Source organism: Microbulbifer sp. ABH2_005 (assembly GCF_056160005.1).
Genome location: NZ_JBSWWI010000001.1, coordinates 1,730,142 through 1,787,812, shown reverse-complemented (window position 1 = coordinate 1,787,812; position 57,671 = coordinate 1,730,142). Strand labels below are relative to the sequence as shown.

At 46.9% G+C, this 57,671-nt stretch carries 50 protein-coding genes and 2 pseudogenes (2 of these 52 cut by a window edge); 14 read left to right on the top strand and 38 right to left on the bottom strand.

Annotation, left to right across the window (positions count from 1 at the left end):
• Positions 1–215 carry the 5' end (the start) of an FMN-dependent NADH-azoreductase gene (locus tag ACXAFI_RS07825; RefSeq protein WP_475108344.1) on the bottom strand. Its footprint begins 559 nt before the window's first position, so the window shows 215 of its 774 coding nt (coding positions 1–215); the start codon lies at positions 213–215; its stop codon lies beyond the left edge, outside the window.
• Between the two features lie 121 nt (positions 216–336).
• Here ACXAFI_RS07825 and ACXAFI_RS07820 point away from each other — a divergent pair, with 121 nt between their 5' ends.
• Positions 337–1,212, top strand: a complete 876-nt coding sequence (locus ACXAFI_RS07820; protein WP_475108343.1) for a LysR family transcriptional regulator — start codon at positions 337–339, stop codon at positions 1,210–1,212.
• Between the two features lie 401 nt (positions 1,213–1,613).
• On the opposite strand, the gene ACXAFI_RS07815 is transcribed toward ACXAFI_RS07820, so the two are convergent.
• Genes ACXAFI_RS07815 through ACXAFI_RS07805 form a run of 3 tightly spaced genes read right to left on the bottom strand, consistent with a single transcriptional unit; the run spans position 1,614 to position 4,801 of the window.
• Complete coding sequence (locus ACXAFI_RS07815) at positions 1,614–2,447, bottom strand: SDR family NAD(P)-dependent oxidoreductase (RefSeq protein ID WP_475108342.1); 834 nt, start codon at positions 2,445–2,447, stop codon at positions 1,614–1,616.
• 1 nt (position 2,448) lies between these two features.
• A complete protein-coding gene (locus ACXAFI_RS07810; RefSeq protein ID WP_475108341.1) occupies positions 2,449–3,417 on the bottom strand; it encodes an NAD-dependent epimerase/dehydratase family protein in 969 nt (322 codons plus the stop codon).
• A 13-nt stretch (positions 3,418–3,430) separates the two neighbouring features.
• The gene (locus ACXAFI_RS07805; RefSeq protein ID WP_475108340.1) at positions 3,431–4,801 is read right to left on the bottom strand and encodes a flavin-containing monooxygenase; all 1,371 of its coding nucleotides are present in this window, start codon (positions 4,799–4,801) and stop codon (positions 3,431–3,433) included.
• 90 nt (positions 4,802–4,891) lie between these two features.
• Between ACXAFI_RS07805 and ACXAFI_RS07800 the strand changes: the two genes are divergently transcribed.
• Both ACXAFI_RS07800 and ACXAFI_RS07795 read left to right on the top strand, forming a co-directional pair.
• Entirely contained in the window at positions 4,892–5,920 is a 1,029-nt protein-coding gene (locus ACXAFI_RS07800) for an AraC family transcriptional regulator (RefSeq protein WP_475108339.1), read from the top strand.
• A gap of 508 nt (positions 5,921–6,428) precedes the next feature.
• Entirely contained in the window at positions 6,429–6,983 is a 555-nt protein-coding gene (locus ACXAFI_RS07795) for a BON domain-containing protein (protein WP_475108338.1), read from the top strand.
• Positions 6,984–7,633: 650 nt separating this feature from the next.
• Here ACXAFI_RS07795 and ACXAFI_RS07790 read toward each other — a convergent pair.
• The 5 genes from ACXAFI_RS07790 to ACXAFI_RS07770 all read right to left on the bottom strand — a co-directional run bounded on the left by ACXAFI_RS07790 (position 7,634) and on the right by ACXAFI_RS07770 (position 16,802).
• Positions 7,634–7,918: a hypothetical protein gene (locus tag ACXAFI_RS07790; RefSeq protein WP_475108337.1), complete on the bottom strand. Its 285-nt coding sequence runs from the start codon at positions 7,916–7,918 to the stop codon at positions 7,634–7,636.
• A 147-nt stretch (positions 7,919–8,065) separates the two neighbouring features.
• The gene (locus ACXAFI_RS07785; protein WP_475108336.1) at positions 8,066–8,395 is read right to left on the bottom strand and encodes a hypothetical protein; all 330 of its coding nucleotides are present in this window, start codon (positions 8,393–8,395) and stop codon (positions 8,066–8,068) included.
• 176 nt (positions 8,396–8,571) lie between these two features.
• Complete coding sequence (locus ACXAFI_RS07780; protein WP_475108335.1) at positions 8,572–9,084, bottom strand: hypothetical protein; 513 nt, start codon at positions 9,082–9,084, stop codon at positions 8,572–8,574.
• 168 nt (positions 9,085–9,252) lie between these two features.
• Positions 9,253–9,663 (bottom strand): hypothetical protein, encoded by a 411-nt coding sequence (locus ACXAFI_RS07775; RefSeq protein WP_475108334.1) that lies wholly within the window; start codon positions 9,661–9,663, stop codon positions 9,253–9,255.
• Between the two features lie 2 nt (positions 9,664–9,665).
• Positions 9,666–16,802, bottom strand: a complete 7,137-nt coding sequence (locus ACXAFI_RS07770) for an FG-GAP-like repeat-containing protein (RefSeq protein ID WP_475108333.1) — start codon at positions 16,800–16,802, stop codon at positions 9,666–9,668.
• Between the two features lie 726 nt (positions 16,803–17,528).
• Between ACXAFI_RS07770 and ACXAFI_RS07765 the strand changes: the two are divergent.
• Positions 17,529–17,708, top strand: a pseudogene (locus ACXAFI_RS07765) (transposase); the annotation flags it as partial.
• A gap of 146 nt (positions 17,709–17,854) precedes the next feature.
• A pseudogene (locus tag ACXAFI_RS07760) lies at positions 17,855–18,307 on the top strand (IS5 family transposase); the annotation flags it as partial.
• Positions 18,308–18,335: 28 nt separating this feature from the next.
• On the opposite strand, the gene ACXAFI_RS07755 reads toward ACXAFI_RS07760, so the two are convergent.
• The 11 genes from ACXAFI_RS07755 to ACXAFI_RS07705 form a co-directional block, all read right to left on the bottom strand.
• Complete coding sequence (locus ACXAFI_RS07755) at positions 18,336–19,238, bottom strand: SMP-30/gluconolactonase/LRE family protein (RefSeq protein ID WP_475108332.1); 903 nt, start codon at positions 19,236–19,238, stop codon at positions 18,336–18,338.
• A 115-nt stretch (positions 19,239–19,353) separates the two neighbouring features.
• Positions 19,354–20,727: a glutamate decarboxylase gene (gene gad, locus ACXAFI_RS07750; RefSeq protein WP_475108331.1), complete on the bottom strand. Its 1,374-nt coding sequence runs from the start codon at positions 20,725–20,727 to the stop codon at positions 19,354–19,356.
• Positions 20,728–20,741: 14 nt separating this feature from the next.
• On the bottom strand, positions 20,742–22,259 hold the full coding sequence (locus tag ACXAFI_RS07745; protein ID WP_475109804.1) for an amino acid permease: 1,518 nt from the start codon (positions 22,257–22,259) through the stop codon (positions 20,742–20,744).
• Between the two features lie 74 nt (positions 22,260–22,333).
• Positions 22,334–22,726 carry a hypothetical protein gene (locus tag ACXAFI_RS07740; RefSeq protein WP_475108330.1) on the bottom strand — a complete coding sequence of 131 codons (393 nt, stop codon included), beginning with the start codon at positions 22,724–22,726 and terminating at the stop codon, positions 22,334–22,336.
• A 294-nt stretch (positions 22,727–23,020) separates the two neighbouring features.
• Entirely contained in the window at positions 23,021–23,824 is an 804-nt protein-coding gene (locus tag ACXAFI_RS07735) for a class I SAM-dependent methyltransferase (RefSeq protein WP_475108329.1), read from the bottom strand.
• Positions 23,825–23,859: 35 nt separating this feature from the next.
• A complete protein-coding gene (locus tag ACXAFI_RS07730) occupies positions 23,860–24,228 on the bottom strand; it encodes a SpoIIAA family protein (RefSeq protein ID WP_475108328.1) in 369 nt (122 codons plus the stop codon).
• 69 nt (positions 24,229–24,297) lie between these two features.
• On the bottom strand, positions 24,298–24,846 hold the full coding sequence (locus tag ACXAFI_RS07725) for a hypothetical protein (RefSeq protein ID WP_475108327.1): 549 nt from the start codon (positions 24,844–24,846) through the stop codon (positions 24,298–24,300).
• A gap of 293 nt (positions 24,847–25,139) precedes the next feature.
• The gene (locus tag ACXAFI_RS07720; protein ID WP_475108326.1) at positions 25,140–25,595 is read right to left on the bottom strand and encodes a hypothetical protein; all 456 of its coding nucleotides are present in this window, start codon (positions 25,593–25,595) and stop codon (positions 25,140–25,142) included.
• Between the two features lie 354 nt (positions 25,596–25,949).
• Positions 25,950–26,597, bottom strand: a complete 648-nt coding sequence (locus ACXAFI_RS07715; RefSeq protein ID WP_152453768.1) for a YiaD family glycine zipper/OmpA-like lipoprotein — start codon at positions 26,595–26,597, stop codon at positions 25,950–25,952.
• Between the two features lie 747 nt (positions 26,598–27,344).
• A complete protein-coding gene (locus ACXAFI_RS07710) occupies positions 27,345–27,572 on the bottom strand; it encodes a SlyX family protein (protein WP_152453769.1) in 228 nt (75 codons plus the stop codon).
• Positions 27,572–28,714 (bottom strand): serine hydrolase domain-containing protein, encoded by a 1,143-nt coding sequence (locus ACXAFI_RS07705; RefSeq protein ID WP_475108325.1) that lies wholly within the window; start codon positions 28,712–28,714, stop codon positions 27,572–27,574. Before ACXAFI_RS07705 ends, ACXAFI_RS07710 begins: the two co-directional genes overlap by 1 nt.
• 32 nt (positions 28,715–28,746) lie before the next feature.
• Here ACXAFI_RS07705 and ACXAFI_RS07700 point away from each other — a divergent pair, with 32 nt between their 5' ends.
• Complete coding sequence (locus ACXAFI_RS07700; protein WP_475108324.1) at positions 28,747–29,289, top strand: PaaI family thioesterase; 543 nt, start codon at positions 28,747–28,749, stop codon at positions 29,287–29,289.
• A 59-nt stretch (positions 29,290–29,348) separates the two neighbouring features.
• Here the strand turns inward: ACXAFI_RS07700 and ACXAFI_RS07695 are convergent, their stop codons facing one another.
• The gene (locus ACXAFI_RS07695; protein WP_444922329.1) at positions 29,349–30,182 is read right to left on the bottom strand and encodes an ion transporter; all 834 of its coding nucleotides are present in this window, start codon (positions 30,180–30,182) and stop codon (positions 29,349–29,351) included.
• Between the two features lie 192 nt (positions 30,183–30,374).
• Here ACXAFI_RS07695 and yciH point away from each other — a divergent pair, with 192 nt between their 5' ends.
• Positions 30,375–30,698 carry a stress response translation initiation inhibitor YciH gene (yciH, locus tag ACXAFI_RS07690; RefSeq protein ID WP_226648754.1) on the top strand — a complete coding sequence of 108 codons (324 nt, stop codon included), beginning with the start codon at positions 30,375–30,377 and terminating at the stop codon, positions 30,696–30,698.
• On the opposite strand, the gene ACXAFI_RS07685 is transcribed toward yciH, so the two are convergent.
• Both ACXAFI_RS07685 and ACXAFI_RS07680 read right to left on the bottom strand, forming a co-directional pair.
• Positions 30,695–33,292: a M48 family metalloprotease gene (locus ACXAFI_RS07685; protein WP_475108323.1), complete on the bottom strand. Its 2,598-nt coding sequence runs from the start codon at positions 33,290–33,292 to the stop codon at positions 30,695–30,697. The genes yciH and ACXAFI_RS07685 overlap by 4 nt on opposite strands.
• Before the next feature lie 220 nt (positions 33,293–33,512).
• Entirely contained in the window at positions 33,513–34,166 is a 654-nt protein-coding gene (locus tag ACXAFI_RS07680) for a TetR/AcrR family transcriptional regulator (RefSeq protein ID WP_444922331.1), read from the bottom strand.
• A 216-nt stretch (positions 34,167–34,382) separates the two neighbouring features.
• Here ACXAFI_RS07680 and ACXAFI_RS07675 point away from each other — a divergent pair, with 216 nt between their 5' ends.
• The 7 genes from ACXAFI_RS07675 (at position 34,383) to ACXAFI_RS07645 (ending at position 43,352) form a co-directional block, all read left to right on the top strand.
• A complete protein-coding gene (locus tag ACXAFI_RS07675; RefSeq protein WP_475108322.1) occupies positions 34,383–35,276 on the top strand; it encodes an SDR family oxidoreductase in 894 nt (297 codons plus the stop codon).
• Positions 35,276–36,883 (top strand): acyl-CoA carboxylase subunit beta, encoded by a 1,608-nt coding sequence (locus ACXAFI_RS07670; RefSeq protein WP_475108321.1) that lies wholly within the window; start codon positions 35,276–35,278, stop codon positions 36,881–36,883. The genes ACXAFI_RS07675 and ACXAFI_RS07670 overlap by 1 nt, the downstream gene beginning before the upstream one ends.
• A gap of 83 nt (positions 36,884–36,966) precedes the next feature.
• The gene (locus ACXAFI_RS07665; protein WP_475108320.1) at positions 36,967–38,133 is read left to right on the top strand and encodes an acyl-CoA dehydrogenase family protein; all 1,167 of its coding nucleotides are present in this window, start codon (positions 36,967–36,969) and stop codon (positions 38,131–38,133) included.
• 9 nt (positions 38,134–38,142) lie between these two features.
• The gene (locus ACXAFI_RS07660; RefSeq protein WP_475108319.1) at positions 38,143–38,946 is read left to right on the top strand and encodes an enoyl-CoA hydratase/isomerase family protein; all 804 of its coding nucleotides are present in this window, start codon (positions 38,143–38,145) and stop codon (positions 38,944–38,946) included.
• Positions 38,946–40,970, top strand: coding sequence for an acetyl/propionyl/methylcrotonyl-CoA carboxylase subunit alpha (locus tag ACXAFI_RS07655; RefSeq protein ID WP_475108318.1), 2,025 nt, complete (start codon positions 38,946–38,948; stop codon positions 40,968–40,970). Before ACXAFI_RS07660 ends, ACXAFI_RS07655 begins: the two co-directional genes overlap by 1 nt.
• A gap of 11 nt (positions 40,971–40,981) precedes the next feature.
• Positions 40,982–42,145 (top strand): acyl-CoA dehydrogenase family protein, encoded by a 1,164-nt coding sequence (locus ACXAFI_RS07650; protein WP_475108317.1) that lies wholly within the window; start codon positions 40,982–40,984, stop codon positions 42,143–42,145.
• Between the two features lie 550 nt (positions 42,146–42,695).
• Positions 42,696–43,352, top strand: coding sequence for a YrbL family protein (locus ACXAFI_RS07645; RefSeq protein WP_475108316.1), 657 nt, complete (start codon positions 42,696–42,698; stop codon positions 43,350–43,352).
• 204 nt (positions 43,353–43,556) lie between these two features.
• On the opposite strand, the gene ACXAFI_RS07640 is transcribed toward ACXAFI_RS07645, so the two are convergent.
• The 15 genes from ACXAFI_RS07640 to ACXAFI_RS07570 form a co-directional block, all read right to left on the bottom strand.
• Complete coding sequence (locus ACXAFI_RS07640) at positions 43,557–45,326, bottom strand: DUF885 domain-containing protein (RefSeq protein ID WP_475108315.1); 1,770 nt, start codon at positions 45,324–45,326, stop codon at positions 43,557–43,559.
• Between the two features lie 250 nt (positions 45,327–45,576).
• Entirely contained in the window at positions 45,577–45,948 is a 372-nt protein-coding gene (locus ACXAFI_RS07635; protein ID WP_444922340.1) for a VOC family protein, read from the bottom strand.
• Between the two features lie 588 nt (positions 45,949–46,536).
• Complete coding sequence (locus ACXAFI_RS07630; RefSeq protein WP_475108314.1) at positions 46,537–48,036, bottom strand: vanadium-dependent haloperoxidase; 1,500 nt, start codon at positions 48,034–48,036, stop codon at positions 46,537–46,539.
• Between the two features lie 982 nt (positions 48,037–49,018).
• Complete coding sequence (locus ACXAFI_RS07625; RefSeq protein ID WP_475108313.1) at positions 49,019–49,477, bottom strand: hypothetical protein; 459 nt, start codon at positions 49,475–49,477, stop codon at positions 49,019–49,021.
• 94 nt (positions 49,478–49,571) lie between these two features.
• Positions 49,572–50,018 carry an N-acetyltransferase family protein gene (locus tag ACXAFI_RS07620; protein WP_475108312.1) on the bottom strand — a complete coding sequence of 149 codons (447 nt, stop codon included), beginning with the start codon at positions 50,016–50,018 and terminating at the stop codon, positions 49,572–49,574.
• A 50-nt stretch (positions 50,019–50,068) separates the two neighbouring features.
• Positions 50,069–50,530, bottom strand: a complete 462-nt coding sequence (locus ACXAFI_RS07615) for a GNAT family N-acetyltransferase (RefSeq protein WP_475108311.1) — start codon at positions 50,528–50,530, stop codon at positions 50,069–50,071.
• A 168-nt stretch (positions 50,531–50,698) separates the two neighbouring features.
• On the bottom strand, positions 50,699–51,166 hold the full coding sequence (ybaK, locus tag ACXAFI_RS07610; protein ID WP_475108310.1) for a Cys-tRNA(Pro) deacylase: 468 nt from the start codon (positions 51,164–51,166) through the stop codon (positions 50,699–50,701).
• Between the two features lie 377 nt (positions 51,167–51,543).
• The gene (locus ACXAFI_RS07605; RefSeq protein ID WP_475108309.1) at positions 51,544–52,197 is read right to left on the bottom strand and encodes a hypothetical protein; all 654 of its coding nucleotides are present in this window, start codon (positions 52,195–52,197) and stop codon (positions 51,544–51,546) included.
• 184 nt (positions 52,198–52,381) lie between these two features.
• Positions 52,382–52,918 (bottom strand): hypothetical protein, encoded by a 537-nt coding sequence (locus ACXAFI_RS07600; protein WP_475108308.1) that lies wholly within the window; start codon positions 52,916–52,918, stop codon positions 52,382–52,384.
• Between the two features lie 436 nt (positions 52,919–53,354).
• Entirely contained in the window at positions 53,355–53,672 is a 318-nt protein-coding gene (locus ACXAFI_RS07595) for a hypothetical protein (RefSeq protein WP_475108307.1), read from the bottom strand.
• A 64-nt stretch (positions 53,673–53,736) separates the two neighbouring features.
• Positions 53,737–54,291 carry a hypothetical protein gene (locus ACXAFI_RS07590; protein WP_475108306.1) on the bottom strand — a complete coding sequence of 185 codons (555 nt, stop codon included), beginning with the start codon at positions 54,289–54,291 and terminating at the stop codon, positions 53,737–53,739.
• A 536-nt stretch (positions 54,292–54,827) separates the two neighbouring features.
• Positions 54,828–55,292, bottom strand: coding sequence for a DUF2489 domain-containing protein (locus ACXAFI_RS07585; protein ID WP_475108305.1), 465 nt, complete (start codon positions 55,290–55,292; stop codon positions 54,828–54,830).
• Positions 55,289–56,221: an AEC family transporter gene (locus ACXAFI_RS07580; RefSeq protein ID WP_475108304.1), complete on the bottom strand. Its 933-nt coding sequence runs from the start codon at positions 56,219–56,221 to the stop codon at positions 55,289–55,291. Before ACXAFI_RS07580 ends, ACXAFI_RS07585 begins: the two co-directional genes overlap by 4 nt.
• A gap of 30 nt (positions 56,222–56,251) precedes the next feature.
• Positions 56,252–57,181, bottom strand: a complete 930-nt coding sequence (locus tag ACXAFI_RS07575) for an AEC family transporter (RefSeq protein ID WP_444922352.1) — start codon at positions 57,179–57,181, stop codon at positions 56,252–56,254.
• 6 nt (positions 57,182–57,187) lie between these two features.
• On the bottom strand, positions 57,188–57,671 hold the 3' end of the coding sequence (locus ACXAFI_RS07570; RefSeq protein WP_475108303.1) for a DNA recombination protein RmuC. Its footprint extends 911 nt past the window's final position; the window shows 484 of its 1,395 coding nt (coding positions 912–1,395); its start codon lies beyond the right edge, outside the window; it ends in the stop codon at positions 57,188–57,190.

Sequence of the window (57,671 nt, the reverse complement as noted above, 5' to 3'; positions counted from 1 at the left end):
GCAATCCAATCCTGGCTAATAACGCCTGGCGGGGTCTGGCCAACATCCCTATAGATGAACTTATCTTTAGGTCTGAGCCCGAGCCAGCTCTTCATAAAACTTGCTGCAACGGCCTTGGAGATAGAGGAATGTTTTGGTATGTCCTTATACTCCTCCGGTACCATAATAGCCCCAAAATGCTGGGCACTGGCTTCAATATGAAGAAGGGTTTTCATGCACTAGACCTCAAATAGTTCATCATTAGGTCCAACGATAGTGCGGTCTGCATGCATTCTTGACAAATGAGATTTCATTGCTTATAGATGAATTTATCTCATCTATAAGCAAGAACTGTCCATGTATCCAAGCCTCCCCTCCCTCAATTCCTTAAAGGTTTTTGATGCAGCTGCAAGGCTCGGTAGCTTTAAGAAAGCAGCGGAAGAACTCTTTATTACCCCTACAGCAGTTTCCCACCAGATAAAAAACTTAGAAGAAACGCTAGGCAGCCAACTATTTGAACGTAAAACCCGTGCAATACAATTAACAAAGGAAGGAAGGCTACTCGCAGAAACAACTTCACGAATTTTTCAGCAACTTGCCGAAACCATAGGTGAAATATCCAATTCAAATCGTGTGATTTCTGTCAGTACAACCTCATCTTTTGCGGCTCTGTGGCTGGTTCCCCACCTGGAGCGCTTTTATCAAAAGTATCCTGATATTGAGATATCCATTTCGACCGGTGAAAAAATAGATGATATTGAGCGCCACCGACATATTGATATAGCTATTCGCTACGGGGAATTTGATCTAAAAGCAGAAAATACGACAAGGCTTATTACGGAATCAGTGGGTATGTACGCTACGCCGAACTACTTATCAACTATAACGGATATCGAGCAGGCACAATTGTTAGAGACCAAATGGATTAACCAGTCTTTAACCTCATTCAGTTGGGAATCCTTACTTGGCGACTTCAATAAAAACCTTACCATCCGTCAATATGATCAGGAACATCACGTTATACAAGCCGCACTGGCTAGCCAGGGGATTGCTTTAGTCAGTTCCCTTTTAGTACAGAATGCTTTACAGAACAAATGGTTAGTGCCGTATAAAAACACAGACATAAAAAACAAAGCCAATGGACTGTCATACTACGCAGTAACCCCAAGTCGCAATATAAATAATAAAAGTGTAACTAGCTTTCTTTACTGGTTGACTGAAGAAATAAAGTAAGTTATGAAAATATTTAAGATGTGATTCCCTATAAAGATAAGTAATTATTATTGTAATGGAAAAACCCTTGGGACTTATCGTTAAAAATACTTTTTTGCTTGACATAGGGCTTTTAACTGGAGTAACTGTGTAGATTTGGATCGAGATCCAAAAGCAATGTATTAATAAACATAGCGAGCTTCCTGCTTCACTTGCTGGGATGGTAGATTTAAGCAGTATAACCCCCAGATATACTTTATTTTCAGAGTTGGATTTAATACTCAAATTCCCACACTGAGTATTGAGCAATGTATGATAAATAAGTTCTATATCCAAACCTACAATGCCAAGCTACTTGAGCTAACTTCTAGAAGCTTGAGACCTAAACATATTATTTCAGGCTCAATATCATATTAAATGACTTAAGGATTTGACGCAGCCGCCAATTCAATTTGAAAACGCTTTCTTAACTGTTTGAGAAATGTCGTTGGGGCTAACCTGTATAAATAGGCTCCAATCAGGCTTATATCTTTCGGGAACCAACGCCCCTTGCCCTTTTCCCAGGCTGTCACAATCTGATTGGCCATCCACTCAGGGCTACGTACTGCTCCCACTGTGCTCCTTTGGTGCCTGGCTCGTCCACCATCTCCATCTAAAGCATTTTGCTCAATCAATGTGGACAGGAAGCTCGGGTAAACCATTAATACGCTAACCCCCTTGTTCCGCACCTCTTCACGAAATACCTCAAAATACTGGTGCAAAGCACTCTTGGCTGCGCAATAGCCCGCGCGCCCCAAAACCGGCATCCATCCAGCCATTGAACTGATATTTACCACACAGCCAGAGGCCGCTTTCAGCTCTGCAAACAAGCCCTGAGTAAGTTCTACCGGTGCATGGTAATTGACTGCCATCACCTTGCGGATTACCGCACTAGACGTTTGTGTCGAGAGGCTTCGGTGCGTAATGCCAGCGTTGTTTATTAGCAGATCAACTCTTGGATACTCATTCCGTAAGGATTGAACCAATTCCGCCAATGCCAAGCTATTGGCTAAATCAACGGTATATGTTCTGGCTCGAATACCGCGCCCTCTGAGTTGTGCCTCTCTTTGACGAAGTTTTTCAGTGGAAACATCCAACATAAGAAATTCCGCAGTGTATTTTCTTGATAGACATTCGGTAATTGCCCAGCCCAGTCCTCCGGCAGCTCCGGTTACCACAAAAGTTTTCTGTGATTTATCTGCCTCAATAGTAGCCATCTCAGCTCTCCCCAACTGACGGTGAGAGTTTGCTGGAGGGCGGTCTTATTCCGAGTGCTTTTTCTGCAAACAAATAAAAGACTTCCTTAGATGTCTTCTCTGGAATAAATCCCAATTCTTCTTTCAATAGGCGGTTATCCAGAACCGGCCTGTATTGCAAAAAGGCTACATGATCTGGGTGGGTATCCGTTAGGTGGAGGCTATAACCTAGCCAAAGTACCCCTTTTAGCATCCAGACTGGCGGCCTTATCAGTGGCTTGGACAGAATCTGTGCTATTTCCTTTGGGGTAAGACTGCCATCACCGGCCAGATTGAATATGCCGCAGGCCCCAGTCTTCACACCAAAGGATAACGCGCGAATCACATCCTGGTCCCAGATAAAGACAAAAGGTGAGTTATGACCACCGGGGTCCAGAAGTATTTTTCGCTGAAACAGTGTGCTGATTTTGTTATTCGTTTTTTCGCCCAATATAGAGGAAACGCGAAATACCAGCTGCTTCAGATATGGGTGCCGCTCACGATATTCAGCCAGCAGCTCCTCAATTTTGCGCTTGTTATTGGAATAACCAAATTCAGGATTACCGCGCAGAGGGTGGTGCTCTTCGAGTTTTGGTGGGTTATCGGGATAATAACCATAGGCGGCGCCACTGCTTGTCACAGTAATATGCTCAACGCCTGCGTATAGACAAGCCTCGAGTACATTTCTTGTGCCCTCTACATCGACACGATACTCAGCAATATGATCCCGCCCTGCAGCCATTACCGATGCTAAGTGAATCACATGAGTAATAGATTCTGCCTGCATTATTTTCCCAAGATCCTTATCACAGATATCCTTAACAAAGATTGGAAAGCTTGCGGTTTTCGTGTGAATATCAATCCCAGTGACTGGCAAGATCTTGCTCAGATACTCGCCAAGTTGGTTTCCGATATAGCCTGCCGCACCTGTAATCAAAATCCGAGGGTTCATTCTTAATATCCTATCAAGAAGTTGCTTGTAATCCGCCAGCCTGATAGGTCAAGGCTTGAGGTGAGAGATCTTTTAGCAGGTCGGCTTTATGCTTTTTGATAACCTTTAGATAAGAATCTTTATGTACATAATACGCCATGCGCTCGAGGTCAAGATATCGCATACCACCGTCTATACGTTTTGCCGATTTCTGCTGAATAACCTTCCTGAAACGATTGGCAGATGGCGCTCCAGCAATTAGCTGGTGAATAAAAAGGGCTACAAGCTCCGCTTGCATATTGCGCCCCTCCCACCCCAAACCAGCCGCTTCTATCATGCCCATCATAAAAAGGTTGTCTGATTTCGGGTCGAATATATTCAGGTACAGACTCGGCGTATAGCCGTTCCAATTTAACTCTGCTTTATCTATGAATGGATAGTGCAACTTATATCCGGTGGCCTGCACAATCAGGTCATACTCTTCACATTCACCAGCTGAGAAATGCACTTTATGCCCATCGACCGATTTAATCGCCGGCCTTGGGTTGATATCTCCGTGGCCAATGTGGTGCAGCAATAAAGAGTTGACTACGGGATGGGATTCAAAAAGTCGATATTCAGGTTCAGGCAGCCCGTATTGAGATGGGCTCCCTAGCGAGAGCCGAATCAGAGACTTAGTTAGGCGTCGCTTTAAAGTGAGAGGTAGCTTGAGTTTGCCACCCAACTGATCAATAGGTCGACCAGAAAAATATTTAGGCAGGAAGTGATATCCACGACGCAGACTGATATCCACACTTCTCGCCCGATGCACCGCATCCACGGCAATGTCTGCTCCGCTATTGCCACAACCAATCAAAAGAACTCTTTTTCCGGCAAAGATCTCCGGGGACCGGTACTGAGAGGAATGTATTAGCTCCCCGGTGTATTGGCCGAGTAATTCCGGTTGGTTTGGATAATGTAATGTACCGCTGGCAATTAATAAGCCGCTAAACTCCCGTGTTTTATCCTGCCAATTCCTGCGGGTAGTTACTAGCCAGCCATCTCCGCTACGCACACATTGCACAACTTCCGTATCAAACTCATAGTGACCGTAAAGACCAAATTCTCTTGCATAGAACCGGAAATAATCACCCATGTCTCGATGACTTGGATAATCAGCGACACTCTCATCCATCGGGAAGTCGGCAAATTCGGTCATCCTTTTAGAAGAGATGAGATGTGCCGATTCATACATAGTGCTAGTTGGGCTGTTGATATCCCATAGTCCGCCCACATCGCTGTGTACTTCAAAACCGATACAGGGGATACCAAGCTTGAGTAGATTTCTTACTGTACAAAGGCCCATAGGGCCAGCACCTATAACCGCGTAAGGTTTCATGGCACTTCCTTTTCCATAGCCATTCAATTCGAAGCTCAGACAGGGGCAATATACCGTGACAAATCAAACGGAGATTGTCATTATCGGGCAGAAGCTGGTTAATTTAGGACATCCGTAATGGATTTGACCGATTCCAGAAGTGTGAATCTCAGCTACTCAAAGGCTTTGCTGGAAGCCTTGACCAGCTTGGGCCTACCCATTCCAATGAGAGCAAGTAAAGTGCTGTCTCAAATAAGTCGGCATGAACGCGTCCCAATTCATCTACAAGAACGACTTTGGAAGGCGATTATCGATAGCTATCCCGAACCGCTGTTGGGAATAAAGCTAGGGCTTGCCATGCAAGCTAACCACATTGGGCTGGTCGGCCACTTGCTCATGACCCAGAAAGATCTCCAAGCAACCATAGATCAGTTAGTTAGCTATCACCCGCTGCTGGGAGAAGGGGGTCACTTTGAGGTGCACAGTGATACATTTTCCGTTAGCCTCTGCTACTATCCAAACTTTATCAAGTTTGCACAAACCCGCGTAGAAACCATACTGGCTGCCTGTATCGCTCAAACCAAAGCTTTAACTGGTGGGAAGTTTCAGGGCTGCAAATTACTTCTCTCATACCCTGCTCCCAGCCTTGCCCTCCAACAGCAGTATCAGGAACTCCTGGCAATACCGGTACAGTTCAATGCTCAGTTTTCGGCAATCCTATTCCCTATTAAAGACTTGGCAACTCCTCTGGTGGCGGCAGATAAAGACGTTGTAAGCTGTTTAAAGCCGAAAGCTGATGCCCTTTTGCAAACGCTCGAGAAAAAAAGCTTTCACAGGAAAGTCACCCTGTTACTTCAACAAACTCCCTACTTAACTCGAGAGCAAGTTGCCAAGCACCTCTGCCTTAGCACCAGGCATTTAGGCCGCAAATTGCAAGAGGAACACACCAGTTTTCGCACAGTCCAGGATGAAGTGCGCAGTTATTATGCAAGGCAATGGTTAGTGCAAGGAGAGATGTCCAATAGCGCTATCGCTATAGCCTTAGGATATTCTGATGAGAGTGCATTTGGTAAAGCATTCAAACGCTGGGAAGGCATCTCTCCTAGCCTATATAATAAGCGCCAGAAAGAGATTCTAAAGCGGCTATGGATACCTAAGCTAAGATAGATTAGTTAATATAGTTCAGCAAACCCCTTCCCATAAAACAACTTCAAATATCATACAAATATTCAGCGTACCGTCTGCTCACAATTATTTACCTGGATAGCCGGAATCTTTAATAAAATTAAAAAGGACACCGGTATATAGTTGGATTAATAAGTCTGAAGTCAAAAAATTTTCTAATAGCAAAAAATCCAGCATGACTCAATGAGTGTTACGCCGGACATTTGACAAAACTACAAACTCTCACTATATGGCTCACAGGTTAAATTTTTGATATCGATTATTTGGCGCATGAGAACACATTTAATCACACTAGAGTTCAAATCGAAAAACAGGTAAATATTTAATACGACCCCCATGCAACCACCGCCTCAAGAAAGATTATTTTTTCTAACTAGTGCATTGATCACCCTGGATTATTTATCACCCACCCAAGAAGATCCATGAATCAGGAATCCCGAAAATATTCAAAATACAAGCAAATCAAGCAACCCAAAAACAAGGAAGAACTATGAGCCTTATCAAAAAAACCCTAAGTTCCATGGCAATAGCTATGCTCGTGTCATCTGCAGCAATAGCCGAAGAAAATTCCAATCAGAAAAACTCGGCCATGAATGACATGTGGCTGGATGGAAAAGCAGAGACTGTACTCTTGCTAAATAAAAACTTAAACAGCTTTACTATTGACACCAAAGTTAGCAACGGCATTGTGACCCTATCGGGTGAGGTAGATAGCGAAATTGACAAGCGTCTAGCTGGGGAGCTGGTTTCAGGGATAAAAGGCGTCAAGAGCGTTAAAAACGAACTCACCGTTACAAACAAAAAGAGTATTAGTGACACTATCTCTAGTGAGTATACAGACGCAAAGATTGCAACCGTTGTTAAAACCCGACTATTGCTTGATCAGGAGATCCCTGGTACCAAGATTGACGTCTCAGCCCAAGGCGGAACCATCACCCTGAAGGGGTCAGTAAAATCCAGTGCCCAGAAAGATCTCGCTCAGGCGATTGCGGAAAACACTGAAGATGTAAAGAAAGTTGTGAATAATCTGACAGTAGTTAAGTAGTAGATTCTTGTGGGGCTGTTATGGCCCCTATTACCCGAACCACCTAATCAAATACCTTCCTACCCGGACCTCTAAAATTATAAACTCCAAGACTTCGAGTAGCTCCTAATGGCTTCATGGAACACTACACTAAAGGACATATTCATGAGTTTCTGCATCATGCGCTAGGCAATGTTGTAAGGGATATCCAGATAGTAAGCTAGCTCCATTTAGGGAATACCTCCTGCATTCAACTTTGAAGTGCATTAATTAATCATCAGGAAAAGAACGGTCAACTGAAAGTAACATCTGCCGTTTCTTCCCCACCAAGAGATTAAGTGATGACAAAAAGCTACTGACAGATGACCGAAGACCGAAGACCGAAGACCGAAGACCGAAGACCGAAGACCGAAGACCGAAGACCGAAGAGCAACGATGCCATATCTGGGCACTAAAGAAAAATGAAGAATGAATGGAGCCAGAGGGCAATTGCCAGGAAGATTGGGATTAGTCAGCCTACGATTTGCAAGGAGCTAGTGGTCCGCGGTTAATTCTGTAATGATTGTTTTGTACGTTCTACTGAAGCCAGGATTTGACCTGACAGAACACCTTATGAAAAACCGGTAACTGTCAGATCAAGTCTGAACCACTAAAAATTAGGTTAAAATTTACTACTCAATCTCAATAAATGCTAGCGTGCAACGCTGCGGATCAGTACCAACATAATTCACCCAGACCTTCACCCTCCTCTCTGACATCTGGGCAGCGGTCACCAAAGAAAGGGTCATTTTTCGCATATCGGGATCTTCCAGCCTGCCCACGCTGATTTTATCGCCATAGCAGCCTACCGAAGTGGGCATACGATAAATAACAAAATCTCCATTGGATGACACTCTAACCCAGGGGGTACCATTGGAATAAAAAGGGCCTTCCGCAGCCGACGTAAAGGCACTCAAAAAGAAACACCCAAAAAATAGAACTCTATATATATTTTTCACTTACAATCCTCAAAAACAGAATAAGAAAACCAATCAACTCAAATCTTAAACCAAAGCTTTTTTAACAAACAGCATTTGTTTCACCACCACACACTGACATAAAAATCAATCGATCTCCATAAACGCCAATTTACAGCGCTGAGGCGTTGTGGAATCAAATTTCTCCACCCAAACATTGACCTTTCTTCCAGACATTTGTGCAGCAAGCACCAAAGACATCACCATGCCTTTCATTTCTGGATCCTCTGTATCGACTACACTGACTTTATCGTCAAAACAACTAGCGGCAGCAGGCATGGGGTAAATTACGAACTTACCATTGGATGCCACCCTAGCCCAAGGAGATCTCTCCGTAGTATACGGCCCTTCATAGGCGACCGCCGTAACACTTAAAAAAAGCACCCCTAAAATTAAATACTTCTTAAGTCCACTCACTATTAACACCTTACACCATTACTTAACAGTAAAATCACTTGTAGCGACCGAGACAACAGACGAATCACACTCAATCCAACCCTCACCTCGACAGCCGAGCCTGTACCCTAAGAATCAATCTATCCACAGAGAGCCATATAACGCCAATACTTTACTCTTACCCCATTAAAAGTCAGCTATTTCCGACCACACCCCACCCACTTAATCTCAAGCCTTTCAGCAATATCTGAATGACCACGGTACTTTAGAAACTCTAAGGACTCAGGGTACCGCTTACTCAACTTGCAAACACCGTTTAATCTCTCAAAATAATTGAGAAATCTTTCATTCCCTGACGCCAACGATACCCTGTAAAGAGCTTCATCTTCTAATGTAAAGTATCGCCTATAAGCATCTATACCTCGTTCACAAGGAAACTCCTCTCCTTTTATCAAGAGCAAAGAATTTTTTATGAACAAATACTTTCCCCTCTCATTTGTATCAGGGTCTATAGAACATAAAAACTTATCAGTATAGACAGGCTCACCATTCGAATAATTACGCATATCCGGAATCAACTTTATCAAAGTTGATTCCGCCCCACCCATAAAATCAGATACCTTTCCATTCAAATCTAAATTCCCAGCATCTGATTGTGCCTGAGAACATCCGCAGATAAGTACTATTAAAACTATCAAAGACCTAGCCATCAAAACACCCTATTAAAAGACATTCTCGAAGGCCAAATCAGCACCGGCCACTTACTCCCAACTCTATTACCCTGAAAAAGAACCATATAAAGCCAACATTTTACTCTAACCCCAATTAATTTTCTTTATTTTCAGGCCAGGCCAGTTCATTCCTCTTGTTTAAAAGGACTATTTCGTCTCAACCTCCACGAAAGTGGTATTTAGCTGCAACTCAATAGACTTGATAACTTCGCCTGCTAAGCTTTCAAGCTTGCCAACCGGCATTTTATTATAGTCATTGGCTGTCAGAATCAATAAGTTAGGGACACCAACATTAGTTACTATTAAAACAGGGTCTCCCTTGAAATAGAGCGCTGTAAAGAAAGCTTCCTCGTCATTGCTCAGGATTCTCATCTTCCCTCTATCCTTCCTGAACACTTCAAACTTGTTAGCCTTTGCAAACTTATCTAAAAAGTTTTCAACCTGATCAATTTTAGTATTATCAAAATGCGCAGAGAACTTTGCATGCGGTTCAATACTTTCTGAATTACATGCTACACATGACAAACACAACAGCATCAACATAAATACCCTTAACATATTTACATTCCATATTTATCAACAACATCTTGCACACCAGGACCAAACAACCCAACACCTACCCAGTTGTTAAACCTTGGCGCCCAACCAGAGCCTGTTCCTATCAGATCGTAATACAGGCTTCCATTTTCGAAGTGAACTCTATGGGTAACGTCTCCAGGATGGAAGTTATGCCCATCTAAAGTGATATTCACACTCGTCCGATTCATAATATCTTCTGAGTGATATATCGGCTGATTTCCCAGAGGTCGAAAAACACCTTTAATCAGAATTTTATCCCCAGATCCTAAATCCTCATCGCTAAAAGGAACGTCGTTTGCGTTTACATGTGAAAATACTTTATCTGCATAAGATGCATTACATCCTTCTGTAGATGTACTACATATAAAGCCTCTGACCTTATAAGTATGGTCATCACCATCTAAAGATAAACTCACAGTAAGTCTCTTTTGTGCATTTTCAGCTAATTTTGAACTATATGCATTAAACGCATAAAGGAATGCCCCCGATGTCGCTCCATTGGCAAATTTTCCACCGGTTATTTCAGAAACCGTTCCACTGACAACACCAGAAGCTATACTTTCCGCAGCAATATTATCAAAACTCAGTATTCCTGGCGTTGCTAACTTTGTAAGACCGGCACTTGCAAAGCCATGCCCAAATTTGCCCCCTTGAAGGATAGACATCACGCCACCCACTGAACCTTGGGCGACAACCAGTTTGGCAAAGTTGCTTGGTGAAAGGTAAAGGTTTTTACCTGCTTTTATCGCATGTTGCGCCCCTTCAGCAACTTGCATCTGTTCAAAACCTTTCGCAACCCCATAGAAGGCCATAGCACTAACCCCGCCCATTAGCGCTCCCTTAAAAACATTACCTCCATTGACTCCAGCACCAATACCGCCAGCAATAGCGCCATACACAAAGCTCTGCCACAAACCAGGGCCTAACCATGGCTGCCAAATTGTCAGTGCAATACCAACAATCGCACCTATATACGGTTTGACGCTCTTCCACAACTTATCTAAGAAGTAGCCACTAGGATCACTAGCATTCAGCGGGTTATTGCGCACATAGCTATAGCGGTTATACATCTGCGTATCTTTAGCGGCCTGAATAAATGGGTCCGCCTGCATAAAGCGCGCCAGACGCGGATCATAGATACGGCCATTCATATGAATCAGCCCCACCTCATCCAGCATTTCATGGCCGGTGAAACCACGGGTGGTGCGGATGTGATCGAAGTTCGATAGCGCAGTCAGGGATAACGCATTCCAGTTAGCGCTATTCCTACGCTGCCCCCAGGCATCGAAGGACATTTCTTGTACCACCTTGCCGGTTTTATCGGTGATCAGGTCCATGGAACCCAGGTGGTCCTTGTAGAGGAACAGCTTATCGGTAGAGAGTACCTTGAATTCCTTGTCGGTTTTTACGGTATAGACTGCCGTGCCCACCAGGTGACGCTTCCACTCGATCTCATTGGGCTTACTGGACTTCTGGATACGCTCGATACCGCCGATATACCAGGTCTCTGTCACTTCTCCGTTACTACTATTAGTGTCCTTGCGGTAGTAGCGGCTATGGCTGGGGCCATAGAGGAACTCTGTGGTGTTATTTCCCTTTTTAATCAGGGAGGCTTTATCGAAGGTGGTGTAGCTAATAGTACGGCCACCATCAAAACCATCGGAAGTCATATTGCCGTTGAGGTCATATTTATAGCTAACGCCTCCAGCGGTTGTTACCGCATGGGGGCCAGCGCCATTTTCACCATAGACATAATCTCCCACGCCGGCTTTAAAGGTGATATTGCCGATAGCGTTATAGCGGATATCCTGTTCGGAAGCGCTGAGGCCACTACAGCTGAAGTTGCTACTGCCCACATGGGTTTTGATCAGACGGTTGAGCTTGTCATAGCAGAAGCTCTCACGCAGATCCTTGCTTCCGCTTTGGTTGTGACGGCTGGTGAGGTTACCGAGGGTATCCCACTGGTAGCTGATGTTTTGAATACCAAAGGTTCCCAATACCGTAGAGGTCTGGTTTGTCAGACGACCGGTGTCAGCCTCGTAGCTGTAGCTGGTGGTTGCGCCGTTACCTAACAGTTGCTCTTTCAGCTGGCCACGAGCGGTCTGGGCTTTCACTTCCTGAATCAGGTCTCCAGTGGCCAGGTCTACCACCTTGTAGAGATACCCATAGGCATTGTAGAAATTCTGAGTCCCTGATTCACCCCCATCGAGCATGCTGTCCAGAGCATCGTAACTGTATTCAACACGGCCATGGCCATCAAATACCGTGGTGGTGACGTAGGAGGGTTGCGCACCGGCCCCATCAACATCCACCGCCTGGATATGATTTCGACCAACCTGGTCGTACTGATACACCGCCTGATAGCCAGAGACGCTGTCCATGACCATCTCCACCTGCCCTAAGCCATTGGTGGCACTGTCATAGAACCAGGAGACATCGCTAGAGGGTTTAGAGGAACCCTTGGGCTTTTCAATGCGAGTGGACTGTCGACCCAATAGATCATAGGTTAACTCTACGGTATGACCATTCGCGCTGGTTTGCTTTTTTAGTTCGCCGAAGCCGGTATATTCGTAGTGCCATTCTCCCTTATCCGGGTCGTCCATACGGACTTTTCGGCCCAGGTCATCGTATTCGATAGTGACCACAATGGGATAGCTGAGGCCGTCGCCCTCATCGATATGTGCACCGGCAGTATTCGCCTTGCCCCAGGATTTGGCTTTATGCAAATTGCCCTGGCTGTCGTATTCATAAGTCAGTCGACCATCGATAGCATCAATGACTTCAACCAACTCGCCAGCAACATTTTTAATCTCCGTTTTTTGCTGGCCTTTATCATTGGTGGTGATGGTCTTAAAGCCGCTATAAGTCATGCGGGACTCAGAGTCATCTGGTGCAGTCACAAGGCTCGGTCGACCGAGCAGGTCGTACTCCATTTCAGACCACAGGCGGGTATCACCAGAGAAATAAGGCTCGCTGGCAAACTTCACCCGGCCCAGGTTATCGTATTCTTTATCGGTATAGATTTTACTGTTGAAGCCCTTGGTTTCAGTTCTTATAGAACGCCCCAGTGCGTCGAAGTATTCCCTACTCCAGCTACCGGTACTGCTGTGAGTAGTCACCATATATTGTGCACCGGCCGGGCAGCCGATAACACAGCGCTCATAATCTGTCAGTTTATCCGCGCCGGTATTACTTTGGCTGATGGTTTCACGGCCAAACTTATCGTAGGCAAACACGGTTTCCAGCCCATTCATCCCTTTAACTTCCAACGGAGCGCCAAAGTGATTGCGGGAAACTACCCTTTCGGTTAGGTGATCGAGGGCATTGTAGCCTTCAAACACATAGCGGCCGGAAAGGTCATACACCGTTCTTGCGCTGCGAGCGGTTTCACCGGGGGCAGTTACCGTCTTTTTAACAACATTGCCAAAATCGTCATATTCGTAGGCGGTGGTCTGTTTGTACTCTGGTCTATTGGGCTCAATAACCTCGCTTTTCAAAAGACCTTTATGTACGCCTGATGAATAATAAGTAAAGGCTGATTCCCTGATATGGCTGGACATACCGGGTCGGGTACTGGTCACTTTTGTAGAAGTGAGGCGGCCTTTCTCTTTTTCCCAAACGGTGCTGCCATAAGTATTTTGAGTTTTCTTGACAAACTCCTCGCCAGAGACGCCATCTTTTGTGACGACATTAATACTTAGCGCATTGCCAAAGGCATCGTAACTGTTTGTGGTGGTGACGCTTTGCAGCAATTCTCCCTGGGTACTACCCGCATCCTTTAAGTCATAAATTTCTTCCACCGCTTCGTAAATATAGGGTTGGTAAGGTGGCAGAGGTTTTCCGCTACCATTCCATCCCTGTAAACGCCAATTGTTGGTCGCCCGGCTTAGCAACTGCCCTTCGGCTGTACGGGTTTCGGTCTTTAACGGCATGCCCACAAAGGGGAAGTCCTGGCGGTAAGTGGTTTCTGTTACCACCCCGGTCTGATCATCAGTAGTGCTGATTTTCTGGAAACCCAGCATACCCCGGCCGGCAGCCTGGAGTTTCATCTGATGGTAGTGGTAGGACACAGAACTGAGGGCGGACTGGTCTACAGAACCCGGTGAGGCAGCGGCAGCAGGGGCAGAACTCTCCACCTTAGCAACAAGATACATCGGGCTAAGGATATCCAATACCGGCTTATCTTTACCTAAAGTGTGGCTATCTGCTGGCAGATCCCAATCGCCATTCAGTGCGGTATAGAAAGCTTTACTACTGCCTTCCGTTTCCATATCCAGACGAGTATAAAGCTCATCACGTCGCATGTTCTGATAACTGATATTGGTAACATTACCAAGACCATTATCGATCTTATTAATTACATTGCGCGGAATATTCTTATATTGAGAATTTCTTGAATTATCCAGGCGGGTGTACACTTTACCGCTAGAGGCATCATAACGGTGATAATCGGCCTCTCCATCGCCATTCGTGTCGGCAAACCATATCATGTCATTTGAAGCTATCTCGCCACAATCTCTAGAGGTACCCCAGCAAGGAGAGATATGATCAAAAGTCCTGCTATCGGAACGATCAATAAAATTGCCAGTATTCTGATCAAAGTAGCGGACTTTTACTTCATTATATGGAGAAGAGACCGGCCATACAAAATCCTGATAACCATCGTTATTCAGATCTACAAAAGAGCCTCGACTACTTCCAAGGTAGCCCAGATCTTTAAATCCAGTGCCAGTGCTGAGTTTGCTATAAAAACTACTTGAATTTCCTGGATAGGCAATGTCCGTGAGGCCGTCGCCATTAATATCGATCGCAATTGGGCTTTTTGAAGTATTCGTCGTCGAGAGCACACCAATAGAACGGAATTCCTTCGCCTCTTGATCGAATACCGCAGCTTCAAATCCAGAAGAGGTGGCCACCAGGATATCCATAGCGCCATCGCCATTAAAATCTCCCAAGGTATCTGGTACTCGGCCGCTAGATTTCATGCTGGCAGCACCAGAAATATTCAATGGGTAACTGGTGTATTCATCACTGAACTTGTAATAACGATAAGATGAGGCTTCTTCCTCTCCTGAAGATTCCATCAGGCGAACGCCTACCTTAGCTCCAGAACTCTTGCTATAACTAACCGAAATGTAGTCAGCCAGGCCATCACCATTAAAATCGGCAAATATGGCATCTTTATTCGATCTGCCGGTATTAATCGGCCTGGAATCCAGCCTCCAACGTTTATTTCCGCTATCGTAACGACTCAGGAAAACAAGCCAATATCCTGCTGGGAATCCATGCTTGGTGGAACGTGGATTATAAATAGCGAGATCATGGCGACCATCACCGTTGTAATCCAATACACGTATACTGAACCCCGAACCAACATTAGTACTGGTAAAGTATTCGGTAGTAAATAAGCCTCCAATGAAGTCCTGTTTTAAAAATACTGAACCATATGAAATCGCATATTTAACGCGAATATCCGTGTCGCTTCCATCGTCGTTATACCCTTCAATCCAGACGATATCCTGTTTGCCATCGCCATTAAAATCTGCGTACTTATAATCAGTTAGAAAACGGTTCTTGGTAGGAGAAAAATCAACAGCTACAGACTCACTTCCATATTGGTGCCACGGCGCCTGTAGCCATTCGAAACTGATCGCGGGGAGACAGCTAGAACCTACACACTCCTGCAATGACGTCAGCAAGGAAGTTCTATCATTATATTTTCCACCGGGAACAAAGGGCAGAACAGGGTTATAGCCAAGATTATACTCGCGAATCACTTTACCATTGGACCTGGAGGTAATTTTTTCCAAGCGCTTAATGGTCTTGAATTCATAGCCTGCGGTATAGCCCCGAAGGTGCTCAGGGCGATCTTCATAGGAAAATGCTACTTCTGCTTCATAGGAACCCGAACCATAAGCATAGCGGATAGACCTAACACGGTGCCCAGACTCCGAATCGCCCTCATACAAGAATTCGATAGGATTACCAACGCTATCCTCAAAACGATTTTGGGCCCAAGTGAGTACATTGCTACCTGCAAGTTGCTTGGAGTCACTACTATTTCCGTAGTAACTGACTGATCCATCCTTGCGCTCCACCTTAAAATACGACGGCTTGCCAAGACTGCCACCTATTGAAGTGACAGTGGCAAAAGAATCCATCTCAGTTTTGTAAACCGCACCCACTGCGCCATATTGAGAGCCACCCACTTGTATTAAGCGCTGCCCATCCAGGCAGAATCTATCTGACTCGGTCCAGTTAATCGGCCCAACATTACCGTCAATTGACAATGTCTGGCGACATCGGGAAATTCCAGAAAGGCCACCAATAGCCCATCCTTTACCAACCAGGCCGTTACCACCGCTACTTCTGTAGTTCAGTGAAATCTCGGGTACAACTCCCGCTGTACCTGCGGCAGTTGCTATTGGGAATGAGTAGGTTGCCGCGCCGGATTCATTAACACGGAATTGACCACCAGAGGCCCCCGCCATACTAGGCGATTGGATATTGGCAGGGGTGGAATATTCACCAAAAGCACCAGACTCATCTGCATGGAAAACAAAATCCCCCGCAGTGATATCCTCCCTCCCATCATCATTCTTATCCTGCACCACCACAGAGTCGACTCCTACACTGGCAAGGATTGCTGCCGCATAAGCAATTGTGTCATCACTGTTATCGGTAGAGAGAGTTTGAACAAGCGCCGGTAAGCCATTTCCCTGTGCATGAATAATCAGGGGCATGGAGGCAAGAAGGAGTAAATCTGTTGCACCATCACCATTGAAATCACCCAGCAGCGAAAAGTTTTCTTCTAATCGCTCAAGGTTAGCAATTTCTAGTTCGGTTAGGGTCTCTTCCACAGGATCTTCATAACTCTCCTTGTTTTTTCTTAAGTACAAAACAAAGTTTGGAAGCTGCGGCATTACCAGGGGAGTAATTATGTCTCCATGGATAAGTATAATTGGGCGGTTATACTCGAAGTAAAGATCTTCACGCCCATCATCGTTGATATCTCCTTGATAAATGGTATACCCATTTTTTTGTATTCCCGAAGCAGCAGCCACTGCAGAAGAAAAAGTGGCACAAAGCACCAACAAGAAGAAATAAGAAACGCGCATAACTATCTCTATAAAGATATCAACAGGGTCAATCTTTTAAGGCAAGAAAATGGAAATTTATACCTTATTAAAATGCTTCAGAAGTATTTTTTTTCAGTGCAATCTTCATGAGCAGGCAATCTCAGAACGCAGCATTCCCCACGGAACACTCCGCACCCAAGAAAGACGCGGAGTATAGTAGTCGCACGTTTTTTAAACAAACCGAAAGTTCGCAAATAAATTTATTTAGACCAACTGGTCGAGAATGGAAGGTAAATCATTTTATTTAAATATAATAAAGAGGGGGAGTGGTAACAATAAAAACTTTATAAAAAGAAAATAATCCTAAAAATAAGGTATCAAAATGTGAAAGAAAAGTTCAAATTTTTTGTGACTCAATTAAGCACACCATCACCCACTATCTTTAGATCACCTTCACTACGAAAACCCAAACCACCTGCACCGAACAAAGGAACAACAAAAACTAATCTCAAGAACTAACAGAAAAAAATCTTCCAATTAAAGTTAAAGGAAGAGAATTTATTGAAGAAAATTTTACGGGAATTAACTAAACAAAAGGTTTTTCAGCTAAAGCGGAGATAGGAGGGCCATTAGCCACCATGCTTAAACAAAAAATTAAACACTAAAGCCAGTCATATTAGCTGAGGGGAACCAGTATCTAGAGGCTGTTTCATAACTTGAAATCGGTTGTTCTCACGCAATTACATAGAAAAAAGTCCAGCAATAGTGAGCCGATTCAAGTCAGAGTTAACCAATGATCAATGGAAATTGATCGAACCTTGTCTTCCAGAGTTAAAACGAGGAAAGGGAGGCCCAAAACCTATTGATAATCGAGCTTGTTTTGAAGGCATCCTGTGGGTTTTACGTTCTGGAGCGCGATGGAAAGATCTTCCTTCACACTATCCATCACCGAGTACATGCTGGAGAAGGCTTCAGTTTTGGGAAGAGCAAGGAGCTTGGTTACAGGCATGGAGAAGGTTCCTGGAGCTGTTGGATCAACAGTCTTTGCTTAACTGGGAGGAGGTCTTTTCTGATGGCAGCTTTGCACCAGCAAAAAAGGGGGCTTCGAAATCGGGAAAACCAAGCGGGGCAAGGGTTCAAAGTGGATGGTGGTGGTCGATGGCGAAGGTATTCCACTGGGAGGCACCATTACTTCGGCCTCACCAGCAGAAGTAAAGTTATTACATCCATTACTTGATGTTACGTATAAAAATACAAAGATTCATCGCTTAGTTTATGATAAGGCGGCGGACTCTGACCCTCTTCGAGATAGTCTGTTGAGTCGTGGAATCGACCTTATCTGTCCACACAGGAGAAATAGGAAAAAAACCTCAAGGCAGGATGGTAGAAAGCTCAGAAGGTATACTCGCCGTTGGAAAGTTGAGCGGACTTTTGCGTGGTTGGGAAATTACCGCCGTTTAGTTGTTAGATGGGAGCGATATTTGTCCACTTATCGTGCTTTTTTCTATATTGCATGCATGTTAATTACGTTAAAGAAGTTATGAAACAGCTTCTAGTGATATATCTGATTTATTACCCACGTAAGACTGTTACCTTAGGGCGATATAGGTGCCTACCACGACAGTTGAGATTTAGCCATTCCAGGCAGCCAGTATCCAAAACCGTCACCACCGCCCCACCCTTATCATCCTCACAAAATGCAATATTAGTTGGGCGCATCCCGCAAGTCGGTATGCGCTCGACTATCTTGCCATCACAATCGAGAACGCTCACATCTCCCTGGCCAAATACGGCACAGTAAAGCCGACCATCATCACCAAAAGCCATTCCATCCGGCCCAGTTAAACCCTCAGGTGATCCCAAAATAACATTGCCAAAAAGCTCTGCTTCCAAGGGTGCTTGGGAAGCGAGATCATACCGATAAATATTCCCTGTCACAGTTTCGCTTACATATAACCGTTCATCGGCATCAAATGCGATGCCATTTGCGAAAGACAAACCAGCGTCTATTAGCCTTAAGACGCGGCCATTACGTGGATCAATTTCAAATATCCTTCCGTCATATTGACATTGCCTGAAGTCAGCACGAACTACCTGCCCCTCGACAAACTTATCTGGATCAATGCCAGAATCAGTCATATAGAGCAAGCCATTTTTTCCAAACACTAAATCATTTGGCCAAAGATAAGGATAATCCTTAGGCCCTTCATAAATATTAAGTACCGTACCATCGGGTTTCATGCGTACCAGTTTTTTGCCCCCACCTCCGGCTATCCACAGATTGCCATCACCATCCATTGCTATACCATTGGGACGCCAACCCGGCTGCCCTACCAGATGGTATCGCCCATGTTTATCAATACGGCTCACACAATTGCGCGCATTCGACATTTCGGCAATATATACTTGGCCGTCAGGTAAACAGACCGGTCCTTCCGGCTCCTGAAAATCATTGAAAAGTATGCGCCTTTCCATAGGATTCACCGTGCAATTCAATCTACTTAGCAACTCGAATTAAAGAGCTTTACTCTAATGATTAACTCGCATTAATAGAGCAATCGATTAATCATTGTCGATAGCCCTCCAGCAATTAACACTTACTCGTTGCCACCTTATGGGGATCATGTAGTTTTGGAGGTGTAGCATTTCCATCATGTTTCTCCAACCATTCACACGCATGAATAATGTCATCAGCCAGACCATTGATAGCATTCAGGTTTAAATGTGGGCGCACCACGATACGCAAGGAATTTACTGATTGAGCATTGGGAGGCATTGAATAAGCCGATAACACCCAGCCCCGTTCACGCACCTTGTCGGATATATCGTATTCATTAAAATTAGTGATTTTATCATTCAAGGTCATTGCGACTACAGGAATACGTTGCGTTTTGTTCATAATTTCGAAATAACCGCTATCCACCAACCTACCACGTAAAGTCTGAGCATTAGATAGGGTGTGAGACATAATATCTCTATACCCCTTAAAGCCCAGACGAATAAAATTGTAATATTGATAAGCCACCGGAGAAGCATTTCTGCTGAAATTTAATGTGGCCGTGGGCATTTCGCCGCCCAGATAATTGACATAGAACATTAAATCTTCATCGAAGACAGACCGCTCACGGAAAATTATCCAGCCCAATCCCGGCGGCACCAAACCAAACTTGTGCCCCGATGCGTTAATGGATTTTACCCGTGGCAGGCGAAAATCCCAGTGATAGTTGGGATATAAAAATGGATTTACAAATCCCCCAGAAGCACCATCAATATGCATGGGAATATCATGACCGGTTTTCTCCTGGTGGCGGTCGAGCCAGTTATGAATTGCGCGAAAGGAGTCATCTTCTCCGGTGAAAGTCTGCCCGGCAATCGCCACCACAGCGATGGTATTTTCATCAACCAACTCATCCAGATGTTCGCTGTTAAAGCGATAGTGCCCAGGCTTTAGGGGAGCTATACGCGGTTCCACATCGAAGTAGCGCATAAACTTTTCCCAAACGATTTGAACATTGGCTCCGGTAACCAGGTTTGGCCTGGATGTATCCTTACCGGCCTTCTCTCTCTGTTTGCGCCAATTCCATTTGTGGGCCAAGCCCGCCAGCATGCAGGCCTCGGAAGAACCAATGGTGGCTGTACCATAAGGCTCCACACCTTTGGGCCCATTCCACAGCTCATGCAGCCATCGCACCATACGCGCCTCCATGGCGAATAACTGTGGGTACATATCGTGGTCGATATAGTTCTTCAAGTAGTGGTTCTTGGCTACATCGAAAGCTTCTGGCTCAGTAAAGGTAGTAACAAAAGAGGAGAGATTCATAGCCGGTTTGGCATCAGACCAGGTTTCGCTGGTCACTATGGATTCCGCTGCATAAGCTGAGATGCTGTCCCTGGGGAAGTGATCCTCGGGGATATCCTCATTATATTCATCAAAGAACATATCGAATGGAGACTTCTGTTTCACGACCGACCTCCTTGTCACTCGTCAATATCGGAAAATGACTGCTGCTTATGTCCACCCTCTTGGCGCCAAGAGGGTTTGCGCAAGTAGAAAATCAGTAACGGAATAGACACCGCAATCACAATCCCGCTAAAGACTAAGGCTACATAAGTTTTGGGATCGGCAATTGTCAGCTGCTGAGGGGGGAAAAAGGACACCAACAGCGCAAATGAAACGGCGGCAATACCAGTGCCAGCGGTAATCCAAACGCCAGTGATTCCACCGGGTATTTTAAAGCTTCTGGGCAGATCTGGCTGGGTGTAACGCAAGCGAATAACCGCTGCAAACATCAGCAAATACATAATGATATACAGACTTATCGCCATTACTGAGATCAACACAAAGGCTGTGGAAACGTTATCCACCAAGACATAAATGGATGAAATCAACAAAACAATCAGGCATTGGGTGTAGAGGATATTTTTTTGTACGCCGCGGGCATTCTCCCGCTGAAACCAGGGTGGCAACATACCGTCCTGGGCGGTGGCCAGTAGCCCCTTACTGGGCCCAGCTAGCCAGGCTAAAGCTCCTCCCAAAGCCCCATAGGCGATTAACCCTGCCAGAATTTGCACTGGCCATCCAATACCCAGTAACTGTGAGAATCCCTGGTTGAACGCGGTGAAAAGGCCCGTCTCTATAGAGATCTGCTTATAGGGAAGAATCGCAGAAATAGCTAACGCGCCGAGGGTGAAGACCAGAAATGACACTAGGGCGGCAATACCGATCACTATCGGGTAACCACGGCGGGCATTGGGCATTTCAGATACATGGCTGGCCTGGGCCTCGATGCCAGCAAAAGAGAGCAGTATTCCTCCGAGAAAGGCAACTGCTCCCAGGCCGGTAATGTGTGGAAACCAGCGCGGGTGTGCCTGCCCTTCCTCCCTTACAGCCACAGCTGGGTCTGTGGCCGTTTCCCAGCCTAAAGGATGTCCCAACATTACCCAACCTATTGCCAAGGCGATGAGAATCACACAAGGCATCAGTGTGCCCAGCAGGAATCCATATTTGGTAACTTCTGCCAGAAATTTGGTTCCCGAAAGGGCTACCGCGGTGGCAATTAGGTAGGCAACTATACAAAAGCCGCCAATATAATAGGTGTTACCAGCGAGACTCTGATCACCGAAGGCATAAGCAATGGCTGCCGCGGCAAATCCCAGTTCAGTGGGATACCAGACAACACACTCCGCCCATTGCAACCAAATAGCGATAAAACCCACTTTGGGCGTGAAGGCCTCGCCCACCCAGGTATAAACTCCACCGGTGCGGTCGGAAAAAGCACTGCCCAATTCGGCGGCCACCAAACCCGCCGGAATTAAAAATAACAGAGCGGAAATGCCAATGTAGAAAAACATCGTCATTTCTTCCTGCGCCATCATGGGCAGATTGCGGAGGCTGGTTACGATAGTTGCTGCGGTAAGAAAACCCAGAGCACTCGCAGAGAATATTTTGCGATTGGAAATATCTGGCTGCTGCGATTCGTCGGTCTCACCTCTCACAGCCAATACCCCGCTCTATTAAAGGATGCCACCAGGTAAACGTGGCCTGGCACGATAGAGTTTGCCCACTGTTTTTAGGCGCTGACCAACTTACGGAGCTTAAATATTAAGTAGACACCGGTCATAAATGGGCTAGAAATACAAAAAATAATTAAGGTAGGAACCAGCCAATTTTTCATGCCTAGCGTAAACATTAAAACAATAGCGAGAACCGCTGAAATCAAACCGAAGATCAGAAGTTTTATTACACGCCCTGCCTGAATAGGATCAGAATATGCGCGTTCAAAACTCGCGAGAAATAGGCCAATCACGCCGAGAAGACCAAATACGTAACAAATGATAATTAAACTATTTTGCCACGAATTATAGCCACCGATGAGCTGTTTCGAGATTATGAGAACATATATGCCACCCCCAACTAACATTGGGACTACAGGCAGAATTGAAGAGGTAACTCGTAAATCCATTTCAAGTCTCATTGGCACTTAACGCTTTTGAGGGAAAATCCCAGTCCACAAAACAATGATCCAGGTCTTCTCCCACTCATGTGTAAGCATATATAGGCATGCACCGTCAGGACTTGCAGCAACACATCCCTATGTTGCTGGGGCGGCAAAATGGTGAGGATCTCTAGAGGACTCCTCACTAAAGGATACTTATCTAATCATTATCAGCCAGTGTAGATAAATTGGATAATGAATTTTAAACCTTAGAGTATCGGGAGAACCTTGTAGGCGTGAAGAGTATTAAAAAATCGCCTATCAATTGGGCACACCATGTTTGGTATAAATATCGAAGCGCCCCGACTTCCCCTCAAAAGAAAGCGCTGGCTTCTTCTCTGCGAGATACGGCGCCAGCTTGGGACGCTTGACCACGGTGCGGTAGTAGCAGGCCCTGAGAGCGGGCTCTAGTAGATCATCCGCATCCTGATCCTCTCCGACCAGATGATGGAAAGCCACCATTTCCTTTTTTACCTTGGCACTCTTACCCCTGGGAGGAAACATGGGGTCGAGATAGACAACCGGCCAGGATTCCTCATCCTGCTGAGCTAGCCACTCCGCGGCGGGCACATCCTCATCAGCAAGCGATAAATGCCTGGCAATCTCAGCTAACTCCGGATCGGTAACGGAAGCCTCCCGCAATCGCCGTAGGCCATCCTGCAAGAGCAATCGCACTACGGGATTGCGTTCAAGCATTTGCACCTCACAGCCCAGAGCTGCCAGAACAAAAGCATCGCGGCCAAGTCCTGCGGTGGCATCCAGTATGCGGGGATGAAAGCCGGGCCGTAAGCCTACGGCTTTGGCGACTGGCTGAGCTTTGCCACCACCGTATTTACGTCGGTGTGCCAGAGCCCCACCAACAAAATCAACAGAGATCGGCCCTGGAGCCTTGCGTCCGGTAGCGCAGAGTTGCAGCTGTTCACCACAAGACAAGACCTGAGGAACATCATTGACTTCCGATGGGGGGACTACCCCTAGACAGGGAAGATTGAGTCGATCGGATAAATCCTGGGCGGCAGGCAGATCTTCTGTTGCCACCGCAATAATGGCCAATGCTGGGCTCACCGGCGCTCCATGTAACAGTTAAATGGTGCGCGATGCTAACCTGGATTTTCCAGCCATGCCAGAGCTTCGGTGTATTCGTCCTGCGGGAAAGGCCGCACTTCTGCACTGATAAAATGGCAGACCAGATGCGGCATAAATTTTAATACCGGATTGTCTGAGACTACGGCAATTCTTTGAATATGTTTTTCGTGATCCTGCACAAATCGAAAGTGTGAGATCATCGCGACAAAATTTTCCCATCCCGCAAAATCTTGAGCGTCGATCAGCAGCCCCTCTATTCTGCCTTGCTCCCGAATAATAGGGTCTATTTTTTCTGCCAGCTGATGAAAATCCTCTGCAGTAAATTTTCCTCTAGGCCGAATTTCTAAAACGGTATGTCCCTGTAGCCACTTATGTTCGATCATTTTGCAAAAGTTGCGGGCCACCTGAACCGGTAGCCCGCATTGCCTCCTTTATATCTAACAATCCATTACTTAGGGCTCGTCTTCGTTAGTCTTCATGCCCTGGTCGATTTCACTATCGCTATCCGGTGTACTGTCATCCAGATTATCTGCACCTTCCACTTCTCTCTGGGCCTCTTTAGCGGCATCTTCTACCACATTGTCCGTTGAGGTGTCGGAATCTGCATCGGGCGTATCCGTAGCTTCCCCATCGGCACCAGGAATGGGAGTAGGGCCACTGGCGCCGCTATCCCCCGGTGATCCCGGCATGGGGCCTGCACCCATAGTGTCAGGACCCTCTCCGGCGCTGGCATCACCACCGGGAGGTGCGGGGTCGGTTTGCTCAGAATCCTGGGGCATTTGAGCATCGGGATTCCCCATACCGTCCGGGGGCGTTGCGGTACCATTTGGAGAGGTTGAATCACTTCTGCTGCCAGATGGCTTGGAATTGTCATTCATCTGCTCACTATTGGGTGAATTCATCGAATCGTAAGCTTCTTTGGCTTTATGCTCGCCACTGCGAGACATAAAGTACCCGATGATCAACAGCAGGATGATCAGTGGAATCAATAACTTTTTCATATGTCGACCTCTCGACCCCGGGCAGTTTCAAAAATTGCGCTCTTGCATGGCCAGCACCCAGTACTCTGGGAAACTACTTATTGCGCGAAACTGGCTGGCCTTACAGCCTTTTGACGCCGAGCAAAGCATAATCAACTGCTATCGGCCAAAGAAGGTGGCGCCAATAATGATAAGAATAACCCGCCATGAAAGTTCTTCAAGGCTACAAACTTGAACAGAAGAGTCTGGATTGCTGTAACAGGCTGGCAGCTTACAACCAAATGTTCTAGTGAGTGCGGCATTTACTGCATGTGTCAGCCCTGGGAGCTAAATGCTTTGAGCTCCGCCAACAGTGATTCAGCCTCGGATTCAACAACCGCTGAATCGCAGCTGTGCAGTTGCAGCCTGCCATAGCTATCGAGCCTAGCGAAAATCAGATAACTCTCACCTTTCTCAAGTTTCTTATCGCAGTATTCCAAGCCCAGACGAAAAGTAATTTGATCCGCCACTATGCCTTTCCAAACCTGGCCAGGCACCGCGGAATAGACATAACCGGAAATCGCCGTTACTCCCGGCTCCGAGAGTGCACTGTCCACATCCCGGTGGATACCAATAACTTCCACCTGTGCCACTACGGCCGCTTCGGTAAAACGGACCTCCAGGTTAGTGCCAGATTCAATCGCTTCCCCCTGCCAGGTGAAAGCCTGAATAGCCACTAGCGTCGGGGCAAAACCCCATATGGAACTCCACTTGAACAAGCGATGACTCACGACTCTGCTCCACTTTTCTTTTATTTGTTGATCTAGGGATAGCACAGCCACCCAATAGATCGCCGGTTTTTTTATCTTGAAGGGATTCATCGGTATTCCACTCCTCGAGAAAACCTTCATCCGTATAAAAAACAACCAGACAAACAATAATGTGGGGCCTGCGAAGATCGGTGATTCACAGAGGCAGAGAGGACGTGAGTTATTACAGGAGAATGGGGAATCTCTGCTGAGGTGACGCAAGGCGCAAATAGGAAAGAAAGGCTTGTGTCACTGCGTACAAGGTCACCCTTGAGACCAAGGAGCATCTAGACGCAGTGACATACAACTGTTTATCAGTTCAGTTGCACAAAAGAATTACAGTGGCAGTAATTCCAGCTCAACCCGACGGTTGGCCTGGCGACCAGACTCAGAGTCGTTGCTGGCCAGCGGGTAGCGCTCACCATAACCAACGGCCTGCACGCGGCCGACAGAAACACCATTGTGGCTAAAGAAGCTCGCCACAGAATTGGCCCGCTGCTCACTCAGGGACTGGTTATACACATCGGAACCCGTGCTGTCGGTATGGCCGCTCACACGGATAGCGGTCTTGTTGAATTCCTGTAAAACCACAGTAACCGATTCCAGGGTGTCGTAAAAATCGGTACGGATATCTGAGCGATTGGTTCCGAAGGTGATATTGCCCGGCATGATCAGGCGAATATTGTCACCTTCCCGCTGAACTCGCACGCCGCTACCTTCCAGGCGCTGACGAAGAGCCATTTCCTGGCGGTCCATGTAGTAACCAATACCGCCACCAATCGCAGCACCACCAAGGGCACCGGTAAGAGCCCCCTTCTTGCGGTCTTTCTTACTCGCAGTTGCCACGCCAACAATGGCGCCAGCTACTGCGCCCATTCCAGCCCCCTTGGCGGCATTACTGGTTTTACTCTCGCCGGTGTAAGGGTCCAGAGTGGAACAGCCTACCAGTGAGCCCATAGCGAGAATTGCTACCCAATGTTTCATTATTGGTTCTCCTAACGCACTTTTAATAAACGGGTATCGGGACGCACTGAGTTCAGTGCTCCTGCACAGTGCCGGCATTATCCAGCTAAAAGCTGACCGGCGGCTGAATCAACCCAACCAATTCTATGGAGAATACGACGAAGCCAATTCCAGTTCTATTGACCAGTCCCCATTGCAGGCTTCGAAGCTCTCAGTTGCAGTATCTTCTTGCGATGCTTTTCTACGATATTTCTGTGATATTTCCTGTGCTCCAGAGATCCACAGCAATTGAATAAAAAGCGATCAAACCAGACTTCTTCCACAGGTTTTGTGGATAACTCTGTGCACTAATAAACAGAGGTACGCGCCAGGCGGCATGCCGTCTCGCCTGCAGCGATTTGCATATTTTTTAAACTCTCTAGTTTTTACTTTAAAAACAATAAGTTAGAACCAGCCTAAAATTTATGCACAAACTGTATTGATAAATAATCAGACGCCAAGCTGCCCGGTTTTAAGTGTGGAAAAGTTTGTCAATAGCAAAGACGTCACAAGACAGACTTTTTTTAGACACTTTAATACTTACGGTCATAGTGAAGTGGCGCCAAAATATTTTCGATAATTTTTGACGATTCTTGTCAGGGCAAACTCTCTAAATTTGCGCCATATTTGTTTTCTAGCGCCATTCAGTGATGGAGCAATGAATAATGAATACTCACCGAATTCACTGCCCATTTTTTCAACACCGCTCAACCGTTTTTTCAACACCGCTCAATAATGGGGCGGCTTTTCGTCAGCTTGCCTGCCCCCACCCTGCATTTCGAAGGTGAGAGCACTGTACTTATCTCCAAGTTCACGCAGTCTCGCCACCACTGAGCGAATATCCGCATCTTGGCGCGTAATAACGTCATTTAATTGGGAAATCGTATCCTCCTGAAAAGCCAAGCGGCTCTCCAGCTCATCGATACGCTCCATGAGTTTTAAAACTTCTTCTGTCATTACAATAATCCGTACAGTGTCTCAACCAGGCCAACCGCACGGCGATCCATAAACAGACTTTGCCCCAGTCGTGTAGTGATGTAACCCACTCCCAGGCCCTGCTCTGGGTCGGCAAAACCGACACTGCCGCCCGCACCTGGATGGCCAAATCCCTGCTTTCCGCCGAATCGCAGATCTGCGGAGTGACTACTGCGAATAAAGCCGCAACCAAAGCTCACCTCAGCCTGAAGCACTTTATCCCGCCCACAACTCTGTTCTTGCGAGGCTTCATCCACCCATTTTTGTCCAAGGGTTGTTGGATTTCCCCCTGCCAGATCACCGTAAACCGTCGCCAGATCCCGCGCACTGAAATGACCATTGGCTGCGGGAATCAAAGCATTGCGCCACTCGGGGCTGTTAGTTCCCATCATCAGGCTCACCGGATTACTAAACGCCATAGCGACCGGGCCTTTGCGATCTTCTTTGATCGCCCGGCCAATGGCATTCTCACGCAGCTCCGGCAATGGTTGTTTCAGCGGGCTCACATCGGCGACGCGGCTCGAAAGATGTCCCACTGCACCAAAGCCGCCATCAAGATTGAGGGGTTTGGCTAACATTTCCCGATAAAGTTCCAATAATGGTTTTTCTGCAACGCACTCTATCAGGCCGCCCAGGCTCCAACCGTAAAGAAAGGGCGCATAGCCCTGCTCACTGCCTGGCTCCCACCACGGGGCTGTATGGGCAACCGCATCGCAGGCCGCCTGCCAATCATAAATAAGACTGTCCTTAACCCGCTCGCGAAAGGCGACCAAGCCACTGCGATGACAGAGAAGTTGGCGCGCGGTGACAGATTTCTTATGCTGCGCAAATTCTGGCCAGTAATCTGCGACTGGGCGATCCAAATCCAACTTGCCCGCTTCTACCTGCTGCATAGCGAGCAGTGCTAAAACCCCCTTGCTGGACGAAAACACATTGACCAGCGTTTCTTCCGTAAAGGGTTTCTCCCCTTCCCGGTCGGCACTGCCCGCCCACAAGGAGCAGATCAACTCACCTTGCCGCCGCACCGCAAAGGCGGCACCAGTGTCTCCACACTCGCGAAAATTTTTGCCGAAAGCCTCGAACAGGGCTTCGAAACCGGGGGCGCAAAAGCCGTATATTTCCATGTATCTAGGTCCAGATAATTCGGGTAACTCTATTGCAAGTCCGCAAGGTTAGTTTCTTCCCCTCCCTGGCGCAAATCGTTACTATGGCGCGTCCACAGCGAGGGATAGTTATGACTGAGCAAATCGCCATTCAGGATCAGATTCAGGGCAACCATTGTTTTGGTTGCGGGTCGGACAACGACCAGGGCCTGCGTATTAAAAGCTATTGGGTAGAGCCGGATAAATCCCGTTGTGAATTTACACCCAGCCCCTACCACAATGCCGGACCCGCTCAATATTTGAACGGCGGTATTATCGCTACAGTGATTGATTGTCACACCATTTGTACCGCCATCGCCGATGGCTATCTGCAAGCGGGTCGCAATGTGGGCAGCGGGGATAAAATCTGGTTTGCCACTGGCAAGCTGGACATCAAGTACCTGGCGCCCGCTGCCATCGATAAACCGGTGATTCTGGAAGCCTCTATTGTCGAACGCGGCCCCAAGAAGACCATCTTGCACTGTGACCTCAGTAGCGACGGGCGCCTTTGCGCAAAGGCAGAAGTGGTTGCTGTAAAAGTGCCAGTCGAATGGTAGCCCGCCGAACTAGGCCTCACATGACAGCAGGGTGCCCCTTTGGGGCACCCACAACCAGGTCACACCTTTTCCGCTAATGTGGGAAGCTCCAGCCGGTACCCACAAAACTTGCAGTATTCCGCATCTGGATCATGGGTGCTGCGGCCACAGTTGTTACAGCGGTGATGTTTGCGTTCGCGATGCATCTCACCCGCCAGCTCAGCGGTAAGGATGCCCGTTGGTACGGCAATAATTGAATAACCAATCAACATGGTCATGGCTGCTATACCCTGCCCCAATGGCGTTTGAGGAGAAATATCCCCATAGCCAACGGTGGTAATGGTCACAATCGCCCAGTAAACACTGGTGGGGATACTGGTAAATCCGTTTTCCGGCCCCTCCACCACAAACATCAGCGAGCCGAAGATAATACACATCACCAGGACGCTGGAGTAAAACACCAGAATTTTCCGCCGGGCCAGCCCTAAGGCCCGCAATAGCAGGTTGGCATCCTGCAGGTAGCGCACCAACTTTAAAATCCTGAAGATACGCAACACGCGCAGTAAGCGGATCACCAGCAGATAAGTGGCCCCGGTATAGAGAAGAGCCAGGTAACTGGGCAGAATTGCCAGCAGGTCGACAACGCCATAAAAACTGAAAATATATTTGCGCCGATTAACCGAACAGTAAATACGGGCAGCGTATTCCAAGGTAAAAAGACCGGTGAAAAGCCACTCCAATGTGGTCAGTAGCGCCCCGTAACGTTGTGCGATTGGGCCAATCGAAGCCAATAGTACCAGCCCAACACTAATTAAAATTGCCCAGATCAAGAACACATCGAAGTTACGCCCCGCGGGCGTGTCGGTGCCAAAGATCACTTCATTGAGCAGTTTGCGACGTCCAGTCAACGCCATGGATCAACCTCTTCTACCAGCTGCTAGGGAATTGCCTCGAAATTTTACCCGCTGGCGGCTGGCGGGTCGCCCCCTATTCCGCTTCTTCCGTTTCCTTAAAGAACTAACGGCGGCCTCTTTGACTTCCATCGCGCCTCGGGCACAATCGCGCCCGAGCTATTCAGTGCAAAATTTTTTTAGGAGCCCAACGCTATGGCCAAGGAAAATCGTCTCGTCTACTCCACCGACCGCGGTCGTATCAAAGAGGAGCCCGCAGCGGAAAAGCAGCACCAAGGTGATGGGATCGTACGTATCCAAAGAGAGACCAAAGGGCGCAAAGGCAAGGGGGTCACCTGTGTGCGCGGCGTAGACGGTACAGATAGTGAGCTGAAATTACTGCTGGCAGAATTGAAAAAACGCTGCGGCTGTGGCGGCGCCCTGAAAGACGGGGTAATCGAAATTCAGGGCGATAAGCGCGCCGAAATCAAAGCATTGCTGGAATCTAAAAACTACAAAGTTAAGCTCGCCGGCGGCTAGACCGCCTGCAGGAGACGCAAGGGATTCACTTCCAATTGCCCCTCTCTGTCCAAGCAGCGTTGCAGCAGAGCCGCCAGTTGAATCTGGTAGCGCTCCAAAATAATCGAAATCGCGTATTTGCAGCGGGACTCCATAGTATGTACCACCGCCAAGGCTTCCTGATGTCGCTGGGGTAACTGCTGCAATGGCTCACGCTTGGCCTTGATACAAAGCGCGCTATCCAATCCCTGAGCTTTTAACAACTCAGATGACTCCACCGTGGCGAAGGTGGCATCCAGCTCCCGCGCGGAAAGGGACAGGTATTTCTGCACCAGTTCCCGCTCGGCCAGGTCCGGGGACAGTCGCCCCGCAAAGATTGCGAGACTGGTGCTGTAACCCGCAAGGCGTTCAATGTGTGTTGCCAGCGCTTCATAAGCCGCCAGCTGGCTCAGCAGACTCCGTGCCTGCTGTCGCTCCCGTGCAGGCATCACCACAACGGCCAAGCACAAACGCTGGTAAAACACTGAATAGATATGCTGGAGCTGCCGCTCGATTTCTTCCAGCTCAGACCTTTTTATTGCCGCGGTTTCCTGAGCCGCTGCGAGGCTGGCACTATTCAAGGAGTAGTCCTGCGGTTCGATACGCACTTTGGCTCGAATCAGCGCCGCCCCCAGCTGTATCGACACCATCAGCAGGCGCGCGCTCTCGCGTTGCTCGCGTAACTCACGCAGCTCAATTAATTTACTGCGCAGCCAATCGATACTGCTCTGCAGATCCATCGCCTGCAGTTCCTGTGAGGCTGGCCTACGCAGGGGCAGTAAAGTGAGAGGCGGCAGGCGGTTAAAATAAACATCCATCACCTCTAATGCCTCTTCCGCCTCACGGCTGGAGCTGAGTAACCGGCGATTCTCCACTACCTGACAGTCGGGAGCACTCGCCTCCGCACTGATGTTCCTGGCCAATGTGGGGAAATCGACAAAGAGGTTTTCCAGGGAAAACGCCCTCTGCAGGCGCCCATTCAAATTGCGCTGCTGAACACTCTCAATACGTTCCAGATCTGCCGCTTCAAAGACATCCCAGGGATAACTGGCCTGACTCATCGAAAGCTCGATGGTTTTACCGGTTTCCTCATCAAGATTTTCCAGGGTCCAGGCCACAGCGACAGGAATATTTTCAAAGCACTGCCCCACTGCTGATGCCTCTCGCGCAATCTCGGCAACCATTAGGTCTGCATGCACCAGGCGATGCCAATTCCCAGCAAACTCGGTGAATGCCTCACTGCCAATCAAATCGGCGGCCCAGAGGTCCGCACGGGATTCCAGATAAAGGGCACTCCTTCGAGTTAAGGCACGGTGCAGATTTTCGAGCCGCTCGATCAATGGCAACAGGAAATACCCACAAGTAACCAGCATTTGATGGAAGGGTTTCAGCGGCCCCGGCTCACCCCGGCTGCACAATACACTTCGCTCATTTTCCAGAGCCCACTGCATCAGCTCCAGGCGGCGCACTCCATCCAAAACCAGCCAGGCCAGCAGGCCATTGAGCTTTCCCTGGTAAAGGCCAAGGTTGCGCGCCATCAATGCCAGGGTCTCACTGCCACGCAGGGAAGTGACACTGGCCAACCCCAAATTTAGTGGCAGCTCTTGGCGCATCACCTCAGAAAACCTGGGGGCACAGTAGACACGGGCATCCGGGCTTAATATCAAAGCCTGTACCCTTGGTAACTTTGTTGCGTTTGATAGTTGTTCAAGCAAACGCCACAGGTCTTTGCTCTCAGAATGCTTTAAGGGCTTTTCACCAGGCTGAGTACGAGCATCCCTGGGAAAGCAGAAGTAGGGCAAAGCCAACAACAGCATTAAGAAAACAATGACTGTCACTCCCCCCAAACTAAACAGCAGAGTAGCGCCAGTTAATTCCCCCTGCCAAACCGCCTGAGGAATCTGCCATAGCAGTGCGCCGGCACCATAAAGGCACAGTGTTGCAACACAAATAAAAACGGCAGGAGTCACTATCGCGGGAAGCAGCCCAAGGAGAACCCGTACCCCTGAGGTAGTCACGGTTGACTTCTTACTACTGAAGAGAGGCTTTTCTTTTCCTTTCGCCTCTGGCTTTTCTGGTTTTGATTTGGCCTTTTGAGGGGTTAATTGTGTTTCTGGCCGCTCTGTAGCACTTCCGCCTCTCACTTTTGCGGAAGTTACAGTAGGGCTATCTAAATCCTCCCCATTCTGAAACGCCTTTCCCTCTTTCAAAGCCTGTTCTTTCAGAGCCTTACCATTGGAAGCCGTTTCCAATGCGGTTTGGGTTGAAGGCTTCGCCTCTACACTGGCCCTACGTCGCTGGGCTACTTTGATTTTTGCGATCAACTGCCGGTTATCGAACTTTCCCGCAGGACAAACCTCGGCACGCAGCCCCATCTTGTGCAGACGAGCCCTGTACTCCAGGGCCTGTGACGATATCAAGCTATCTTTAATCACCCAGCCCTTTAGCAGTAACCTGCGAGCCTGTGCTTCTGGAATCGAGAATAGTTTGGCGATATCCCGAGTCACAACTTCTGGTTTTTTGGCGTGAAGCATCCGTCCTGTGGAAACCACCTGGTATAAATCCTGGCCCGCCATTTCCCTCTCCTGTCACCAAGTGACACTTATTGTCACAATTATTACATCTTGCGCGCAGAGTAAAAGATTCGGGAAAAAACGGGTGCGCACCAGTTCTCAGGAAAGTCTTTAAAGAGGAGAAATTGGCAGGAAAGGTGGCAAAGTGCACAGTTTTATTGGCACTTTGCCGGTAATTAGTATTACTTTCGTGTTTAAGACTTATAGTTCTTAAATCTAGTGCTTAAATCTTCGGCGCGAAGATTTGATAGGCCCGATCGGCCAGCTCGGGAATGGTCAATCCATTCTCCCTGGCTTTAAACCAGCTATAGGTGTGACTCAGCGCACCGACCATAAGGCGGCGTACCACTGTGGCATCCCCGCCGGGGCAATGAGCCGAGTTGATCGCATCCAGCCAAATTTGCTCGTACTCATCACGCAGTAACAACACTTCTTTCTGGCTTTTGTCTGACAGACTACGCCACTCCATCACCAAGATGGAAAAACCCGGCACCGCCCGCTCGTGAATGGCCTCAAGTTCAGACTGGATGCAGGCGCGCAACTTCTCCTGAGGAGACGCGGCCTGCTCCACCGCACTGCGCATACGGGCGCTGGCGAAAATCGTTACCTCCTTCATCACTTCGCAGAGAATCTGCTCCTTACTGGAGAAATGATGAAAAATACTGCCAGACAGAATGCCCACTTCCGCGGCCAGATCTCGCACGGTGGTACGTGAAAAGCCCTTTTGCTCAAACAGGCGCGCAGCAGCATTGAGCAAACGCCCTCGCGGGGAGGCCGGGTCTGTAAGCTCCCCCGCCTTTACCAGAGTTCCAATTAGTTGCTGTGGTGACATAGCACCTTGTACTTCACCTAACTCCACCTGTGCGCTCTCTTGCACGAAACACTCCCAACTCTTTGCTTTCTTTTTCGCATTCTCTTGCAGACGGATCGGCCACCTAACAACCACATGATTAAAAAGAAGCCAACTCTTGAATACCAAGCGCTTGCTTGGTAGCGTTAAGCTATTCTGCGTTTTCCCACACGCAGGCGCAAGCGCCGACAAGAACAATAAAAATTGAACAGGCCTGACAGGCCCAAGAAGAAGGAAACTTTCATGCGCTATCAAAGCCAGCTGCGCTCCGGCAGCTTTAGCGAGCAAACCTATATCGTCACCGGTGGCGGCAGCGGTATTGGACGCTGCATTGCCCACGAATTGGCCAGCCTCGGCGCCCATGTAGTATTGATTGGGCGCAAACTGGACAAGCTGGAAAGGGTTGCTGGCGAGATCAACAACGATGCTGGCGAGTGCAGCTTATTCAGCCTGGACATCCGCGATGAAGAAGGAGTGCAGGAGACAGTGGGGCAAATAGTCCAGGCCCGAGGCCAAATCCACGGCTTAGTGAACAATGCCGGTGGCCAGTTCCCCTCCCCCCTTGAGCAGATCAACACAAAAGGCTTCGATGCCGTCGTCCGCAGCAACCTGCTCGGTGGCTTTTTAATGTCCCGCGAAGTTTTTGTGCAGTCGATGAAGCAGCACGGCGGCAGTATTGTAAATATCACGGCGGATAATGCGGGCGGTATGCCGATGATGGGCCACTCCGGTGCTGCCCGCGCCGGCATGGAAAATATTACCGAAACCGCTGCACTGGAATGGGCGTCTTTTGGCGTTCGAGTTAACGCCGTAGCACCGGGCTATATTCTCTCCAGCGGTTTTGATACCTACGACCCCAAATTCCTGCGCGAGCTACTGCCGGGCTTCCGCGATAGTATTCCCCTCTACCGGCTGGGAGAGGAAGCCGAAGTCAGTGGCGCCGTGTGTTTCCTGCTGTCCGATGCAGCCAGCTATATCACCGGCCAAACCCTGCGCATCGACGGTGGCTCCAGCCTCAAGCATCACTCCCCGCTTTGGCAACCACAAGCCGCCAGTAACTCCAAACGCTATAACGGATTCCACCGCAAGCGTCGGCCCCAGGTAGTGGAAGAGTTGGAAGCGGAGGGCAAGCTCTAATGCAGCCGATTGACTCCCAGCTCGACAACCGCTCGGCAGAGTTCAATGACAACAAATCTGCCATGTTGGAACAGATCAACCAGTTTCGCGAGGCCGAGCAACGCCCGATACAAGCGGAAAAAAGCAAGGCTGCCCGCTATCGTGATCGGGGCTGGCTGCTGCCAAGGGAGCGCCTCAATTTACTCCTCGACCCCGGCGCCCCTTTTATCGAACTGTGCTCCCTCGCCGGCTATAAACTGTTTGACGACCAGGATGGCACCGGTGCGGGCGGCGGTGCCATTTGCGGCATCGGTCAAATCAGTGGTCGACGCTGTATGGTGCGGGTAGATAACTATGCCGTAAAAGGTGGCACCATCTCCCCCGCCGGTATGGATAAAGCCCTGCGAATGCAGCGGATCGCACTGGAAAACCATCTGCCGGTAGTCGCTCTGGCACAAAGTGGCGGCGCCAACTTGATGTATGCCACCGATACTTTTGCCCCAGGAGGCCGCGGATTTGCCAACCAGGCGCGCATGTCTGCCGCCGGCATTCCGCAAATTACTGTGGTACATGGCGGCGCTACTGCCGGCGGTGCCTATCAGCCGGGCCTGTCAGATTATGTCGTTATGGTGCGTGGGCAAACCGGTATGTACCTGGCTGGGCCGCCGCTGCTGAAAGCAGCCACCGGTGAAATTGCCGATGAAGAGAGTCTCGGCGGAGCAGAAATGCATTGTACCGAATCCGGCAGTGGCGATTACCTGGCAGAGAACGACGCCGATGGTATTCGCATTGCAAGAGAGATTGTTGCAGCCCTCCCCTCACCAATTAAACGCTCTGAAGAAAAAGATTACCAGGACCCTCTGCACCCTATCGACGACCTGCTCGGCCTGATTCCAGCAGACAGTAAAAAGCCTTACGACGTGCGCGAAATTCTGGCTCGTATCGCCGACGGCTCTGCCATGCTGGATTTCAAACCGGAATTCGATCGACAAACCGTGTGCGGCCATATTCGTATCGAAGGCTTCCCCGTGGGGATTATCGGGAATAACGGCCCCATCACCCCCAAGGGGGCCAACAAGGCCGCGCAGTTTATTCAGTTGTGCGAACAGAGTGGCACGCCACTGCTGTTTTTACATAACACCACCGGATTTATGGTGGGTACCGAGGTGGAGCGCAACGGCATCATCAAGCACGGGGCCAAAATGATTCAGGCCGTGGCCAATGCCAGCGTACCAAAACTCAGCATTGTCGTGGGCGGCTCCTATGGGGCCGGCAACTACGCCATGTGCGGTCGCGGATTCGATCCCCGCTTTATTTTTGCCTGGCCCAATTCCCGCACCGCCGTTATGGGCGCAGCCCAGGCCGGCAAGGTAATGCGCATCGTCACCGAGCAAAAAATGCAACGCAGCGGCAATGTGGATGAGACGGTGTTGGACAAATTGGAAAACGACACCAGCGCCTTTATGCAGGGCAATTCAGATGCTCTCGCCTGCAGTGCGCGCCTCTGGGATGACGGCATTATCGATCCCCGCGATACGCGCAAACTTTTAGGCATGTTGCTAGAAGTTTGCAAGGAGGCCGAGCAGAGCAAACTGAATGAAAACACCTTTGGCGTAGCAAGGTTTTAAACCGAAAAACCTGGGCAACAAGGAAGTGCGGTTGCCCATTCACATCATCACCGGGTTCACACTTCAAGGCAGGGAAAATAATAATGATATTTAGCGATCAACACCGGGAACTGCAGCGCACCGTACAAAATTTTGTACAGCAGGTAATTAACCCCAATGTGGCGGAATGGGAAAACGCCGGCCGCTTTCCCATCCGCGAAATTTTCCAGCAACTGGGCGGTCTGGGTCTGCTTGGCATCAGCAAGTCCACTGACTTCGGCGGCCTGGGGCTCGACTTCAGTTATGAAACCGTTTTCCTGGAGGAGCTGGGCGGCGCCCACTGTGGCGGCGTGCCCCTATCGATTTCAGTGCAGACCTCCATGTGTACCCCTGCCCTGGCCAACTTCGGCAGCCAGGATCTCAAAGAGCAGTTCCTGATTCCCGCTGTGAACGGAGAGATGATCGGCGCAATCGCCGTATCCGAACCGGGCGCCGGTTCCGATGTTGCCTCAATTAAAACCACTGCAAAAAGCGATGGCGACGACTATGTGATCGACGGCAGCAAAATGTGGATCACCAACGCTCCCTGCGCAGACTTTTTCTGCACCCTGGTCAATACCAGTGAGGGCAAATCCCACAGCAACAAATCCTTGATCATTATTCCGGCGAAAACACCAGGGGTACGCATCGGCGAAAAGCTCGACAAACTGGGCATGCGCTCATCAGAAACCGCCCCTATCTTTTTTGACAATGTGCGGGTGCCCAAACATTTCCGTATCGGCGATGAAGGTGCCGGTTTCCTGCTGCAAATGCTGCAATTCCAGGAGGAGCGCCTCGCCGGTGCCGCGCTGAACTTAAAAGGACTGGAGAACTGCGTAAGTACCACCATCGACTATGTGCGCGAACGTCAGGCCTTTAAAGCGCCATTGATCGACAACCAAACCATCCATTTTGCTCTCGCGGAAATGCAGACCGAAGTGGAGTGCCTGCGCTCATTAACCTGGCGTGCGGTGGAAGCTTATGTAGCCGGTGAAGATGTCACTACCCTTGCTTCAATGGCCAAGCTCAAGGCTGGCCGCTTGTCCCGCTCTATCCCCGATCAGTGCCTGCAGTTCTGGGGTGGCATGGGCTATATCGAGGAAACGGTAATCAACCGCGCATACCGGGATAGCCGTCTCACCGCTATCGGCGGCGGTGCCGATGAAGTAATGCTCGGCATTATCTGTAAGCTGATGGGCATACTGCCCGGCAAGCGTAAACCCAACGCATAAGGTCAGGCCATGCAGACAATCATTGATGAAACCATCGGCATCGCCTGCCACCTCACGCTAAATCGCCCGCAACAGCGCAACGCCATCAGTTTGCAAATGGTGGATGAGCTTCTGCAAAAGCTCGCAGAAGCGGAAGAAGACCCGCAGGTGCGAGCACTGGTGCTGCGCGGTACAGAACACAATTTCTGCGCCGGTGGGGATATTGCCGATATGCTCAACGCACAACAGGGCGCGAGTAATGGCAACAGCGATGCGTTCTTCCACCTCAACCGCCGCTTCGGCGAATTGATGGAGCGATTTAATCGCACTCCCCTGGTAGTCATTGCGGTATTGGAAGGTGCCGTAATGGGCGGTGGTTTCGGGCTCGCTTGCAGTGCCGATATTGCTATTGCCGATCGCAGTTGCCGCTTTGCCCTGCCGGAAACCCGCCTGGGTTTACCGCCTGCACAAATTGCTCCCTTTGTCGTGGCACGGGTCGGCCTCTCCCAGGCCCGACGCCTCGCCCTCAGCGGAGCCAAAGTCAATGCACAGCAGGCTTTGGAAATTGGGTTAATCCATCAGTTACTCGATAATTCCGAAGCCCTTGAAGGCGCGCTGCAGGAACACCTGGGCGCGATCAATGCCTGCGCTCCCGGCGCCCTGGCAACGACCAAGCAAATCTTGCTGGATGCAGCGCGGGTGAGTAATGAGACTGCCCTCGGCCAATTGCTCGACGGCGCTGCGCAGCAGTTTTCCCGGGCAATTCAAGGCCATGAAGGGCGCGAAGGAGCCCGTGCATTTCTGGAAAAACGATCACCGGAGTGGCAGCACTGATGTCGACAACAGAGACCCTGTTAATCGCCAATCGCGGCGAGATCGCACTGCGAATTATGCGTACTGCCCGGGCGGAGGGCTATCGCACCGTCGCCGTCTACAGCGATGCGGACTGCGATGCACTTCACGCACAGACTGCCGATATCGCCGTAGCCATTGGTGGACAGACTTCGGCGGAGTCCTACCTGGATATCCAGAAAATTCTCGCCGCAGCTAAAAAATCCGGAGCCACCGCCGTCCACCCCGGCTACGGCTTTCTCGCTGAGAATGCGGAATTTGCCAGCGCTTGCGAAGAGAATGAACTGCGTTTTGTTGGCCCGAGTGCCGAAGTCATAGAACTAATGGGCAACAAACGCAAAGCCAAGGAGTTTGTTGCCGCTGCCGGCGTACCCTGTATTCCCGGCTTCCAGGGTGCCCAGGACGACGACACCCTGATCGCCGAGGCACGGCGCATTGGCTTCCCGTTAATGATCAAAGCCGCCGCAGGCGGTGGTGGGCGCGGCATGCGCCTGGCTCACGGAGACAGCGAACTGGCCTCCCAGTTGCGCGCCGCCCGCAGTGAATCCATGAGTGCATTCGGCAGCGACGAATTAATTCTGGAAAAGGCACTGGTCAACGCTCGCCATATCGAAATCCAGGTATTTGCGGATCGTCATGGCAACTGTGTTCACCTGGGGGAGCGGGATTGCTCCGTACAACGACGCCATCAAAAAGTGGTTGAAGAATGCCCCTCACCTGTGGTCGACACCCAGCTGCGGGAAAGAATGGGGCAAGCCGCAGTCGACGCCGCGCGAGCCTGCGGTTATATAGGCGCGGGCACCGTAGAGTTTCTACTCTGCCCCAACGGCGAATTCTATTTCCTGGAAATGAATACCCGCTTGCAAGTCGAGCACCCGGTAACAGAAATGGTAACCGGTTTTGACCTGGTCGCCTGGCAACTGGCAGTAGCACGCGGCGAAGCCCTTCAAGCCTCCCAACAGCAAATCACCCAGCATGGCCACGCCATTGAAGTCCGTCTGTATGCCGAAGACCCGGAACAACAATTCCTACCCCAGGCCGGAAAAGTGCTCCACTGGAAGGCGCCAAAGGGGCAAGGAATCCGCATCGACCACGCCTTGAAAAGTGGCTGCGAAATTACGCCATTTTACGACCCCATGCTCGGCAAATTAATTGCCTGGGGGCAGGATCGAGAAGAAGCTCGGCGCAAGCTAACCCAAGCCCTAAGCCAGCTGGAATTTATCGGCCCCAAAAACAATATCCATTTCCTGCAGAAGATCCTGGCCGAATCACAGTTTATCGCTGGCGGTGCCGATACCAGTTTTCTCGACCAAAACAGCACGCTGACATCCGCAGAACCGGTTCCAGCAGAAATTGCGGCCCAAGCCGCATTACTCAATCACTTGCGCCAAGCCAACCCTCAGGATCGGCGTAGCGGACGCAGTGACTGGCGCAGTGGTGACAACAGTGTGCCGATCAAATATCGGCTGGAAATTTCCGGGCAAACTCTAAACTGTGAGTTGCTGGCGTTAGTGGATAATTCTTATCAAATCTCAGTAGACGACCAGCAGTTCCTGATTCAGTGGGTCCATTTTGAGAAATCAAAAAAAGAAAGTGGAGTTTATAGCGCTGAACTCCTGCTGGTTGGCGTTAACCAAAAGAGATTGTTCCTAGCCAACCAAAGCAATCTGCATCTCCTATTAGACGGCAGGCAATTTCATTTTGTCGATATCACCCACGCCCCAGCCAAATCGAGCCTTAACGAAGGCAGTGGCCGCATCACAGCCCCAATGGACGGTTGCCTGGTGCAGGTATTGGTTGAGCCCAATCAAAGCGTTCAGCGGGGAGACACTATCGCCTTAATGGAAGCCATGAAAATGGAGCACGCCCTGCGCGCAGACCGCGACGGTACCGTAATTAAACTGGGCGCCTGTGAAGGAGACCAGGTACGCGGTGGCCAGCTGTTAGTTCAGATCGAAGCCGCTCCCACGGAAACCGCCAAAATCCCCAGCGACGCTACTTCCTAAAGGAGATCAGCATGTACGATATTGATGCCTCCCGCATGGCAAGCCCCTTCTATGACGAAGGCCATCAGGAATGGCGCACCCAGTTGCGCCGCTTTGTCGACCGTGAGATTACTCCCTACATTACTGAATGGGACGAAGACGGCCAGCTACCCGCCGAGCTTTGGAAAAAAGCCGCAGAAGTTGGCCTTCTGCAGATGAGTTATCCGGAAAACTACGGCGGCATCGAAACCGATGTCTTCCATATGATTGTTGCCGCAGAGGAGTTAGCCCGCCCCGGCGCTGGTGGCCTCTACGCCAGCCTAATGGTCCACGGCATTGCCCTGCCCCCATTACTGCACTATGGCAGTGAGGCCCTAAAAGATCAGGTTATCCCCTCGGTATTACGCGGCGAAAAGCATATTTCCCTGGCAATTACCGAACCCGGCGCAGGCTCCGATGTAGCCAATCTCCAGTGCCGCGCAGAGCGTGATGGGGATGACTATATCGTTACCGGCGAAAAGACCTATATCACCGGCGGCATGCGCGCTAACTGGTTTACTACTGCCGTGCGCACTGGTGAAGAAGGCTTCGGCAGTATCTCCCTGCTCTTAATCCCTGCGGATGCCGAAGGCGTTAGCCGGCAGCTACTCGATAAAAAGCAGGGCTGGTGGTGCTCTGATACGGCCAGTATCTTTTTTGATCAGGTGCGCGTGCCTGTGAGCAATCTAATTGGCGGTGAGAACCAAGGTTTCTTACCCATAGTGCACAACTTCAATCGCGAGCGCCTGGGCATTGCCGCCTCTTGTGTAGAATTCAGCCGGGTCTGTTTGCAGGATGCCATTGAGTGGGCCCAAGAGCGCCAAACTTTCGGAAAGCGCCTCGCCAATCACCAAGTGATTCGACACAAGTTTGCCCAAATGCTTCAACGCATCAATGCCACCCAAGCCTATCTGGACCTCTGTGCCTGGGCGGAGCAACAACATCAGCTCAAGGTGGCCGATATCGCTCTACTCAAAGTCCAAGCCACAGAAACCCTCGAGTTCTGCGCTCGGGAGGCGATGCAAGTGTTGGGTGGCGCAGGCTATATGCGCGGCAGCCGGATTGAGCGTATCTATCGTGAAGTGCGGGTGAATGCAATTGGTGGTGGATCTGAAGAAATTATGCGGGATCTGGCTTCCAGGCAGATGGGGATTTAATCATTCAAACAGGCCCTTGTTAAAACACATTATAAAAATTAATCTTTAATATCTGGATAGGGTCAGCATATAACTCCCTATCCAGCTGATAGTTTGTTTGTTGATATTTCTATTCATCCAATACTCAAGCTGATAACGGTAGCGTAATTGAATTCAAACTACTTTGCCCTCAAAAAGCTAGTTAAGGTTAGAAATCTTACAACTGAAAACTACAGTATGAGTCCGAACTTCTACGTTCTCTCAGTGGGTGATTTCTCAGTGAGTAATCTGGCAAGATCGTAACGCTAAATGCTCAGGTACAACCACTGGTATTTCCTAAACCCACTCTTAGTCTATTTCTTTCTATGTCATGAAACTTTAATTTAAAGTTGAAATCTGGCATCGTTGCCCCCGCTCAATTACTGGTTGATTTATGCTGTAATTTAACTACTTTTCAGGGAAAAAAAGTGAATATTATCTATACTTAGGTGATACGTCCCAATTTGTCGGCAGATAAACCCAATAGTTGAGCAAAGGGATAAGAAAGGAATTGATTTTTGAGTAAGCAATTATGGATTTGCAACTAAGGTTAGACCAGGCTATCGCCAACGGCAATGAGAGGCTAGTGTTTCCTCACCCCGAATCTGATGATCTACTTATTAAGGTAATCAGCGATCGGTTTAGGAAAAGAATGGATCATAAGTATTCCATCTCTACCCGACTACGCCGACTAACCTACTATTGGCCATATATGAAAGAAGTCTCTGAACACATCTACCTACGCGAAGGTCAGGTTGAAAATACTCATTTTGTACAGGACTTTAAAGGCTTTGTAGACACTAATTTGGGGTTAGGTATCACCGTAAAAGCAGTGAAAAAGCACAATGGAGAACTTGCAGACACTCTAAGTGCGTTAATCAGCAGTAAAAAATTCAATCAGGAGCATGCGGATAGACTTAATGATCTGTTTAAGTGGCTAGAGAGAACTTTCATCGTCGTTCGTGATTTAAGAACGGTCAATATAGTGTGGGATGAAATCAATGGCCATTTTGTCATCATTGATGGTATCGGTAGTCGCAGATTACCATCTCTGCGTTCTGTTTCTCGCCTCTATAACCGGAGAGCAAATCGCAGACGTATAACTAAGCTGTGTCAACGCCTTAAAAATGACCTAGAAAGCTTCGGGTACAACCTAAACCTTAATTTTTCTCAGACCTTACACTATTAGCCCCCCTTTCTGGGAGACATTTGAACCAAGCCATGCCGCTTCCATGTCAGCCTGATTTGAGCAGGCTTAAATATAACCCATAATAATCTGATTTCTTTGGGAGTACTGGGCAAAAAGAAAAACAGGCGGTGATAGAAAGTTTCACTTGAATACTAATTCGGCTCCATTAATTTACGGGGCAGAATTAGTATTTATCACGGTTAATTAACCGCGTTTCTTTTCTTTAATGAATCCGACAATCTTCTCACTAAGCCTGGGTAGAGGAAGACTACCATTCTTCAAGACAATTTCATGAAAATCCTTAATATCAAAATCCTCGCCCAGTTCGTTTTGCATTAACTCCCTTAAGGCAAAGATTTCTAACGCGCCAGAGTCATAGGATGTTAATTGAGCAGGCATCACCGCCATTCGGTCCATCAATGAACTGGGATCTCTTGCGAAAGAGGCACCCGACTCTTTTAAAAATTTCGCAACTTGATCGTTACTCCAACCGAGCATGTGCATTCCAGTATCAGCCACCATTCCCCTTGCTGGCCACGCACGTCTTAAGATTTTAGTTGAACCATACTGATAAATGCCGGCCTCTTCAGCGAGGTGCTCTGCATATCTCCCCCACCCTTCAACAAAAGCACCGTTCATAAAAGTACTTTCAATCGGATGAAAACTATCCTGCTCTTGACTCAAAGCTATTTGCAGGTGATGCCCCGGATACCCCTCATGAATTGTCACAGTCTCAGCTGAGGCATAAGACTCATCTTTGAAAGTAGTTGGATCATAGGCAAACCTAGCAGAACGTACCTCACTGCCTGGTGTATAATGGGCGCTTCTGCCGGAGCCTTGCTCATGTTCAGGTATAGGCCTTACCTCCAGCGCTATGGAAGGCATATCATAAAAATAATCCGCAGTAAGATTTTTAGATTTAGCTACTAGCGCCTCATAAAACTCATGCATCTCAGATGAGCTATTAAACTTCTGAGAATCATCAGCACTAGCCTTCTCAACCGCTTCTGAGAATGAGCTGGAATCATAAAGAATCGATCCCAAACTGACTATTTCGTTCTTATTTTCATTTACAGTGTTAAGACCCAACTGGAAAACCTGTTCGGGCGTTCTCTTTAGACCGGTGTAAGCCCGATATTGAGCCATATAACATTCACGACCATTGGGGATGGCATGAATTCCCAGCTCCTCCCTTGCCTTCGGTAAATATTCAGATTTTAAAAAATCACTATAACGCTCCATTGATGGAATCAATTCAACAGCTAAAACCTGTTTAAAATCAGCGGCAAACTTTGAATCATCTGTGCGCTCGGACAAGCTATTGAATGGATGGTTATCCATCGGTATCTGAGTTAATCCGTCAATTTGTTTAATTACACGGTTTACCACACTTTTCGGAGCGGAATACCCCTGCTTGAGACCATTCTTGAGATTAGTAATTTCCTGATCGTAGTAATTGGCAGCACTACGCCAACGCTCAATTGCATCAGCTTTATTTTGGGCCGTCTCAACTGGCTGAAACTCACTGATGAGACTCAATCTAATATGGGGACCAAACATATGATTGACTGACCACAATTCAGATTTACAGATTCTCAATCCGACATTCGCCTCCAATTGTTCCTTGAGCTTAAAATAAAAAGCACGCTCTTGATCATTCTTCAGACTACTTGGATCTATAGCCGCCAACCTCTCCAGCAATTCATCTTCGAAATTAATTAAGGCGGATAAATTATTAGGTGTGTTATTAAGAAATAGATTATGTCTTTCCGGCTCCAGATTTAAAAAGTAAGCATCTGTCTGATAGTTCTTTAAGTAGATATCATGATATTGACCAGCAATATCATGAAGCTGCTGAGCACTACTCATAGTAGAATCTGAGCTTAGCTGAGTCTTATCACTATTTACAGAGCACCCAAATAAAGCCGAACTGAAGGCCAGTAAACCTATAACTATATCTTTCTTATACATCATTCTTAAACACCAAAATGTAAAAATTAAACCCAGCAGAAAAAGCCGTCATTAACTATCAGGGATGACACACTTTAACTAAAGCAGGCACTCTAACAAAGAAAATTTCAATACGTAATGACTATAATATCGACGAATTGACGTTATTTTTCGGTAAAAAATTTAGATGGTACCATAGTTTAGTATCGTAACTACCCCATATATATTAAAGCCATAACCAGAGCATATAACTAGCCGCCTAGGGAGCTTTCAATTAGTCAGCAGATGAAACCCGGATAATATGTCCATCTGGATCTTTTACCAAGAAAGTTCTTCCGAACACATCTGTATATAATTCTTTGTGTATGCTTATAAAAGAACTATCCATCCATTGTAAATAGAGTTCTTCAACCTCATCATCCGTTTTTAGGTTAATACCAATTTCAGTATATCTTGGAGATTCTTTATCAGGTACTTCACCGCCGGACCATATTGCAAAATCAGCCTCACCATCAACTTTGAAGACAACATATCTGGGGGAAACAAAGTAAGGTTCTAGATTAAATAGCTGTTTATAATATCCAGTTGAAACTTGAATATCTGAGACATAAATAAGCTGTAGATTTGGTTTGTAGAATTTTGCCACGTTTAAGTTTCCCATATTTTATTTGTCTATCAGCAACTTAGGAAGTAAAGAAGATAATCAGTATAGAGAAAAGTATCGCAATGGAGTGTAGTGAACCTCCTCGAACACCATCGATCTAATGGATAAAAAAATCGAGATGGTACACTTTCTTGTTTTCATCATACTGCCAAATGCGACACTTGAAAACACAAGTTATCAATCAAGTACTAGCCTGTAAAGCTCTCAACTATTATTCAGAAATCAGACGATGCCTATAGATTTAGCCTAGCTCTCAATCGTACAACAATCAGACTGAGCTTTCCCTCGACTCACTGCACTCTTTTTAACCACTGCGACTAAACTATTTTTACTGAATCCAGTTATTATCATTAACATTTCATCTATATTGGCTGGGCAACTAAAAAAAGCGCCAATATAAATATCAGAAAACTCCCTTTCTATAAAAATCTATGGACTAGGAATCAGCGATTATTTGCGGGATAAATGTTTCTATATTCAGCTAGGAATAGCAAGATCTAAAATAGAACAGAGACCATGAAAATTGAGCAAAATGCTCAAAATTATAGCCTCCATTCCAATTAATTGTATTTACTGACCTGCTACTTTTGAAAGATAAAATTGATAGGCACGGTTAGCAATTTCGCGCCCAATCGCCTGACCCGCTGGAACAGAAGGCTCAAAATGCACACCACCCCAAACTCGACTGTTACCACAATCCTCCTCAAAAGAAGTCCAAGTAGGGAAATACAAATACAAATCATTTTGTGGTGTTATACCAGGCTCAATTTGTGAACTGCCAGCAAGCGCTGGTACCGTATAACCCAATACATCCCCTTCAGGCAAAAAAAGTCTGCTTGTTTCTGCATGTGCTGCACAAAAGCTAGCGGAAGCAGATGGGTATTCTGGATGATCAGCCACAGGCAGATAGCTAGCCCACTGGCTAGCAGGTAAATCATTCACCGTTCCTTTTCCTACTCCACCCCAAGCAGTAACAGGTTCATCCTTATAAATAAAGCGAACGGCGGAAAATGGTCTCACGGAGTTATGTCGACGCTTCTCTTTCCAAATTGCAATTGCTGTATCAAAGGCGGCCATATTGGTGAGGAAATCATAGTGAATGAAATCCATCAATGATAAGCCTTGGGATTCCGATGCAAATACCGCAGCAAAGCCTAAGCTGAATATCTTCATATCAAATAGCTCAGCTTTCATCTTCTGCTCATCAGTTAAGTTGGCAGATGTATTTAGCACGTCATTTACTTGAGTCAAATAACTTGGATAATTCCAAATTTTGGATTTCAGAGGTACTGGTGAAGTAAATTCGTCTGGAGACTCATAACTATATGGTGTTGTTAAGGCGATTTGAGGGGTGACGAACTGCTGAATCCGGTATACACCAGGGCGCTCCATCAGAACTGCTGGCTGCCACTTCGAAGGAAAACGTAATTTGTATGCAGTATTTGCCGGTTTGAAATCAGTGTAATCGGCATAAGGTAAACGATGATATAACTGACCACCCTCGTTACCCAATTGATTCATACCGTCATTTGCACGCCCTTCCAGAACCTTTCTGCCTGCGTAGTTTCCTATACCAATCGGTGTAGTTGTGTCTTCTGACAAGTCATAAGGATCTAAACCCATTTCAACCAACATGCTATCCCATTCAGGGGTTAGATGTGGAAACAGTCCACTTAATACTTTATGAGATGCATAAGAAAGCGCAACATTTAACTCTCTGTTGTCTTCCGGCTCCGGCATTCGCGCGATATCAGAATATACCCCTTTTGCGGTAGGGTGATAAGGTGCTGTGGCATCATACCAAGAGTTAGTGATCAACGTCGTAAAACGAAGTACTAATGTAGCATCATTGGCGGCGGGCGATACTTCAAAAATTGCACAAGCTGCCGCTGGGATTATATTCTGCACTGCGGCATTGCAACTTTCCAAGTCCATAGAACTACACTTTGGTGGCAATGGCACATTTGTAAGCTGCGGACAGGTAAGAGCTTGTGTCTGCCAGCTTACCGAGACCAACAACGCCCCTAAAACACTCTTTAAAGCACGCTTATAAGTTTTATTTATTAACATTGGTTTTCCTTTTTACCTGACTAATGCGCCTAAAAGACAACTCCATACATTAAGCGCTTTTAATAAATACAACGCATCAAAACTTCAATGATCAACTCAACTTTCTCTACCCTCCCTTCTTTCCCATATAAATTGTAAGACGGTTAAATATGTCGAGAACCACTCCATATGGGCATACTATGACATTCTATGAGGAGTGACTGAATTTACTTAATTGCACGCCGTTACAAAAAAGGAGCACAGCACCATTATTATAAAATCCCTAGGGATCTGAAATTATCGACAAACTCTCAAAAACAGATTTTAAATTATTAAAATGAAAGGTAATTTACAACGGTATTACTTTACATAAAAACAAAGGTAATACGCCGCTCAAAACAAATAATTACCGCTAAATTATCTGTTATCTATTACTAACTAGTACATATTTACTCAAGTATAAAATCATTCACTAACGCCAAGGATAAAGAAAGCAAACTACAAGCTTTAGAGATAAATCCCGTAGCAGCTGTTAAAAAATTAGATATAATTTAACTAACCAATCAATCAAAAATTTATCTATTATTAGAACGGTATGTATTAATTAGGCTTCTGGGTCATCCATTGAATGGATATCGAGATCTCGATAATGTTACAGATCTAGCGAGCAAGTGATATATCAATCATTTATGAACACAATAATTTCCCTGGTCCTAGATTTCTAGGTGAAGGATTAAAGCTGAATTTTAACTCTATAGTTCTGTATCAAAGACACTCATAGCCTTTCCCCAGAAAAATATTAGGCTTAATATGAATTACCATCTAGATGGTGCGATATTATCTTATACCAGACGGCCTATCCCAGAACCAATCAAAATCAACAGACTACTTTTTCGCTAACATCCAGTCTGCTTCTGATGCGTATTTAATGTTAGTTTTTGCGAGCACCGACAACAAAAAGTATGCTGAAGATTGAACAACCAAACTGTCCTCCAATATCCATCTATCTTTCGCTACTTTGTTTAGCCCTGCTTGATAAACGGCTCCATGACTGACTCAAGCCTAGCAAGTAGGTTAGGCCTAAGGTAAAACACAATGCTGAACTAACAAGCCAAAAAGTTAATGAGTTATCCGGAAAAGCCGGCATTATAAAGTAAAAACCGAGTGCCCTCGCAAGTAACACCAAAGATATAAGGGTGAGACCTGTACGTAACAATGGAAGTCTGAGAATATGGCCAGCACCGGAAAAAGCATACGCAGACCAAACTAGCAAAACACTCACAATAATACCTGTAACTTTTGTAGGATAAGAATCTCCAGTTTCAGCCATTTGAGCCATTGCCTCTCCGGCACCTAAAAATCGATACCATTCCGCACCAAACAGAATACAACCAGCATGCAACCCTGCAACGATCAGAGTAAGTATTCCCGCCAATCCCAAATAATTAAATCTACCAGTCATATTTGATTCCTTAGAAAGAGCTAGCCCATCGCCTAGGTAAAACTAGGACAACCTCTGGGAGCCCTGTAGGGTCGGAGTAACAAGCATCGAGATGCTAACACTTCTTATTTGAACAAACCATTTCGATAGCCTGCACCGGCGTACCATTATATTCAGCAATGAACTCTTTAGTTGTTTCAAATCCAACCTTTTGATAAAACTTGATTGCAGGCCAATTAGATTTTGCAACGAACAACTTAGCTTGGCCACTGATCTTTGTTAGCAGAAACTCAAGTATCGACTTCCCTACCCCTTCCCCTCTGGCACTCGGGCATACAAACAGAGCTCGAATTTCTTGCTGGAACATTGCGCCATAGCCAAGAATTGTTTCATCTTCGTAGACGTAAATATCTGACTCCCTTAGCGCTGACAGCCTCTTCGCATCTTTTTCCAACGGCAGAAACTCAAATTCCACAGCTTCAAATCTAAGCTCATCTAACTTAGAGAGAGTATAGATCTCCAAGATTCTTGGAAAGTCTGTAGCAATGAACGTTCGAATCATCCTGAATACTTAATTTTCTGGTGCCTATCAACATTGATTTTTGAACAATGTTATTTCAACTTAATTTTGTACGTTGTAAATTTACTGCCATATATTTCAGACTCATAAATATCCTCAGCGATTTTCTCCAAGAACTTATAAATAGGACGAGTGTGTTGGAAGTTGACTAATACCTCATCATGATTAAGCTCCCGCGCCCACCTCATTAGATCTTGAAACACTATTCTACCTACCCCCCAAAACTGGTCATCAATGACAATCGCGATCTCATACTTTCCACATTCTTGTTGAATTCCACACCAACCAGCTAATTCATCATCAACAATAATGGCTCTAACTCTACAACCTGCCTCTTTATCTACCTCTATTTTTGAATGCATCCACTCTGTTACTGTTTTAAGTGTAAATATCTCATGCTCAATCAAATGCTTTCTTGTCTTATAGCCATTTAATATAGGCAGAAATTTGTGCGGATTAACCTCGCTAAATTTTAGATATTCGATAGCTTTCATAGTATTTTCAGCTTTATTGTTCGCAATGGTGTATCAATCCCCATTACCAGAACACCCCTTGTGTAGTTTGAAGCGTATGGAATTGTTAAGTTTAGCCCTTGAAAGTTTGTATTTTGATCATAATCACTCCCCTACTAGTTTAATCACTCAATACAATTAGATATCGAATTACTGACATATTTCAGAAAAAACTCCGCTGACAAGACTTGCCAAGTCATCAGGAGCCAGCTCTATTTCAAGCCCCCTGCGGCCCGCACTAATATAAATCGTAGCGTTATTCCTAGCCGAAGAGTCAATGATGGTTTTAAGTAGCCTTTTTTGACCTAATGGGCTAACACCTCCTAGTACATAACCAGTTGATCTTTCTACATCTGACTTAGTTGCCATTGTGGCTTTCTTAGCGCCAGCATATTTTGCAAAGAGCTTCATACTGAGCATTGATGAAACAGGAATTACCCCGACGGCCAGCTCTTTATTTTCCAGGCTAACAACTAGTGTTTTGAAAACCCTAGACTCGGACACCCCTAATTTTTCAGCAGCCTCCAATCCGTATGATTCACTAGATGAATCATGCGTGTATTCATGTACTTTATGAGAGATTTTAGCCTTTTTGGCCATAGAAATTGCTGGTGTCATTTTACTCCTGAGCCTCTAATATCCGTAACAGGGGCGACAGGTAAGTAGCATTACTTTCTCATTGAAAACCAAAGGTCTCTACAACCTATTAGTGTTTAAGCCTTGTCATGCCTTACCCATTAGTCACCATAACAGATTGCAGCTCTCAAACGAATGGAGAAATCTAAAGAACCCTGATCAATTAGTTTTAGGGTAAAATTTTTACGGCGAGAAAGTTTTCATAGATACCAAAGAAACTCAAGCTAAGATTAATTCCTACTTTTTAGATTCAGTCGTTACATTGTCTAAAACTTCATACAGCCCAATACTCAAAATTCGCACCAGGCATTCCCCATGCAGCACATAAGCGAAATAAATCTGCGATTAATAATCTTGTATTAAGAGGACTGATTGATGCGTGGTATCGCCCAACGTACAACCCCTGCAATCCATAGAAACCCTATAAGGCCCCCTAAATAGACATTCATAGTTCCCCCCGGGGCTATAAAGCCTTTGTGACCGAATACAGTAATGGTCTCAATTGCCTGCTCTACAAAGAAAATGATACTGAGCCATGTAAGCCAAAGCGGGATCTCAACATTTTTATCAAACCCTACAACAAGAAAAGCTACCGCCATCGCGGTTGTTGACCCATTCACCAAAGGTCCCCAATAAGAAGATATGTCAAAGAGTGTGCGAGCAACTGCAGGCTCTAATCCTTCAGGATGCAGTGCCAATCCTGCCCATAGCCAAGCCTGTACCTGAGCTGTGAGAGCAAACCCTAGTACACCTGCCAGAAAGATATACCTACTCGGCTTTGGTAACAGAGCTGAAACCTGCCCACCAAAGATAGCGAGGCCAAGAGAAAAGAAAGCGGCTGTCCAAGCATAAAATCGAGCATTCGATCCATTATTTAAAAACCATTGGACTATTTGCTCACCACTAGAATCGATAGTTGGATACGAGCTGCCTAATGCGACAAAACCGGCCACATAAAATGCGCCAGTAATCAATATATTTATCAGTAAAATCTTTGACGGTTTTATGCTCATATAGGGCAGACCCTTATGAAACGTGAAACATCACCATTTATAGACCTCTGTATCAGAAATGATAACCACCCAGCCTAATAGAGATGTAATGACAGCCGCTTTAGTCGTCTATATTGCACTCCTGCGGCCTCTTAGCCAGATATAGGTTACACCACTTCGCCTATTAGTAGAATTTATATGGGGCTCAGCTTAAAAGAGGCGACTTAGTCTGGTTTTTTGCTCTCCATACCACCCTTTCTAATCGAATTAGGTAAGCGCGTCTGTAGACAGCATAAGCGCCCCAAACTACACCTATTGAAATGACACAGAAGATAATATAAAAGCTTGATAACGCTTGTGCTCTTACCAAAAAACTAACGGCAGTAAGCATACATAAAGCTGCCATACCAGCCACTTTCATTTTTCCGGTAATCACTGCGTAACCTCTATAAACAGAAGAGTGATATAGCCCGCAAACCACAGAAAAGACGGCACATAAAATCAGCACCTCAATATCGGCATCAGGATATGAAAAAGCAATGAACAGAAGAAGACCCCCTAATACCGATGTTATCTTATCTCCTCTATAGCCAGCTTCCTCCCAAAAAATATTGTAGATATGATTGGGATCTCTATCCGACTCCGTTAAACTCTTTACCCACACTGGAATCAACAATAAGACCGCAAGCAAACAGAGAGCAAAGATACCAAATGTAATTATTCCTAATAAAATATCAATCATGATCTTCCTTATACACAGCAAATCAAATGCCCACAACTGTGAACTAGAGACAGAGTATGAGCTATCGAGTGCCGGAAAAATTTATTGATTTTTCAGCAGGATTCAAAATAAAGCCTGCACCCTAGTGAATAACTACTGTCTTCCGAGTCTTCACTAATATAACTGCAACCAGAACCTCGCCCCGATAGTCCAACTATAAACAGCTGAAAGCTAGCAAAGGTATCACCACTCCCCTATACTTTTAAAATATTCCTGCCACTCCAATCATATAGTGAAAAGCAACTCTTTTGTTTCACCCCAAATAATTTCAACTGAAACGCCTGACACTAACAAAACCATTACTGGTTTACTTAAACTAATTGACGCCGAAAGATGCCGCTTTGCGCTAACGAACCTCAAATATGTATATTTTTTTAGGCTCGCCGTCTAATGGGATCTACACCTCTTTAACGCCCTTAAAGTCCAAAACCAAATCATCCTCCTCCAAAACTCTCTGACCGTAGAGGAATCTATCCGAGTAAACGCCTCCACAGTTGTAGTAGTTTGGGGGTTCTTTTTTAGGAATATTTACTGTGAATTCGCTGCTTTCTGGCTTACTAACTTCTATTTCACACTCTTTGAGTGCAGTTTCCAAAATATAATTCTTGCCTTCAAAATTTAAGATGCTAGGCAGCGCAAGCTCTTTCTTATCCTGACCCTGAGAAGTACAGCCAAATAAAGCTAACAATATAAGACCGATTAAAATCCGATTCATTTAACCCCCATTTGAACCCCACGCAATGAAATTACATCTAAAAACTAAAAAATAACCCGCCTTGTTAAAACTTGGTATTACCACCATCTTTCTTTCGGAGCTCTACTAGCTCCTTCAATTTTATTGATATCTCTTCACTTCTTCCCGTGAAATACTCCATCAACTTTAAATTATCTTTATGCCAGACTTCCATATGCGCTCCAGCTGCTTTGGAAATCGCCTCACTTATACTGTCCAACTTTTTAAACACAGGCCGTCGATGAATTTCTCTTAACTCCACCAACTCTTCAATAGTGAGCAATGAAACAACACTATCAACTAATATTTTTTCAAATTCCTTGGAATCAAACTTTAATACTTTTGAAGCAATCACATCCATGTACAGCTGCTCTTGCAAAGCAATAATTTCCGGCGGTGCTTCACTGGACTCATAGAAGGGCTCATATAACTCTATAAAGACCTCTCTTTGCTCATCAAAGCGCTCTTTGAGAGTAGCAAATTCTTTCTTGGTAGCTTCATTAATAAATATTTCACGAGCTAAATCCTCACTTGTTTGAGAAAAGACAATCCCCGGTACAAGCAAGCAAATTGACAATAAACCTTTAATAACTCTATTCATTTAACTATTATCCCAGAATCTTCTTTATATGTCTTACAACGACTAAACTCAAACAATATACTCAATGCAGGCACCTTTATATCATTCTTCTCTACATCTCTATCCGGTTGAAACATCAGAAAATAAGAGCTTCAGTAAATGAAAGCTATTAACGATAAAGTCACCAGGCAGGCAAATAACACGGGTTCTATAAATATCCGCTTTATTTACTTTAGATAAAGCTGCCAACTTCATTAAAAATCAATGAGTTAGCCTACTTCCAAATGCTGCAAACAGACAAAGCTGGTTTTGGCTTTAGATACCTTGAGCGGGATTAGGCTAAAAAGCAGGCTAGATGTCAACTTATAAACATATCTAAGCTGGCGTTTACAATTGATAGCAGGTGAGTTAACTGGGATATATTTTCACAAATATGAAATTTAATAAAAAATTAATTCAAGTGGCGATTTAGACTGGCTTTAGAGGAAAGGCTTCACCTAATCTCAACGAGCAGATTTCTGCTCGCTGAGTACTTTTTCACTTGTCAGTTTTTAAGTTCAAAAAGTACGACCCAAAATACGCTTAGCTGCATCTAGGGCGAAATCTTTGTAGTCCGCTTCCACTTGCGCCATCTCCAACTCATACTGGAATTGTTCTTTGCGCGGGAGTGCTTTCCATTCTTTTAGAATTGGAATATGGCTGGTTTTTTCTGCAATGGTGTAGAAAGCAACAAACTCTTCTCGCACACTATCTTCCACCTGAAGCGCATCCAGAAGTACGCGGATACGAATGGAAGCTTCAGTAAGCCCTATTCTATCATCCAGTAGGGAGCGCGCAATAATCTGAATGCTATCGTTCACTCTTTGGCGCTGCTTTTGCGCAGCCTGCTCCAATTCAGCCAGTTGTTTGGCCTGTTTTTTTTGCGCTGCGGAGAGCTTGCGCAGATAGTAGCCGGCAATAACGGCGAGGGTGAAGATGATTATAGCCGCAATAGCCAGCATCGAAATCAAAAGAACACTCATTCAAAAAACACCTTTAACAAAATCAACCCAAAACTCGCGGTCAAGATAGAAAGTAAAGTACTCAACCCAATTATATTTGCTGCCATAGAACTATTTCCGTCCATACCCTGCGCAGCTATAAAGCAAACTGATGAACTTGGCACAGCTGCCAATAAAAACAGAACGCCCAACTCCTGATGCTCGAGACGAAACAACCATCCGAGAGCAACTAGTACAACTGGTACCAATGTTAACTTTATCATTACAGCCCCTATCGCTGAGGAGGAACTATTACGAAGCTGATCAAAATCAAAACTTGCTCCAATACACAACAAAGCTAACGGCAAAGTAATTGAACCTATTTCACTTCCAGCTTCTATTAACACTTCAGGAAATTCAACCCCTATCTCCCGCAGCAGAAGAGCGGACATCACTGAGGTAATTAAAGGATTTTTCCCAACCTCCTTGAGTAATAATTTCCAGCTAAAATGCCTATTTTTGCTATAGTAAGTCAAAATTATTACTGAAGCTGCGTTATAAACAACACTAACAAAAGCTATTAATAGCTCCGCCTGAGCCAATCCGCTTATTCCGTATGCACTTTCAACCCAAGCCAAACCAACAATTACCATATTTCCTCTAAAAGAGGAGTGAATGAAGGTGCTACGATCATCTCGCTTGACAGGAAGTGAAAAGAACCAGGCTACGGGGATTGTAATCAAAGTACCTAGTACACCTACGACCAGAAACAATGATTCTTCTTCAAGCCCTGCATCTGACATATAAATATTAAAAAAAAGTAGCGTAGGCAATGTTACTCGAAAAATAAATCGAGATATTTCTTCAACGAATCTTTTTTCCAAAATCCTAAAGCGAGAAAACAAGAATCCAGCAAACATAGTCAGAAAGGTTGGAACAATCACTGAAAGCGCAAAAGTGAGTACCTCCATGCTACCCCCATTTTTAGTGAATTTTTTACATCAGATATACACCTTAAGCAGAGCCAGCCCGATGCTGGCAGATACAACAGAAAGCAGTGTGCTGAGACCAACAATATTGGCTGCCAGCTGACTGTTACCACCCATGGAGTGGGCCATAACAAATGCCGATATAGCGCAGGGCGAGCCTGTAATTAGCATCAGGTAGCCGAGATACTGTGGGCTTAGTCCCATGCCCCAGCCAATGGCTACAGAGAGTGCGGGTACAGCCACCAGTTTTAAAAGTGAGGACATCAGGGCTGTTGGTGAGCTACGCAACAGATGGCCAAACTTCATGCTGGCGCCTATGCAAATCAACCCCATAGGCAGACTGGCAGAGGCCAAGATTTTGATCGTATCGAGCACGACTTCCGGTAGCTGAATATGCGCTACACGAAAAAGAATGGCGAGCAGTACGGCGATAATCAGCGGATTCTTACCCAGCTCAGCCAGTAACATACCCAGGCCAAACTTCTTATCCTTATCGTAAAAAACAAACAGAATAACCGCGAACACATTAAACTGAATCGTGAGCGCGGCCACCAATACCGCGGAGTCTGAAACACCAGAAGCGCCGAAGGCTTTATCCACCCAGGCAAGGCCTACGATAGCCACGTTACCTCGGAAGGCGCCCTGAATAAATGCGCTTCGATCTTTCACTGCAATTGGCTTGGCCAATAACCAGGAAAGCGGCAATACGGCGAAAGTCCCCAAAACCGCCGCGGTTATCAGGGGGATTTCTTTGGAAGGTTGCGCGCTGGAGCTATAGATACTGTTAAACAGCAGCGCCGGCAGCATTACGTTGAAAACCAATGCAGTGGCATCATTTATAAACGGCTGATGCAGCATGCCCTGCCGTGTGAGCAGATAGCCGCCGACGATCATTAAAAAGATCGGACCGGTAACCAGTAGGGCAAAAGCCAGGTTTTCCATCGTAAGTTATTCGTCCAGCGCCATTTCAGCCTGGGGAAGTGCCTTGAGCGCGGACTCTTCCGCTTTCTCACGCAAGTCTGCGGAAATTTGCTTGCGGGTTTTGGCGCCGAGCTTGCGCAGGCTATCGATACGTTTCACCGCATTACCGCGGCCGCTGGCCAATCGCTTATAAGTTTGCTGGTAAGCGTCATCGGCCTGTCGCAGGCGGTCACCCAGAGCATCCAGTGACTCCAGTACCATAGCAAACTGGTCGTGCAGCTTGCCGGCCTCGTCGGCGATTTTTTCCGCGTTCTTGTTTTGTTTCTCGTAGCGCCAGATATTCTCGACCGTGCGCAGAGTCGCCATCAGGCTGGTGGGGCTCACCAGCACAATTTGTTTCTCGTATGCAAAGCGGAACAGGTCCGGGTCCGCCTGCATAGCCAACATATACGCAGCCTCAATGGGCACGAAAATAAAGACAAAGTCCAGGGTGCGCACACCTTCCAGCTGT

Excerpts from the sequence above, each read along its gene's own strand:
- ACXAFI_RS07820 (WP_475108343.1), top strand. The coding sequence starts at position 337 with ATGTATCCAAGCCTCCCCTCCCTCAATTCCTTAAAGGTTTTTGATGCA.
- ACXAFI_RS07815 (WP_475108342.1), bottom strand. The coding sequence starts at position 2,447 with ATGGCTACTATTGAGGCAGATAAATCACAGAAAACTTTTGTGGTAACC.
- ACXAFI_RS07810 (WP_475108341.1), bottom strand. The coding sequence starts at position 3,417 with ATGAACCCTCGGATTTTGATTACAGGTGCGGCAGGCTATATCGGAAAC.
- ACXAFI_RS07800 (WP_475108339.1), top strand. The coding sequence starts at position 4,892 with ATGGATTTGACCGATTCCAGAAGTGTGAATCTCAGCTACTCAAAGGCT.
- ACXAFI_RS07795 (WP_475108338.1), top strand. The coding sequence starts at position 6,429 with ATGAGCCTTATCAAAAAAACCCTAAGTTCCATGGCAATAGCTATGCTC.
- ACXAFI_RS07780 (WP_475108335.1), bottom strand. The coding sequence starts at position 9,084 with ATGGCTAGGTCTTTGATAGTTTTAATAGTACTTATCTGCGGATGTTCT.
- ACXAFI_RS07775 (WP_475108334.1), bottom strand. The coding sequence starts at position 9,663 with ATGTTAAGGGTATTTATGTTGATGCTGTTGTGTTTGTCATGTGTAGCA.
- ACXAFI_RS07770 (WP_475108333.1), bottom strand. The coding sequence starts at position 16,802 with ATGCGCGTTTCTTATTTCTTCTTGTTGGTGCTTTGTGCCACTTTTTCT.
- ACXAFI_RS07755 (WP_475108332.1), bottom strand. The coding sequence starts at position 19,238 with ATGGAAAGGCGCATACTTTTCAATGATTTTCAGGAGCCGGAAGGACCG.
- ACXAFI_RS07740 (WP_475108330.1), bottom strand. The coding sequence starts at position 22,726 with ATGGATTTACGAGTTACCTCTTCAATTCTGCCTGTAGTCCCAATGTTA.
- ACXAFI_RS07730 (WP_475108328.1), bottom strand. The coding sequence starts at position 24,228 with ATGATCGAACATAAGTGGCTACAGGGACATACCGTTTTAGAAATTCGG.
- ACXAFI_RS07725 (WP_475108327.1), bottom strand. The coding sequence starts at position 24,846 with ATGAAAAAGTTATTGATTCCACTGATCATCCTGCTGTTGATCATCGGG.
- ACXAFI_RS07715 (WP_152453768.1), bottom strand. The coding sequence starts at position 26,597 with ATGAAACATTGGGTAGCAATTCTCGCTATGGGCTCACTGGTAGGCTGT.
- ACXAFI_RS07710 (WP_152453769.1), bottom strand. The coding sequence starts at position 27,572 with ATGACAGAAGAAGTTTTAAAACTCATGGAGCGTATCGATGAGCTGGAG.
- ACXAFI_RS07705 (WP_475108325.1), bottom strand. The coding sequence starts at position 28,714 with ATGGAAATATACGGCTTTTGCGCCCCCGGTTTCGAAGCCCTGTTCGAG.
- ACXAFI_RS07695 (WP_444922329.1), bottom strand. The coding sequence starts at position 30,182 with ATGGCGTTGACTGGACGTCGCAAACTGCTCAATGAAGTGATCTTTGGC.
- yciH (WP_226648754.1), top strand. The coding sequence starts at position 30,375 with ATGGCCAAGGAAAATCGTCTCGTCTACTCCACCGACCGCGGTCGTATC.
- ACXAFI_RS07685 (WP_475108323.1), bottom strand. The coding sequence starts at position 33,292 with ATGGCGGGCCAGGATTTATACCAGGTGGTTTCCACAGGACGGATGCTT.
- ACXAFI_RS07675 (WP_475108322.1), top strand. The coding sequence starts at position 34,383 with ATGCGCTATCAAAGCCAGCTGCGCTCCGGCAGCTTTAGCGAGCAAACC.
- ACXAFI_RS07670 (WP_475108321.1), top strand. The coding sequence starts at position 35,276 with ATGCAGCCGATTGACTCCCAGCTCGACAACCGCTCGGCAGAGTTCAAT.
- ACXAFI_RS07665 (WP_475108320.1), top strand. The coding sequence starts at position 36,967 with ATGATATTTAGCGATCAACACCGGGAACTGCAGCGCACCGTACAAAAT.
- ACXAFI_RS07660 (WP_475108319.1), top strand. The coding sequence starts at position 38,143 with ATGCAGACAATCATTGATGAAACCATCGGCATCGCCTGCCACCTCACG.
- ACXAFI_RS07655 (WP_475108318.1), top strand. The coding sequence starts at position 38,946 with ATGTCGACAACAGAGACCCTGTTAATCGCCAATCGCGGCGAGATCGCA.
- ACXAFI_RS07650 (WP_475108317.1), top strand. The coding sequence starts at position 40,982 with ATGTACGATATTGATGCCTCCCGCATGGCAAGCCCCTTCTATGACGAA.
- ACXAFI_RS07645 (WP_475108316.1), top strand. The coding sequence starts at position 42,696 with ATGGATTTGCAACTAAGGTTAGACCAGGCTATCGCCAACGGCAATGAG.
- ACXAFI_RS07640 (WP_475108315.1), bottom strand. The coding sequence starts at position 45,326 with ATGATGTATAAGAAAGATATAGTTATAGGTTTACTGGCCTTCAGTTCG.
- ACXAFI_RS07630 (WP_475108314.1), bottom strand. The coding sequence starts at position 48,036 with ATGTTAATAAATAAAACTTATAAGCGTGCTTTAAAGAGTGTTTTAGGG.
- ACXAFI_RS07625 (WP_475108313.1), bottom strand. The coding sequence starts at position 49,477 with ATGACTGGTAGATTTAATTATTTGGGATTGGCGGGAATACTTACTCTG.
- ACXAFI_RS07620 (WP_475108312.1), bottom strand. The coding sequence starts at position 50,018 with ATGATTCGAACGTTCATTGCTACAGACTTTCCAAGAATCTTGGAGATC.
- ACXAFI_RS07615 (WP_475108311.1), bottom strand. The coding sequence starts at position 50,530 with ATGAAAGCTATCGAATATCTAAAATTTAGCGAGGTTAATCCGCACAAA.
- ybaK (WP_475108310.1), bottom strand. The coding sequence starts at position 51,166 with ATGACACCAGCAATTTCTATGGCCAAAAAGGCTAAAATCTCTCATAAA.
- ACXAFI_RS07605 (WP_475108309.1), bottom strand. The coding sequence starts at position 52,197 with ATGAGCATAAAACCGTCAAAGATTTTACTGATAAATATATTGATTACT.
- ACXAFI_RS07600 (WP_475108308.1), bottom strand. The coding sequence starts at position 52,918 with ATGATTGATATTTTATTAGGAATAATTACATTTGGTATCTTTGCTCTC.
- ACXAFI_RS07595 (WP_475108307.1), bottom strand. The coding sequence starts at position 53,672 with ATGAATCGGATTTTAATCGGTCTTATATTGTTAGCTTTATTTGGCTGT.
- ACXAFI_RS07590 (WP_475108306.1), bottom strand. The coding sequence starts at position 54,291 with ATGAATAGAGTTATTAAAGGTTTATTGTCAATTTGCTTGCTTGTACCG.
- ACXAFI_RS07585 (WP_475108305.1), bottom strand. The coding sequence starts at position 55,292 with ATGAGTGTTCTTTTGATTTCGATGCTGGCTATTGCGGCTATAATCATC.
- ACXAFI_RS07580 (WP_475108304.1), bottom strand. The coding sequence starts at position 56,221 with ATGGAGGTACTCACTTTTGCGCTTTCAGTGATTGTTCCAACCTTTCTG.
- ACXAFI_RS07575 (WP_444922352.1), bottom strand. The coding sequence starts at position 57,181 with ATGGAAAACCTGGCTTTTGCCCTACTGGTTACCGGTCCGATCTTTTTA.